The following is a 57,671-nucleotide window of genomic DNA, read 5'->3' as shown; positions in this document are numbered from 1 at the left end:
GGATAGGGACGAAAGCGGGCGGGCCAAGGCTGTTACAATCCGTTGCAATTCAGCACGCACGGTAACATGCGCATCGTTCCGGCGTCACGCGGGCGCGTTCAATTGCCACCATCGGATCGGAGACGAAGACGGTGGCCATGATCATTGCAAGCGCGGTTTCCAGCCTGCCGGGGCATGCCCCGATCCTCGCCGGCCCCCCGACGACGCCGAGCCTGCGCGGCCTGTTCGCGGGCCAGTCGCTCGAGAGCTTCGAGCCCGGCGCGACGCTGTTCTGGGAAGGTGACCGGTCGCGGCATGTCTTCGAGGTGCTGAAGGGCGTGCTGCGGCTCTACCGCATCCTGCCGGACGGGCGCCGGATCATCGTCGGCTTCGCCCAGGAAGGCGACATCATCGGCCTCGCCCCGGACGAGCATTGCCCGGCGACGGCCGAGGCGGTGAACGAGATCAGCCTGCGCCGGATCGAGCGCTGCCGCTTCCGCTCCCTGACCGAGGCATCGCCCGCCCTGACGCGCGAGTTCATCGCAGCGCTCTGCGAGGAGGTCGCCGCTGCCCAGGAGCAGATGATGCTGCTCGCCCGCCGCGGCGCCGAGGAGCGGGTCTGCGGCTTCCTGCTGCGGCAGATCCAGCGCGTCGCCGAAGGCGGCAAGCCCGCGGCCACGATCCCGCTGCCGATGAGCCGCACCGACATCGCCGACCATCTCGGCCTGACCATCGAGACGGTCTCGCGCACCTTCACCAATCTGACGCAACGTGGCGTGATCGCGCCCGAAGGGCGTCATGCCCTGGCGATTCGCCGCCCGGCGACGCTCGCCCGGCTTGCCGGCGCCGAAGACGACACCGATACTCCGCCCCGCGGCACAGGCGCGGCACGGCTGGCCGCCTGGCCCCACTGATCCCTCGCGAGGCCGGATGACCAGCGCAACCCAACCGAAAGCCACGAGCTGGGGCAGCATCGACGAGCTCGTCCGGATTCTCGACGGCGCCAACATCGTCGTCCACGATCTCGAAGGCCGGATCGCACGCTGGACCACCGGCTGCACACAGCTCTACGGCTGGAGTGCCGAGGAAGCCGTGGGGCGCAATGTTCAGGAATTGCTCGGCACCGTCTGCGAAGGCGCGCCAGAGGCGATGGCCGCCCGGCTGCGCGATCAGGGCACCTGGCATGGCGAGCTGCGGCAGAGGCATCGCAGCGGCCGCCCGGTCTTCGTCGCCAGCCGCTGCGTCGCCCTGTTGCCGGATGGCGCCGCCGATCCGGTGATCGTCGCCAAGAATATCGACATCAGCGATCTGAAATATGCCCAGGACGATCTCGCCGCCCGCGAATCGCATCTGCGCTCGATCCTCGAAACCGTGCCCGAGGCGATGGTGGTGATCGACGATGCCGGCGAGATGATCTCCTTCAGCAAGGCGGCGGAGAAGCTGTTCGGCTACAGCGCCGACGAGGTCTGCGGCCGCAATGTCCGCCTGCTCATGCCCAACCCCGATCGTGACAGGCATGACGGCTATATCGCGCGCTATGTCGCGACCGGCGAGCGCCGCATCATCGGCTTCGGCCGCGTCGTCACCGGCCAGCGCAAGGACGGCACCACCTTCCCGATGGAACTCGCCATCGGCGAGGCCGCGACCAATGGCAAGCGCATCTTCACCGGCTTCATCCGCGACCTGACGAGCCGCCACAAGATGGAGGAGGAATTGCGCCAAGCCCAGAAGATGGAAGCGGTCGGCCAGCTCACCGGCGGCATCGCCCATGACTTCAACAACCTGCTGACGGTGATCAGCGGCAATCTCGAAATGATCGAGCGCCGCCTCGACGACAAGGATTTGCGCGTGCTGCTGCGCGAAGCGCAGGACGCCGCCGAGGACGGCGCCAAGCTGACCGGCCAGCTGCTCGCCTTCGGCCGCCGCCAGACGCTCACGCCCAAGCTCACCGATATCGGCCAGCTCGTCTCGAATTTCGCCGACCTGCTGCGACGCACCCTCGGCGAAGCCATCGAATTGCGCACCGTCGTCACCGGCGCCGGCCATACCGCCCTCGTCGATGGCGCGCAGTTGCAGAACGCCTTGCTCAATCTCGCGCTCAACGCGCGCGATGCGATGCCGCGCGGCGGCCGTCTCACGGTCGAGATCTCGCGCCGGCGGCTCGATGCCGACTACGCCCAGGAGCATCCGCAGCTACGCATCGGCGATTATGTCCTGCTCAGCGTCGCCGATACCGGGATCGGCATGAGCGCCGAGGTGCAGCAGCGCGCCTTTGAGCCGTTCTTCACCACCAAGGGCGTCGGCGCCGGCACCGGGCTCGGCCTCAGCATGGCCTTCGGCTTCGCCCGCCAGTCGGGCGGCGACCTCCAGCTCCAGAGCGAGCTCGGCAAGGGCACGACGCTGCAGCTCTTCCTGCCGGCCGCCGCGCCTGCTCCCGTGCAGCCAGAGCAACGGCCGGAAGAGGCCCCGCCCGCAGCCAGCCAGCCGCAGAGCCGCGAGTTGATCCTGGTGGTCGAGGACGATGCCCGGGTGAGGCGCGTCGCGGTCGCCAGGCTCGAGACAGAGGGCTATCGCGTCATCGAAGCCGCGACCGGCGCCCAGGCGCTCGCCTTGCTCGGGCAGCATCCCGAGATCGACCTGCTCTTCACCGATATCGTGATGCCCGGCGGCATGCTCGGCGACGAGCTTGCCAAGGAAGCACGTGCGCTTCGCCCGGAGATCAAGGTGCTGTTTACCTCCGGCTATGCCGAACCCGGGCTGCCGGGGCGAGACCTCGCCGAGGGCGGCTGGCTGAAGAAGCCCTATACGGCGCGCGAGCTGGCGACGCGGCTTCGCGAGTTGCTCGACTGAGACGCAGTAGGGCTGGCCGGGAACGCATTGGCCAGCTGATCCTCATCAGAAAGTGGAAGGCTGCCGAACCTCCGCAGAGTGGCCTCGCCATTCCGGACAAGCCGTAGCGCGGCGTCGGTCCGAAATCCCTCGAAAGACCCCAGCGCTCTCCGATGAATCCCGGGGCAAGCCCGGGATGACGAAGCGCTTTGAGAGAGCCTTACGAGCGCTGGCCCGGAGCCGCGACCGGCGAATCGGCCGGCACCGGCTCGGTCGCGAGGTCGTCATCGTCGAGGATGCGCCAGCCCGGCCCTTCCAGATCGCTGTACTGGCCCGTACGCATGTTCCAGAAGAAGGCGGCGAGCCCGAGGAGGCCGAGCGCCAAGGCAAGCGGCATCAGCACGACCAGGATGTTCATGCGGAGACCTCCCGAGCAGGGGTGGCCGGCTGGCGGCCGCCCCTCAAGGCGTTGAGCGTGACGACCAGCGACGAGCCCGACATCGCAACCGCCGCGACCAGCGGGGTGGCGAAGCCGGCGATCGCAATCGGAACGGCGACGGCATTGTAGAGCACCGCGAACCAGAGGTTCTGCACCATCAGCCGGCGCGCCTTGCGCGCGATGCGCAGGCTGGCCGCGACCGGCGCCAGCTCCTCGCCGAGAAAGACGATGTCGGCCGAGGCCTGCGCCAGCTGGGTCGCGCTGATCGGCGACATCGAGGCATGGGCCTTCGCCAGGGCCGGGGCGTCATTCAGCCCGTCGCCGACCATCAGCGTCCGGCGGCCGGCGGCTGCCAGGCGCTCGAGCTCGGCGATCTTCTCGTTCGGCCGCTGCCCGGCCTTGAACTCGGCGATCCCGAGCGCCACGGCGAGCGGTGCTACCGCCTCAAGCCGGTCGCCGGAGAGGATGACGACGTCGAGGCCGAGCGCCCGCAGATCGCGGATGCTCGCCGCCGCATCGGGCCGCAAATGCTGGTCCACGGCGAAAACGGCGCAGCGCGCGCCATGGCGCCATGCGATCAGCGATGCAGCGGGATAGGCGGCAGATGCGGCCGCCGCTTCCGCCTCGGCACCGCAGAAGGCGACGCTGCCGAGGCGCATCTCGACATCGTCGACCATGGCACTGAGCCCGAGCCCGTGATGCTCCCGCACGGTATCGAGCGGACGCGGCTCGCCCGCCGCCATGGCGATCGGCCGGGCCAGCGGGTGGCGGCTCGCCGCGGCGAGCCCTCCGGCGGCGGCGAGCACCTCCGGCGCGATCGCCGCGAGATTGCTCAAACCGGGTTCTGGCAGGGTCAGCGTTCCCGTCTTGTCGAACACCACGGTGTCTACCTCGGCGAGGCGTTCGAGCGCATCGCCCTGCTTCAGCATGACCTTGCGCCGGAACAGCGCCGCGGCCGAGACCACCTGCACCGCCGGGATCGCGAGGCCGAGCGCGCAGGGGCAGGTGATGATCAGCACGGTGATCGCGATGATCAGCGCCTGGTGCCAGGCGAGCCCGAACAGCATCCAGCCGAGGAAAGTCGCGAGCGCGGTCGCGTGCACCACCGGCGCGTAGAGCCGGGCCGCCCGGTCGGACAGGCGGACATAGCGCGAGCGGCTCTCGACCGCCTGGGCCATCAGCCGATCGATCTCGGAAAGCAGCGTCCCGGCTCCCGCAGCCTCGACCCGGATCGTCAGCGCGCCCGAGAGATTGAGCGTGCCGGCATGAACGCGCTCGCCGGCGGAGACCGAGGCCGGCGCGGTCTCGCCGGTGACCAGGCTCTGGTCGATCTCGGAGCTGCCGCTCTCGACCAGCCCGTCGACACTCACCCGCTCGCCCGGCCGCACCAGCACGAGGTCGCCCGCCGCGATCGCCGCGATCGGCACCACGACGCTGGTTCCGTCGGCGCCGAGCCTCGTCGCGGTCTCCGCCTTGAGCGCCGCGAGATTGCCGGCGAGGTCGCGGGTGCGCCGGCGCATCAGCTGGTCGAGATAGCGCCCGATCAGGAGGAAGAAGATCAGCATCACCACGCCGTCGAAATAGGCGTGCTCGCCATGGTTCAGCGTGACGACGACCGACATTCCGAGCGCCAGCACGATGCCGAGCATGATCGGCACGTCCATGTTGACGGCGCCGGCCCGCAGCGCCCGCAGCGCGCTCTCGAAGAAGGGCCGGCCGGCATAGGCTGCGGTCGGCAGCGCGATCAGCGCCGAGACCCAATGGAAGAAGTCGCGCGTAACCGGGTTGATGTCGTTGGCGTTGCCGGACCAGACGGAGACCGACAGCAGCATGATGTTCATGGAGGCGAAGCCGGCGACACCGAGATAGCGCAGCAGCTGCTTGTCCTCCTGCTGCGCCGCCTCGCGCTCCTGCGCCGGCAGAAACGGGTAGGCCTTGAATCCGAGCGCAGCGAGGCTGGCGACGATGGCTTCCGGCCGCAGCGCGCCCTCGCGCCATTCGACGGTGACGCGCTTGAGCGCGAGATTGACGCGCGCGTTCAGGATGCCGGTCTCCCGGGCGAGACCGCGCTCGATCGCATGCATGCAGCCGGCGCAGCGCATGCCGTCGACGGCGAGCTCCATGCCGGCGACGCCGCCGCTGCCATGCCGCACGAAGATCGAGAGATCCTGGCCGTCAGCCATGGCTCAGTCCTTCAGCATCACGCGACTACGGGTGTCGAAGACGGCAGCGCCGTCCCGCCGGGCGGTGAGCGCCAGCGTCCAGGCTCCGGCGGGCAGATCCGACAGCCGCGCCTGGTAGCGCCCGGGCGCGATCTCGGCGAGTTCGACCTGCCGGTCGCTGCCGCGCCGCGCCGGGTGCTCCAGCCTGACATCGACGGACAGCCCGGCGACCGGCTGCCCCGACCTGTCCGCGAAGGTCACGGCCACGACCTCGGTGCCGGCCTCCCGGCGCAGATCGGCGTCGACATGCCAGCCGCGCTCGTTCTGTGCCCGCATCCGGGCGATCTCCTGGTTAAAGCGCTGGCTTGTCTCGTAGGCGCTCCGGACGTCGACGCCCGGCATGGTCCGGATCGCGATCGTCATCATCACCCCGTTGACGCCAGCGACCACGGCGAAGAAGCCGATCATCGCGAAGAGCACGAAGCGGCCGCTGAGCCTGAAGGGTGCGCGCGGCGCCGGAGGCGGCGCTGGCAGGTCGATCGGCATGGCAAAGCCTCCGCAGCAGGACATGGAGCTCTCGCTAGGACAGGAACGGGAAAGCCTCGGGGCGAGGATTTCGCATGGATCCTGCCTGTACGCTTTGATCCCGATCAGATCGGGCTTCGGGCAGGCGCCGATTGCGCACCCGCCCCAAGAAATCCGGCGCTAGAGCATTTCCGCGATTCCCTGAATCGCGGAAATGCTCTATCTCTTTGTTTTATCGCGTTTTCTTCACGCGAACCGGTACCCACTTCGCTCGAAAACGCTCTAGGGCGCCATGAAGTGATCCTCGGCCCGCACGACTTCGCCGGCGAAGAGATCCGAGGCGGTGATGGTGACCGGCTGCGACTTTTCGAGATGGACATCCGCCGGAACCGTGACAAGGACGCGGACCTCGCGCGAACTGTCGGGCTCGACCGTCACGACCGGCCGCAGATCGGCGGTCGCCGCCGAGCCGACCGCTTCGATGCGCGCCCCCGCCGGCCCCGACACCGTCAGCGCGAAGGGCCGCGATTCCGGCCGCTTGTTGAGCAGGCGCACGGTGTAGCTGTTGCGGATCGAGCCGTCGCTGAGCTTGACGAACAGCGGCGAGCGCTCATGCAGCACCGAGATGTCCGCCATTTTGCGGGTCGCGAGCTGGTAGACCATCGCCCCGCCGACCACCAGGATCAGGCCGGCATAGGTCAGGGTGCGGGCCCGCAGCGGCCGATAGACCGGCTTCTGGCCGGCCTGCCGGCGCTTTACGTTGTCGTCGGTATCGTAGGCGATAAGCCCCGCGGGATAGCCGACCTTGGTCATCACCGTGTTGCAGGCGTCGATGCAAAGCCCGCACTGGATGCAGTCCATCTGCGCGCCGTCGCGAATGTCGATGCCGGTCGGGCAGACCGCGACGCACTGGTTGCAGTCGATGCAGTCGCCAGCCGGGGCGCCGGTGCTGCGCAGGCGCTGGGCCTGCTTCACCGAGACGCGCGGCTCGCCGCGATCGTAGCGATAGGTGACGTTGAGCGCGTCGTCGTCGGTCAGTGCCGCCTGGATGCGCGGCCAGGGGCACATATAGGTGCAGACCTGCTCGCGCATGATCCCGGCCAGCGAATAGGTGGTGAAGGTCAGGATCGCGATCCAGACATAGGCCGAGAGCGGGGCGGTGAAGGTCGCGAGCTCCTTCACCAGCGTCGGCGCATCGGCGAAGTAGAGCACCCAGGCACCGCCGGTCCACCAGGCGATCACCAACCAGACCGCGTGCTTGGCGCTCTTGCGCCAGGCCTTGTCGAAGGACCAGGGCGCCTCGTCGCGCTTGATCCGCTCGCGCCGGTCGCCCTCGAAGAAGCGCTCGACGGCGAGGAAGAGATCGGTCCAGACCGTCTGCGGGCAGAGATAGCCGCACCACACCCGGCCGGCGACGGCATTCATCAGGAACAGCACGAAGGCCGCCAGGATCAGCAGCCCCGTGAAGTAATAGACCTCCTGCGGCCAGATCTCGATGAAGAAGAAGTAGAAGCGGTTATTGGCGATGTCGGCCAGCACCGCCTGGTTCGGCAGGTTGGGGCCGCGGTCCCAACGCAGGAAGGGCAGCAGGTAGTAGATACCGAGGCAGAGGACGAGGATGATCCATTTCGCCCTCCGATACGGGCCGGAGACGCTCTGCGGATAAACCTTCTTCGAGGGAGCGAAGAGGGGCAGATCGTCTGCGTCGGCAGTCGACATGTTATTGGCCTCCGCCGAGCGAGTGCACGTAGACGGTCAGCGCCTTGATCGTGGTGGCGTCGAGCCGCTGCCGCCAGGCCGGCATCACGCCATTGCGGCTGTTGGCGATCGTCTCGGTCAGCGACGCCATGTCCATGCCGTAGAGCGAGATCGCGTCGGTCAGGTCGGGCGCACCCATCTCGCGATTGCCCTTGCCCTGGTCGCCATGGCAGGCGGCGCAGTTGTCGGCATAGACCTTGGCGCCGCCGGCGAGATCGGCCTTCGGCTCGGTCGACAGGCCGGCGATCGACCGGACATGGTTGGCGACGGCGCGGATCTGGGCGGCGTCGAGCATCTTATCGCGGCCGAAGGCCGGCATCTGGCTGACGCGCGTATCCGGATCGCCGGCGAAGCGGATGCCGTGCTCCAGCGTCTTCTGGATCTCGGCGAACGAGCCGCCCCAGAGCCAGTCGTCATCGTTGAGGTTCGGATAGCCCTTGGCCCCGCCCCCGCCGACGCCGTGGCAGGCGGCGCAATTGTCGCCGAAGGCGGCCTTGCCCTGCGCCATGGCGATGCGGAACAGCTCCGGATCGGCCTTGATCTGCTCGAAGGAAGCTTCCGTCAGCGCCTTTGACTGGGCTGCGCGCTCCTGCTTCAACAGCGCCATGTCCTGGGCGATGTCGATGCGCGAGGCATAGCCGATCACGCCCTTGGTCGCATCGGTCAGCAACGGCCAGGCCGGATAGACCACCCAGTAGCCGATCGACCAGATGATGGTGGCGTAGAAGATGCCGAGCCACCAGCGCGGCAGCGGCGTGTTCAGCTCCTGGATGCCGTCCCACTCATGGCCGGTGGTCGACTGGCCGGTGGCGGCGTCGAATTGCGGTGCGTGCTTGTCCTGCTCGGCCATGGTTCAGTCCTCCCGCAGGGGGGTGCGGGCCGCTTCTTCGAAGCGCGCGCGGTTGCTCGGCCAGAGGGCGTAGGCGCAGATCGCCAGGAACACGCCCATGAAGTAGAGGACGCCGGTCGACTGGGCGAATTGAGCGAGCCAGGTGTAGGTCGATGTCGTCATGGCGGTGCTCACCGGATGTTGGCCTTGTCGTCGTAGAGCTTGAAGTCGACCAGCGTGCCGAGCACCTGCAGATAGGCGATCAGGGCATCGGCCTCGCTGATCTTCTGGCCGTCGCCGTCGAAGTCGCGGATCTGCGCCTTCGGGTAGCGCTTCTCCAGCTCGGCGGCGCGCGGATGGTCAGGCGTCGCCTGTGCCTCGAGATCGCGCTTCGCGTCCTCGATCATCTCGTCGGTGTAGGGGACGCCGCTGGCGCGGTTGGCGCGCAGATGGTTGGCGATGTCGTTGTAGTTCAGCTCGGTCTTCGCCAGGAAGGGATACCCCGGCATGATCGACTGCGGCACGAGATCGCGCGGCCGATTGAGATGGGCAAGCTGCCATTCGTCGGAGTACTTGCCGCCGACGCGGGCGAGATCGGGCCCGGTCCGCTTCGAGCCCCACTGGAAGGGCTTGTCGTACATGCTTTCCGCCGCGAGCGAGTAATGCCCGTAGCGCTCGATCTCGTCGCGCAGCGGCCGGATCATCTGGCTGTGGCAGTTGTAGCAGCCCTCGCGCACATAGATCGCGCGGCCGGCGAGCTCCAGCGGCGTGTAGGGCCGCATGCCCTCGACCTTCTCGATCGTGTTGCGCAGGTAGAACAGCGGCGCGATCTCGATCAGGCCGCCGATCGAGATCACGATCAGCACCCCGATCACCAGGATGATCGAATTGGTTTCGAAGATCTTGTGCTTCGACCACAGCGACTGGCGCGGCGCCTGCTTGGGGGCGTCGAGGCTCGACATGGGACAGGTTCCTTACTGGGCGGGGACGAGCTGCGGATCGGGCGCGTGCTCGCGCTGCGGCGCGCCGCTCCTCACCGTCATCCAGAGGTTGAAGGCCATGATCAGCGCGCCGGCGAGGAAGAGGCCGCCGCCCATCGCGCGGATCACGTAGTAGGGCTTCATCGCCGCGACCGTCTCGATGAAGGAGTATTCGAGGAAGCCGAGCGAGGTGTAGGCCCGCCACATCAGGCCCTGCATGATCCCCGACACCCACATCGCCGAGATGTAGAGCACGATGCCGAGCGTCGAGATCCAGAAGTGCCAGTTCACCAGCTTGAGCGAATACAGCTCCTTGCGGTTCCACAGCCAGGGCACGAGGCAGTAGATCGCGCCGAAGGAGATGTAGGCGACCCAGCCGAGCGCGCCGGAATGGACATGGCCGATGGTCCAGTCGGTGTAGTGCGAGAGCCCGTTCACCGCCTTGATCGACATCAGCGGACCTTCGAAGGTCGACATGCCGTAGAAGGCGAGCGAGACGACCATCATTCGCAGGACCGGATCGGTGCGCAGCTTGTCCCAGGCGCCAGACAGGGTCATCAGCCCGTTGATCATGCCGCCCCAGGAGGGCATCCACAGCATGATCGAGAAGGTCATGCCGAGCGTCTGCGCCCAGTCCGGCAGCGCGGTGTAGTGCAGATGGTGCGGGCCGGCCCAGATGTAGAGGAAGATCAGCGCCCAGAAGTGGATGATCGAGAGTCGGTAGCTGTAGACCGGACGCTCGGCCCGCTTCGGCACGAAGTAGTACATCAGCGCCAGGAAGCCGGCGGTCAGGAAGAAGCCGACCGCGTTATGGCCGTACCACCACTGGAACATCGCATCCTGCACGCCCGACCAGAGGCCGTAGGACTTCGGCGACAGGATCGAGACCGGCCAAGCGACGTTGTTGCCGATATGCAGGACGGCGATGGTCAGGATGAACCCGAGATAGAACCAGTTCGCCACATAGATGTGTGGCTCCTTGCGCTTCGCGAGCGTGCCAAGGAAGACCAGGAGATAGACGACCCAGACCGCGGTCAGCCAGAGATCGGCATACCATTCCGGCTCGGCGTATTCCTTGCTCTGGGTGATGCCGAGCAGGTAGCCGGTGCCGGCGATGACGATGAAGAGGTTGTAGCCGAGCACCACGAACCAGGGCGAGAGATCGCCGGCGAGGCGGGCATGGCTGGTGCGCTGCACCACGTAGAACGAGGTGCCGATCAGCACGTTGCCGCCAAAGGCGAAGATCACCGCCGAGGTGTGCAGCGGCCGCAGCCGGCCGAAATTGATCCAGGGCAGGTCGAAATTGAGATCGGGGAAGGCGAGCTGCAGGGCGATGATCAGCCCGACCGTGAAGCCGGCGATACCCCAGACCATCGCGGCGACGGTCGCGAACTTGACCGGCTCCATATTGTAGTTCGGCCGGCCGCCGATCTCCTGCGGCGCCGGCACCTGGCCGGGCCGGAAGCAGCGGTTCGCGATCAGGAATACGGACGCCAGCGCCGCCAGCGCCCCGAGGGCCGCATGGAAAGCATACCCGCGGTCCTCAGTCATGGCAGCGATCAGAATCAGCGGCAGCACGGACGCGGCCGCGAGCACCATCCCGCCTATCTCTCCCACCGTGGCCCGCCGGATCGGATAGCCAATCGCCGCCATGCGACACCCCTTCATCTCGCTGCGGCGCAACACAGGCGCCTCCTGCCGAGGGGTTACCCGTCCGTGCGGGATTTGGCCTTGATGCAGATCAACTGCTTCTGAAGAGCGGGAAGCGCGAGGCGATCAAAGGGAAAAGCGCTCGGACGCCAGTGCTCGCGGCGACGATTTTGCGGCGCAGCAATCGGCGCGCAAAGCCGCACCCGGCGCTCCGCGCGGTGACACGCCGGCCGGCCGCTCAGGCCGCAGCCAGGCTCGTCATGCCCTCGAGGTCGAGCAGGCGCACCCCGTCCGGCACGATCAGGATCTTGCGGTTCCTGGCCAGCTTGCTGAAGGTCCGGCTGACCGTTTCGATTGTCAGCCCGAGGAAATCGGCGATGTCCTGGCGGCTCATCGGCAGCTCGATCGTCGTCGTGGAGCGCCCGAGCCTGGCCCAGCGCTCGCGCATGGTCAGCAGGAAGCAGACCAGCCGTTCCTCGGCATTGCGCCGGCCGAGAAGCAGCATCTGCTCCTGGGCCAGGGTCAGTTCATGCGTGGCGTAGTCGTGCAGGCGCCGCAGCAGATGCGGCTTGGCGTCGACCAGCGCCGAATAGGCCGAGCGCGGGAAGGCGCAGGCGGTGACGGTCTCGATCGCATCGGCGGAGAAGCCGAAGGCATCGCGCATCGCTAGGCCGAGGAAATCGCCGGGTAGGGCGAAGCCGACGATCTGCCGGCGCCCGTCGGGCAGGAGCTTGTAGAGCCGCACCGCGCCGCCGGTGAGATTATAGACCGCCTCGGCCGGCTGGCCCTGGACGAAGAGCGTTTCCTTGGCGCCGAAGGTCACCGGATGGGCCAGCGCGTCGAGCAGAGCGAGCTCGTCCGAGGCCAGGCAAGCGCAGATGCTCATCGGGCGAATGCCGCAAGTCTGACATCCCGCCTTCGGGGGGCGTTGCTGGGCACAGGCCAGAATACTGCAATCCACGGCGTCTCACCTCGCTGCGACCCGCATCGCGGTGCCGCCGAAACCGGAAGGAGCCATGCATCAAAGCGTAGGTCTGTAATTGATCCTGATCAATGCGGACGGGTTGCCGCACCTGTCCTCTCCGCCGGCCCTGGGAGGAAGGGAACAAGGTGAGCGACGATATCCTGCAAGCAAGACGGATCACGCCCGCGGAAGCCGGCCGGGCCTATCAGCTCGTCTCTATGTTCCATCCCGATGTGAGCAAGGCGCAGTGGACGCGCTATCTGCGCTCCTATGCCGGCAGGGACGGCCGGCGCGGTCTCGTCATCCTCGAGGATGCGCGCGGCTGCGTCCATGCGATCTTCGCCTTTTGCGTACTGCGCTCCCTGCGCGACGAGGCGACCTTGCAGATCACCGAGCTCGCCACCGCCCGCCTGCCCGGTTCGGTGCCGACACGAGCGCTGATGCGCTTCGCCAACGCGCTCGCCGCTGAGCTCGGCCTGCCCTCGGTCCTGCTCGACCTCGAACCGGTCTCGATCGCGACCTTCGACGATCGCAGCCTCGCCCGCACCGGCTATGCCCTCGATCGGGTCACGCTGCGGGCAAGCTCCGCCGGCTGACCCGGCCCGGCCGAGCGGCCCCGCCTGCAGCAAGATAATTCGTACACGAACAATATTGGATCCGCCGCTCGGCGGCATTCGCGCTTGCCAGACGCCATTGCGGCCCCGATGCTGGCCCCGTTGCTGCATGTCGATTCCGGCGGTGCGCCCTGCGCCGGCCCAAAGGAGCTTTTTGCATCGATCCAAGGCCATATCGCACGCGATATGGCGTAGATGCCTTGTGCGCCAGGCCAAACCGGCCGCTCAAAATCCGCTCCGACCGCCGTCGTTTTATGGGCACTTACCCGCTTGACAAGGTTTCTGCATGCTGAGATCGTTATTTGTATACAAATGAAAATTTGGAAGCATGCCGGAACGGTAACAATCGCAGGCATGGACTTGATCGGGAGAGAGGGATGACGGGCTTCTTTGGTATCCGGCAGTTCGCGGCGGCTGCGGTCGCGGCTCTGTGCCTGCAGGCGCCGGTGCGCGCCGAGGAGATTTCGGTGACGCAATGGGGCGCGAGCCTCTACGGCGCCCCCTATGCGGTCGCGATGGAAAAGGGCCTGTTCAAGCAGGCCGGCATCGACATCACCGGCATCATCGGCTCCGGCGGCGGCGGCACCACGGTGCGCAACATCCTCGCCAGCGCGACGCCCTATGGCGAGGTCGCGGTCTCCGCGGCGCTGGCCGCCAAGGCCCAGGGCCTCGACCTGATCATCGTCAACACCGGCACGCGCAGCGTCGCCGAGGCCTCGATGGTCACCATGCCGAACTCCGACGTTAAGAGCGTCGAGGACCTCGTCGGCAAGAAGGTCGCGATCACCTCGCCGAAATCCGTCTCCGAAATGCTCTTCCTGATGGTCCTGAAGGAGAAGGGCATCGACCAGAGCAAGGTCCAGCGCGTCGCCGCCGGCGGCTATGTTCCCGCTCTGACCATGCTCGAGCAGGGCGCGATCGTCGGCTCGGTGCTGATCGAGCCGCTCTCGATCATCCGCAAGGACAAGTACCGCACCGTCTACAAGGCCGGCGACATCCTGAAGCCGATGACCACCTCGGTCGGCATCACCACCCGCAAGTTCGCGCAGGAGAATCCCGACAAGCTCAAGGCGATCATCGCCGGCCGCCGCGCCGGCGTGCAGGCGATCTACAAGGACCCGGCCGAGACCGCCAAGATCATCGAGAAGCTCTACAAGCTCGAACCCGCCGTCGCCAAGGAAGCCGTCGACAACATGATCGGCCCGAAGATGTGGTCCGAGGGCGAGTTCAACGTCACCGAGCTCAACCGCATGGTCGAGGGCCTGAAGCTGATCGGCGAGGTCAAGAGCGACATCGACTGGTCGACGATCCTCGACAAGTCCTTCCTGCCTGCCGATCTGCAGGCCAAGCAATGAGCGCGGCAGCAACGGGCGCCAAGGTCGTGACACTCAAACAGCAGCCGGCGCCCGCTGAAGCCCATGCGACGCTGCGTGGCGTCACCCGCGTCTTCCAGCTGCCGAAGTCCACACTGCACGCGCTGGGACCGATCGATCTCGACCTCGCCAAGGGGGAGTTCTTCTCGGTCGTCGGCCCGTCCGGCTGCGGCAAGTCGACCTTGCTCGACATTCTTGCGGGGCTGAGCGCCCCGCAGGCTGGCACGGCGCATTTCGAGGGCAAGCCGGTCAACGGCGTGCCCGACGGCGTCGGCGTCGTCTTCCAGGAGGACGCCTCCTTCCCCTGGCTCAATGTGCGCGACAACGTCGCCTTCGGACTCCGGCGCGCCGGCGTCGACCCGGCTGAGATCAAGCGCCGCGTCGATTATGCCATCGGCTTCATGGGCCTGAAGGACTTCGCGGCCTCGTTTCCGGCCCAGCTCTCCGGCGGCATGCGCCAGCGCGTCTGCATCGCCCGCACCTTGGTGATGCAACCCAGGCTGATCCTGCTCGACGAGCCGTTCGGCGCGCTCGACCAGCAGACCCGCCTGCTGATGGGCGACGAATTGCTGCGGCTCTGGCGCGAGACTTCGGCCACCGTGTTGCTGATCACCCACGCGCTCGACGAGGCGGCGATGCTGTCCGACCGGGTCGGCGTCATATCGACCAGGCCGGGCACCTTCATCGACTTCGTCGAGACCGGCTGGGAGCGCGACCGCGACAGCCGCGTGGTCTCGACGCCGCATTTCGGCGACATCACAGCCCGGCTCTGGGAGAAGCTGCGCGTCGAGGCGCTGAAGATCATGTCGACCGGAAAGAGCTGAGCCATGTCGGAAAAATGGCTGCGCCTGATCGTCGTCGCGACGATGGTCCTCACGGTGGAGCTGCTCTGCCGGATCGGCGTCATCCCCCGCATGGTGATGCTCGCACCCTCGCAGATGGTGGTCGAGCTCGCCGAGATCCTGCGCACCGGCCAGTTCTCGGCCGATATCAGGACGACCTTCACCAACATCGCCATCTCGACCGCGCTCTCGATCCTGCTCGGCTTCGTGGCCGGCCTGATCATCTACTCGCTGCCGGCGCTGCGTGACGCGCTCGAGCCGCTGCTGGCGAGCTATTATGCCGTCCCGACCTTCGTCTTCTATCCGATCTTCATCACGCTCTTCGGCGTCGGCTCGGCCTCGATCATCGCGATCGCCGTGCTGCTCGCTGTCGTCTCGATGATCACCGCGACGCTGAACGGGCTCGACCGGATCCCGCGCGTCTTGCGCAAGACCGGGCAGATCTACCGGATGTCGCGTGCCAAGACCGCGCTCCTGATCGAGCTGCCGGCGACGCTGCCCTATCTCTTCACCGGCGTGAAGCTCTCGGTCGCGTATTCCTTCATCGGCGTCATCGCCTCGGAGTTCATCCTCTCCGGCGCCGGGATCGGCTACGCCATCGCCTATGCCTACAACCTGTTCGAGAACGGGCACATGTACGCGCTGATCCTGCTCGTGCTTCTGACCGTCACCTTCGTCAACACGATCCTCAACATGATCGACCGGCGCCTCCAGGCGCGCCGCCAACGGTGACCGCCATGCCCAAACTCGCCGGCACCCTCATCGTCCTCCTGACCTTCATCCTGCTCTGGCAGGGCTTCCATCTCCTCGTCGGCGCCTCCGCCATCGCCTCGCCGCTGCAGACCGTCGCCAAGCTCGGCTCGCTGCTCGGCACCGGCGAGTTCTGGCTGAACATCAACGAGACGATGCGGGCCTTCGTCGCCGCCTTCGCCCTGTCGCTGCTCGGCGGCATCAGCCTCGGCATCGTCCTCGGCGTCCAGCGCCTCGCCGGCAATGTCGCCGAGCCGATCCTGACCACGCTCTACTCGATCCCCAAGGTCGTGCTCTATCCGCTGGTGCTGCTCTGCTTCGGCCTCGGCATCTCCGCCAAGATCGCCTTCGGCGTCATGCACGGGCTGATCCCGATCACCCTGTTCTCGATGAACGCGATCCGGCAGATGAAACCGGTTTATCGCCGCACCTCGCAGGTGATGAGGCTCTCGCCCTCGCAATCGGCTTTCACCGTGATCCTGCCGGCGATCCTGCCGGAGATCATCTCGGGCGTGCGCCTCGGCTTCTCGCTGACCCTGCTCGGCGTGCTGATCGGCGAGATGTTCGCCTCGCAGCGCGGCCTCGGCTTCCTTCTGACCAGCGCGATCAATCTCGGCCAGATCGACACGATCATGGCGATCGCCCTGCTGCTGACGGTCTTCGCGGTGAGCTGCAACAGCCTGATGATGCTGTTCAACCGCCAGCTGACGCATCGCTGAGCCAGCCCCCTGGCGGCAGCAGCGATCAGGCTCCGACACCACGGAACCTCCTCATCCCGGGCGCCGAAAAGCGACCCGGGATTTTCCGTTTCGGCCCCTGCCCTTCCTTCTCTGGCAGCCCAGGCAATTACGTCCCTAGACCCCTATTGTGTGTGGGCCAGAGCCGCAGCAACCGAGGACAAGCGCCGAAGGAGGCCCGGAACCTTAAGGCGCTGGGCCCGGCACGAACGGAAACGGCCGGTCCGTGGATCGGACCGGCCGTCTGCATTCTCGGCTGGTTTAAAGTGGTCGGCTCAGCGCTCGACGAAGGCGCGCTCGATCACATAGTCGCCGGCCTCGCCATGGTTGCCCTCTTCCATGCCGTGGGACTCGAAGATCTGCTTGAGATCGACCAGCATCTGCGGGCTGCCGCAGAGCATGAAGCGGTCGCTGGCAGGGTCGAGCGGCCCCTGGCCGATATCCTCGAAGATCTGGCCGGAGGTCAGGAGATCGGTGATGCGGCCGCGATTGCGGAAGGGCTCGCGCGTCACCGTCGGATAATAGATCAGCTGCTCGCGGATCATCTCGCCGAGGAACTCGTCATTCGGCAGGTGCTGGGTAATCTGCTCGCCATAGGCGAGCTCGGCGACCTGCCGGCAGCCATGCACCAGCACCACCTTCTCGTAGCGCTCATAGGTCTCGGGATCGCGGATCAGCGACAGGAAGGGCGCGAGCCCCGTGCCGGTGCCGAGCAGGAACAGCCGCTTGCCGTCCTTGAGGTTGTCGAGCACCAGCGTGCCCGTCGCCTTCTTGCCGATGATGATGGGATCACCGACCTGCAGGTTCTGCAGGCGCGAGGTCAGCGGCCCGTCCGGCACCTTGATCGAGAAGAATTCGAGATTCTCGTCGTAATTGGTGCTGACCACGCTATAGGCGCGCAGGAGCGGCTTCTCGTTCACCTTGATACCGATCATCGTGAACTGGCCGTTCTTGAAGCGAAACGTCGTGTCGCGGGTCGTCGTGAAGCTGAAGAGCGTGTCCGTCCAGTGGTGGACGCTGAGCACGCGCTCCTCGTAGAAATTGCTCATCTCGTAGATCCCCGGATAGTCTAGCGAAAAAGCAGATTATTGGACGCCGTCATCCGCATATCACGTCGCGGCGCGTTCGGAAAGCAGGTCTATCTTGTCCGGTATTCCCTTCCACGCATCGGCGTCGGAAGGCGGCTCGCCCTTCTCAGTGATGTTCGGCCAGAGCGGCGCCAGCCTGGCGTTGAGGGCAAGCCATTCGGCAGCGCCCTCGGCATTGTCGGCAACGATAGCTTCCGCCGGGCATTCCGGCTCGCAGACACCGCAATCGATGCACTCGTCCGGATGGATGACGAGCATGTTCTCGCCTTCGTAGAAGCAGTCCACCGGACAGACTTCGACGCAATCCATGTATTTGCAGCGAATGCAGGCGCTGGTCACTGCGAAGGCCATGCGGGATCCTTGCCGCTTGACAGGCTGGGAAGGTGGGTGCAAAACTTGTTCGTACACAAACGATATGCCGCCTTCGATCTCACTTGTCAATCGGGTTCGGGACGGAGAGGATATCTAGGGCTTCAGAGGGCGGAACGAGATGGCTGAACTGCAGACGGCGACAGTCGGCGCCAACCACAAGCTGGTCATCAAGAATATCGGCTTGATGCTCTCGGGCGACATCGAGCGCCCGATCCTGGACGCCGACACGCTCATCGCCATCGGCGGCAGGATCGCCGCGGTCGGCCGCTTCAAGGATCTCGACACCGACCAGGCCGACACCGTGATCGACGCCCATGGCACCGTGCTCTCGCCCGGCCTGATCGACAGCCATGTCCACCCGGTCGCCGGCGACTGGACGCCGCGCCAGAACCAGCTCGGCTGGATCGACTCGACCATGCATGGCGGCGTCACCACCATGATCTCGGCCGGCGAGGTCCACACCCCCGGCCGGCCCAAGGACATCGTCGGCCTCAAGGCCATGGCGATCTATGCGCAGCGTGCCTTCACCGCCTTCCGCCCCGGCGGCGTCAAGATCCATGCCGGCGCGCCGGTGATCGAGCCCGGCATGGTCGAGCAGGACTTCAAGGACCTGGCCGATGCCGGCGTGAAGCTGCTCGGCGAGGTCGGACTCGGCGGCGTCAAGGACGGCGCGCGGGCAAAAGAGATGGTGGCCTGGGCCCGCAAATACGGCATCCAGTCGACCATCCACACCGGCGGCCCCTCGATTCCGGGATCCGGCCTGATCGGCGCCGACGTCGTGCTGGAAGCCGATACCGATGTCGTCGGCCACATCAATGGCGGCCATACCGCCTTGCCTGACAAGGAGATCCGCTGCATCTGCGAGGGCTGCAAGCGGGGCCTCGAACTCGTCCATAACGGCAATGAGCGCGCCGCGCTCTACACGCTGCGCGTCGCCCGCGAGATGGGCGAATTGCAGCGCGTCATCCTCGGCACCGACGGACCGGCCGGCTCCGGCGTTCAGCCGCTCGGCATCGTCCGCATGGTCTCGATGCTGTCCTCGCTCGGCGATGTCCCGGCCGAGGTCGCCTTCTGCTTCGCCACCGGCAACACCGCCCGCATGCGCAGCCTCGATTGCGGGCTGATCGAGATCGGGCGCAGCGCCGATTTCGTCTTCATGGACAAGGCCCAGCACTCGGCTGGAAAGAACTTTCTCGACTCGATCCAGCTCGGCGACCTGCCTGGCATCGGCATGATCGTGATCGACGGCATCGTGCGCAGCGGCATCAGCCGCAACACGCCGCCGGCCGAGAAGATCCCGTCCGTCCAGCACTAATCGGGCGGTCCTCGCTCCATACCGTCATGGTCGGCCTTGTGCCGACCACCCACGTCTTCGCTTCTGTCGGCGAGGGCGCGTTCAGGACGTGGATGCTCGCCACGAAGGCGAGTATGACGGCAGCGCGCTTCCTGGCCTCAAATCCCGCTTGCCGCGCGCCGCGACTTGTCATTATTCTCATTCGCATACGAACGATTTGGGTCACGTGACGACAATCGCGATCAAAGGCGTCTCGCCCCGCCTGGGCGAGCCATGAGAACGACGCGGCGCTTCGCCCTGCGCGTCAACGGCGCCGATCACCTCGTCGAGGGTGAGCCCCAGACCCCCCTGCTCTTCTTCCTGCGCAACGATATCTGCCTCAACGGCCCGAAATTCGGCTGCGGCCTCGGCGAATGCGGCGCCTGCACGGTGCAGGTCGATGGCATCGCCGCCCGCGCCTGCGCGCTGCCGGTCCGCCTCGCAGAGTCGCGCGAGATCGTCACCTTGGAAGGGCTCGGCGATGGCGATCGGCCCGATCCGGTCCAGCAGGCCTTCATCGACGCCCAGGCCGCGCAGTGCGGCTACTGCATCAACGGCATGATCATGACCGCCAAGGCCTTCCTCACCGTGAACCCGGCGCCGAGCGAGGCTGAGGTGCGCGAGGCCCTGCGCTATAATCTTTGCCGCTGCGGCACCCATGTCGAGATCGTCAGGGCCGTGATGCTCGCCGCCGAGCGCTGCCGGGCCAGCGAAACGGCCGAACCATGACCAACAGCACACCGCCGCCTTCCCTCTCCCGCCAGGCGCTGCTTCAGCGCGGCGGCATTATCGCCGTGGTCGCGCCACGCAAGGGGGCGCCTGCGGGCGATGCCTCCGAGAGTGCGCTCGACCTGCATGTCTGCCTTACCGCCGAGGGACGCGTCGTCGCCTTCTGCGGCCATGTCGATCTCGGCACCGGCATCCGCACCGCGCTCGCCCAGATGGTGGCGGAGGAGCTCGACTTTCCCTTCGACGCCGTCGAGATGGTGCTTGGCGACACCGCCGATACGCCGGACCAGGGCGCGACCATCGCCAGCGAGACGATCCAGGTCACCTCGGTGGCGATGCGGATCGGCGCAACCCAGATCCGCGCCCGGCTGATCGCGCTCGCCGCCGCCGCGCTCGCCTGCGCCGAGGACGAGATCAGCCTGCGCGACGGCCGGCTCTATCGCGGCGAGGGCACAGCACCGGCCATCGACCTCGACACGCTGCTCGCCAATGAACGCCTGCTGCTGCCGCTGGCCGAGAGCGCAGCGTTCAAGCCGATGGATCATCACATGCTGATCGGCCGATCGGTCGCGCGGGTCGACATCCCCGCCAAGGTCGATGGCAGCTTCGTCTATGTCCACGACGTCCGCGTACCCGGCATGCTGCATGGCCGCGTCGTTCGCCCGCCCTATTCCGGCATGGATGCCGGCGATTTCGTCGGACGCAGCCTGGTCTCGGTCGACCGCGATTCGATCGCCGGCATTCCCGGCATCCGCGCCCTCGTCGTCGAGGGCGATTTCATCGGCATCGTCGCCGAGCGCGAGGAACAGGCTGCGGAAGCGGCGCTCGCGCTGAAGGCGGAGTGGCGCTCCTTCACGCCGCCGGACCTCTCCGACGTCGCCCAGGCCCTGCGCGCCCATCCCTCGACCCCACGCCTGCTGGTCGACGAAGGCGATGTCGACGCCGCGCTCGGCACGCTCGAGAAGCGGCTCGACCGCACCTATGTCTGGCCCTACCACATGCATGGCTCGATCGGCCCGTCCTGCGCCGTCGCCGATGTGCGCGCCGACGGGATCACCGTCTGGACCGGCAGCCAGAACCCCTTCCCGCTGCAGAACGATCTCGCTTTGCTCACCGGCCTGCCGCGCGAGCAGATCGACATCGTCCGCCACGAAGCCGCCGGCTGCTATGGCCGCAACTGCGCCGACGACGTCGCCGCCGATGCCGTGCTGCTCTCGCGCGCCGTCGGCGCGCCGGTGCGGGTCCAGCTCACCCGCGAACAGGAGCATCTCTGGGAGCCGAAGGGCGCCGCCCAGCTGATCGACATCAAGGGCGGGCTCGGCTCCGGTGGCTCGCTGCCGGCCTATGACTTCCACACCTGGTACCCGTCGAACGCGGCGCCGACGCTGGCCCTGCTGCTGACCGGGCGCATCCCCAACCAGCCGGCGACGCTGCGCATGGGCGATCGCACGGCGATCCCGTCCTACAATTACGAGAACATGCGGCTGACGGCCTATGACATGCCGCCGATCGTCCGCGCCTCCTGGCTGCGCGGCGTCTCGGCCATGCCGAACGTCTTTGCCCATGAGAGCTATATCGATGAGCTCGCCCATGAGGCCGGCGTCGATCCCGTCGAATTCCGCCTGCGCCATATCAATGACGAGCGCGCCGCCGAGCTGACGCGGGCGACCGCCGAACGCGCAGATTGGCAGCCGCATGTCGGCCCGCGCATGGAGGCCGATGGCGAGATCCTGCGCGGCCGCGGCTTCGCCCAGGCGCGCTATGTCCATGGCAGCTGGCCGGGCGTCGGCGCCGCCTGGGCCGCCTGGGTCGCCGATGTCGCGGTCAACCGGACAACCGGCGAGGTCACGGTCAGCCGCGTCACCGTCGGCCAGGACACCGGCATGATCGTCAACCCGGCCGGCGTGACCCATCAGATCCACGGCAATGTCCTGCAGTCGACCAGCCGCGTGCTGCGCGAGGAGGTGAGCTTCTCGCAGACCACCGCCGTCGCCGCCCGGGATTGGGGCGCCTATCCGGTGCTGACCTTCCCGGAATTGCCGGCGATCGACGTGCTGCTCGTCGACAAGCAGCATGAGGCGCCGCTGGGAGCCGGCGAGTCGGCCTCCGTCCCGAGCGCCGCCGCCATCGTCAACGCCGTCTATGACGCGACCGGCGTGCGCTTCCGCGAATTGCCGCTAACGCCCGAGCGCGTGCTCGCCGGTCTCGGGCAGTTGCCGCCGGCAGCGCCCGCCGCACCGCAGCTGCCGGAAAGGCCCCCGCGCTTCGGCCTGTGGAGCAAGCTCGGCGCGGCCTTCGCCGGAGCCACAGGCTTTGCCGCGGTCTCGCTCGCGATTGCCCCCGCGATCGCGCCGATCACCCGGCCCGATCCTGCGACCTGGTCGGCCGCGACGATCGAACGGGGCCGTCAGCTCGCCGCGCTCGGCGCCTGTGCCGTCTGCCATACGGCCAAGGACGGCGTGCCCTATGCCGGCGGCTTTCCGCTCGAGACGCCCTTCGGTACGGTGATGACCACCAACATCACGCCCGATCCGGAAACCGGCATCGGCAACTGGTCCTACCCGGCTTTCGAGCGGGCGATGCGCGCCGGCCTCCATCGCGATGGTCGCCATCTCTACCCGGCCTTCCCTTATGCGAACTACGCCAGGACCAGCGAGGCCGACCTGCAGGCGCTCTACGCCTTCCTGATGTCGCAGCCAGCAGTGCGGCAGGAAAACCAGCCGAGCCGGATGACCTTCCCCTTCAACCTGCGCCCGCTGATGGCCGGTTGGAACCTGCTGTTCCGGCCGCAGGGCGAACTCAAGCCGGAGCCGGCCCGCTCGGCCGAGTGGAATCGCGGCCGCTATCTCGTCGACGGGCTCGGCCATTGCAGCGCCTGCCACACGCCGCGCAACGCGCTCGGAGCCGAGCGCAGCGGCAGTGCCTATCTCACCGGCGGCGAGGCCGAAGGCTGGGAGGCGCCGGCTCTGACCAAAGCCTCGGCCGGACCGATCCCGTGGAGCGAAGCCGAACTCTATGCCTATCTGCGCACCGGAAGCTCGCAGCATCACGGCGCCGCGGCCGGGCCGATGGCGCCGGTAATCGCTGAGCTCAAGGAGTTGCCGGATGCCGACATCAGGGCGATGGCGACCTATCTCGCCTCGCTCAGCGAGCCGCTACCGGACGCCGAGGTCGAAGCCCGCGCGGGCCGGATCGAGCTCGCCACCAGCGCTGCCGCCAATCCCGCGACCTCGCCGGTCGCGCGCCTTTATCAGGGCGCCTGCGCCGCCTGCCACGAGCCCGGCCGCGCGGCGCCGCTCGTCAATGCCGGGCCGGCGCTCGGCCTGTCGTCGAAGCTCCATGCCGCGACGCCGACCAATCTCGTCAACATGCTGCTGGAGGGCGGCCAGCACGGCATCGGCTCGATGCCCTCCTTCGCGACGGCGCTCGACGACCGGCAGATCGCCGAGCTGGCCGGCTATCTGCGCGCCCGCTTCGCGCCCGGGAAGCCGGGCTGGGAGGGGATCGACGCCGCAGTGGCAAGGGCGCGCAAGACAACGCATTGAGCTCGCCGGTCATGGTCGGAACTATCGTCCCGACCATGACCGAATGAACCAGCTTCATTGCTGCCCGGTCAGTATAGGTCGGGCGGCCGCGAGCCCGTCCATCAGGCCCATTCGCCCTTCCGGAAGACCGGAAGACGGCTGCCATCGGCCCTGACACCGTCGATGTCGATCTGGCCGGAGCCGATCATCCAGTCGATATGGATCAGGCTCTTATTGCCGCCCTGCGCCGCGATCTGTTCGGGCGTCAGCGTGCTGCCGTCGACGAAGCACTTCGAGTAGCACTGGCCGAGCGCGATATGGCAGGAGGCGTTCTCGTCGAAGAGCGTGTTGTAGAACAGGATGCCGCTCTGCGAGATCGGCGAGGAATGCGGCACCAGCGCCACTTCGCCGAGGCGGCGGGCGCCCTCGTCGGTGTCGAGCACCCGGTTCAGCACCTCCTCGCCACGCGAGGCCTTGGCCTCGACGATGCGCCCGTCGACGAAGCGCACCTGGATGTCGTCGATCAGCGTGCCCTGATAGGAGAGCGGCTTGGTCGAGGAGACATGACCGTCGACCCGGCGCGCATGCGGGGTGGTGAAGACCTCCTCGGTCGGGATGTTGGCGTTGCAGGTGACGCCGTTCTTGGCGGTCGAGGCACCGCCCTGCCATTCATGGCCATCGGCGAGGCCGACCGTCAGATCGGTGCCGGGCCCGGTGAAATGGAGGGCCGAGAAGCGCTCGCCGTTCAGCCATTTCGTGCGCTGGGCGAGGGCCGCGTTATGGGTGGCCCAGGCGGCGACGGGGTCGTCCAGGTCGACGCGCGATGCCGCGAAGATCGCCTCGGCGAGCCGCGCGACCGCGATCTCCTCGGCATCGTCCTTGAAGACCTGGCGGGCCCAGGCGGCGCCGGGATAGGCGACGATGTTCCAGTTGATGTCGAAATTGGCGATCTTCTCCAGCGCCGGCTGATAGGCGACCGAATTTGCCTTGTTGGCGCGGGCGACCTTGGTTGGGTCCTCGCCGGCGAGCAGCATCGGGTTGTCGCCGACGATGGCGAGGCGGGCGGTGTTGGCAGCAAAGGCCTTGGCGGCGCCCTCGTGCAGCCAGCCCGCTGCGCGGTCGAAGCTCGCATCCTTGCCATAGCGATAGCGCGCCAGTGTCAGCTCCTCATCGGAGAAGATCGGTGTCACCAGGCCGGCGCCGGCCTTGTAAGCGTGCTCGGCTATGCGCCGCACCAGCGGCAGCGCTGCCAGCGGCGCGGTCAGAAAGAGGTCCTGCCCCTCCTGCAGATTGAGGCCGACCTTGACGGCGACCTGCGCCAGCCGGTCGAGCTTGACTGGATCGATGCTGGAAAGGTGCTTGTTCATGGGAAGGTCCGGGTCAGACTCGCTCTGGATCGCCGCGCGTCCGTTCGGACGCGATCACGGTGATCCAACTCTTCATTAACGCATCGGAGCTTTCCGAAAAGTGGATTCCACTTTTCGGTCCGATGCTCCGGGCGCGCATTGCTGGCGCAAATCGGCGCGAGGTCAACTGTGCCGATGCCGGCGCAGCATTCGTGCAGCGCCGGGCACCGAGGATTTCTGCCCTTCATAGGCCGAGCGCGCAGCCATCCTTGCGCGGGTCGGAGCCGCCGGTCAGCGTGCCCTTCTCCCAGTCGATCCAGATCGCCTGTGCCCCGCCCATCGGCGTCTTCGGCGGCTGGACGTCGAAGCCGCGGGCCGCCAGCGCCGCGCCGGCGCTCTCGCGCAGGCGCCCCTCGACCTCGACCGTCGCCGTGCCCGGCAACGGGAACAGGCGCGGCAGATCGATCGCCTCCTGCAAATCGAGGTCATGGTCGAAGAGTTTTGCCAGGAAATGCGCGTGACCCATCGCCTGGTAGTGGCCGCCCATCACGCCGAAGGGCATCACGACGCGGCCGCCCTCGGCGACCATGCCGGGGATGATGGTGTGCATTGGGCGCTTGCGCGGCGCGACCGCGTTCGGGTGGCCCGGCTTCAGCACGAAGCTCTGCCCACGATTATGGAAGAGCACGCCCGACTTCTTCGTCATCAGCCCGCTGCCATAGGGCGAGAAGATCGAGTTGATGAAGCTGACCGCATTCCGATCCTTGTCGACGACGCAGATATAGACGGTGTCGCTGTGCTCGGCGCCGGCGGGGATCACCGGCAGCGGGTCGGTGGCGCGGGTCGGATCGATCGCGGCGGCGAGTTCGTCGGCGAGCCCGTCCGAGAGCAGCAGTTCAACCGGCACCTTCTCCTGCGCCATGTCGGCGACAAGCCGGTCGCGCGCCGCATAGGCGAGGCGCGTCGCTTCGAGTTCGATATGCAGGTTTCCGGCCTCGAGCGGCCCGCCCTTGGGCTGGAAGCGCTCGAGGATCTTCATGATCATCAGCGCGATGATGCCCTGGCCGTTCGGCGGGCATTCATAGACGGTGCGGCCGCGGAAGCTGGCGCTGATCGGGGTGACGTATTCGCCCTGCGCGGCGGCGAAATCCTCCAGCGTATGCAGGCCGCCGGCTGCCTGGAGATACGCGACCATCTCGGCGGCGATCTCGCCGCGATAGAAGGCATCCGGCCCCTCCCGGCCGATCGCCTCCAGCGTCGCTGCGAGGCCGGGTTGATGCTGGACGACGCCCGCCTGCGGTGGCTGGCCGTCGACCAGGAAGGTCGCGGCGGCATTGGGGTCGCGGATCAGCGTGTCGTGCTGACCAGCGAGATCATAGGCGACGCGCGGCGTGATGGCGTAGCCCTCGCGGGCAAGCGCGATTGCCGGCTGGAAGATCTCGGAAAGCGGCAGCCTGCCATGGTCCCTGACCAGCCGCGCCCAGGCCTCCACCGCGCCCGGCACGGTGACGGCATGCGGCGAATGCCGCTCCAGCGTGGTGATGCCGGCCTTGGCGTACCAATCGAGCGTCGCGGCGGCCGGCGTGCGGCCGGAGCCGTTATAGGCGCGGATATCGGTCGAGCCGCCCGGCGAATAGAGCACGAAGCAGTCCCCGCCGATACCGGTCGAGCCGGCCTCGACCACGCATTGCACGGCGCAGGCGCCGACCGCCGCGTCGATCGCATTGCCGCCGGCGCGCAGGATGTCGAGCGCGGCCAGCGTCGCGGCCGGGTGCGAGGTCGCGGCCATGGCATTGCGGCTGATCGCGAGCGAGCGGCCAGGGAGTTCGAAATCGCGCATCGGGCAGGTCTTTCGTCGGGCAGGCCGGCCACGGGCCGGGGTTCGGGTGAGGCCGGCGCGGCGAGGAGCGCTGCGCCGGGTTGGGGGATTGCGGACAGGCCTCAGCCCTTGCGCAGATTGGTGAAAACCGGGACGCCGTTCAGCATGCCGGTCAGGTTCTTGCGATAGGCGACGGGCTGGAAGTACTGGCCGGTGGGCACGTAAGGCACGTCCTGCATCGCCTGCAGCTGGATCTCCTGGGCGATCGCCTTCTGGCCGGCGAGATCAGGCGCCTCCAGCCAGCGGGCCCGCAACGCCTCGATCGCCGGGCTGTCGGGCCAACCGGGGCTGCCCTTGGCGCCGTTGCCGCGCAAGGGCGAGCTCGTCGCCGGCGAACCGAGATCGAGCCCCGACCAATAGGTGATGTAGCAGCCCCAGCCGCCCTGCTCGACCGGGCTGCGATTGCTGATGCGCTGCAGCACCGTGCCCCAGTCGGCGGCGACGAAATCGACATTCATGCCGATCTTGCGCAGGGCATCGGCCGCGACCTCGGCAGCGAGGGCGATGCGCGGCACATCCTGGCCGGAGAGGAAGACGACGCGCTCGCCCTTGTAGCCAGCGGCTTCCAGCTCCTGCTTGAGCTTGCCGAAATCCTTCGGCGCCTTCAGCGCCTCGATGCCGACCTCCGACGCCATCGCCGAATTGCTCGGGAAGAAGCCGGTGCTGCCGCGCTCGACCTCTGGATCGCCGCCGCAGACCGCGTTCATGCAGTCTTCCTGGTTGATCGCCTTCAGCACGACGCGGCGGATGGCGGGATTGCTGAAGGGCGGCTGGAGATGATTGAGCCGGAGCTGGCCGGCCATGCCGCTGCGATCCTTGACCGCGACGGTGATGTTCGGATCCTTCCGCAGCAGCGGCAGGAGGTCGATGATCGGCTGCTCGACCCAGTCGACGGCGCCGGTCTGCAGCGCCGAGACCGCGGTCGCCGGATCGGGCATCACGTTGAACTCGATCCGGTCGAGGAAGGGCGTACGCGGGCCGGCAGTGAAGCTCGGCGTGCCCTCGCGCGGCACATAGCCCTCGTGCCGGGCATAGACATGGCGGGCGCCGGCGATGCGCTCGGCCGTGAGATAGCGATAGGGCCCGCTGCCGATCGCTTCCGGGATCTGCTTGAACGGGTCGGTCTGGGCCAGGCGCTCCGGCATGATCGCCGCCACGAGAGCGCTCGGGCGGGCGAGCGCCGCCGGCAATTGCGGGAAGGGCCGGCGCAGGCGGAAGACGATGGTGCGGTCGTCGGGGGCAGACAGCTCTTCGGTCGCCGCCATCAGCGCCTGGCCGAACGTGTCGCGCGCACCCCAGCGCCTGATCGAAGCGACGGCGTCGCGGGCCAGCACCTTGCTGCCGTCATGGAAGACGAGGCCGGGGCGCAGCGTCAACGTCCAGCGCTTGCCGTCATCCTCGACGAGATGGCCCTCGACCATTTGCGGCTGCGGCTGAAACTGGTCGTCGAGCCCGTAGAGCGTGTCCCAGACGAGAAGCGCGTGGGTGCGGGTCGAATAGCCGTTGGTCCAGATCGGATCGATGATCGCGACGTCGGAATAGGGCACGAAGCGCAGGGTCTTGGCGTCCTGCGCACGCGCGATCAGCGGGGCGGCGGGCAGGAAGGCGGTGACGGCGGAAGCTTTCAGAAACTGGCGTCGATCCATCGTGATCCCCTGTTCTTGTCGTGGTCCCCGGACATCCTCCGATGGCCGCCATCTTCGCGCGGCGGCCGCCTGGTCTTCTGCTTTAGGTGAGTTCCGATGCCGACGGCTCCGCCTGCGCGGCCCGGCGCCCCGCCTTGTATTCGCTGCTGCGCAGGAACGCGGCGAGCTTCGGCGCGGTGCGCATGACATGCTCGCGCATCACCGTCTCGGAACGGGCAGCGTCACCGCTACGGATCGCCGCGACGATCTCGTTCTGGGCCTGAGTCGCGGTGCTCGGACGCGCGACATGGTGGAGCCAGACCCGCATATAGGGCTCGACGGCGATGTGCAGCGCCGCGATCTGGGCGATGAGCTTCGGGCGTTGGCTCAGCCCGCAGATATAGGCGTGGAAGGCCTGATGCGCGGCGAGCCAGGCATCGCCCCCGGCTTCCCCGGCCCGCTGCATGCGGGACAGATGGTCGTCGAGCTCGGCAAGGACCGCGACATCGATGCGTGCCATGGCAAGGCGCACGGCAAGGCCTTCCAGCACCGAGCGGATCTCGAACGTCTCGAAGATCTCGTCGACGGTCAGGCCGGCGACGACGCAGCCGCGATTGGGCCGGATGATGACGAGCCCCTCATTGGCGAGCCGCTGGAAGGCCTCGCGCACCGGCATCCGGCTCATCGCCAGTTCCTGCGCGATCGCCTCGGGAATCAGGCGCTCGCCAGGCTCGTAGCGACCGCTGCGAATACCGGCGAGAATGGCGAGATAGGCCTCTTCCGGCGCCGTTCCCGCGGCCGGAGCTCGCACGAAACCCATTGCGATCATCCCCTCGGTGGGCCGCGCGCGTCAGGCGGCGATCGACGATTGTATGAATGTATCCACTCATACAATCCTGCACGGCACTCGCTGCCAGGGTCAAGCGTGCATTGCGGCGGGACTGGCTCGGCTTTCAGGCCACCGCCTAACGGATCAGCCCGGTGTCTGCAGCGAGCCCGGCGCAGACCAGACGGACCAGCGTCTCGATCTGGTGGTCGAGCTCCCGGCGCGGCACGGCGACGAGCTTCTCCTCGAGGCCGATCGCTACGACGCCATGCACGGCGGAGAACAGGGTGCGCCCGAGCAGAAGTCGCTGCTGCTCGTCGGCGTCCGGCAGTAGGGCGGCGAGTGGCGCCATGATGTGGCGGAAGAGCTGCATCTGCTCGGCGATCGCCCATTCCGGGACCTCCGCGCCTTCCGCCATGCGGTGCTCGAACAGAGTCCGCCAGAGACGAGGGTTCTTCCGCGCGAAGGTTGAATAGGCCAGGGCGACCGCGATCAGCCGCCCGGCGGCGTCCTCCGGCGCCTTCACCAGGGCCGCCTGCGAGGCATGTCCCAGCGCCTCGTCCAGCCTCGCGAGGGTACGCGAGCCCACCCGCAGCACGAGCTCGTCCATGTCGCGCACGAGATTGTAGATCGCGCCCAGCGCGCAGCCGATCTCCCTGGCAAGTTCGCGCGCTTTCAGGCCTGCGAGCCCCCTTTCGGCGATGGCGCGCTCGGCGGCGTCGATCAGCTGCTCGCGCTGGCGATCGCGGCGGGCGGCGGTCGTTGTCATTGTCCCTCCTCGCGATGAACGGCGTTCAAGATTTTGCTTGAACATCGTTCAAACATCGGCTATGCCGTACATTGTGAACATCGTTCATAGCAGGAGGGAGCCAATGCTCAAGATGTTTCTCACCTTCGTCCGCGGCGGCGCCGCGATTGCCGAGGAGCGCTTCGCCGACCGCAATGCGCTCGTGATCCTCGACCAGCAGCTGCGCGATGCCGCGAGCGCCTTCGAGCGCGCCAAGAAGGCGCTGGCCCTGGCGATCGCGCAGGATCAGCAGGAGACCGCTCGGTTCACCGCCGGCAATGCCCGTATCGCCGACCTGGAACTGCGCGTCAGCGCGGCCTTGATCGCCGGCGATGACGAACTCGCCCGCGAAGGCGCCGAGGCGATCGCGACCCTGGAGGCAGATCGCGACGCCGCGGCGAGCGCCCAGGCGCTGTTCGCCGCCGAGATCGTCCGCCTGCGGCGCCATGTCGGCCAGGCTCAGGCCCGGATCGCCGAACTCGATCGCGGCCGGCGTCTGGCGCGTGCTTCAGAGGCGGTCCGCGACATGCGCCGCGGCCGCATCGAGGCCGGCCTGCCGCACGAGGCGACACTGACCGAGGCCGAGCAGACCCTGAAGCGGCTGCGCGAGCGCCAGATCGAGGCGGAAGCCGCCGACCTCGCCCTCGACGAGCTCGACGGTGCGGCAGCGGCCTCGGTCAGCGAGAAGCTCGCCGCCCGCGGTTTCGGCCCGCGCCTCAGGGCCAGCGCCGAGGACGTGCTCGAGCGCCTGCGCGCCCGGCAAGTTCAGCCGAGTTGATCCCTGCGAATTGATCTCTGGGTTCCGCAAACCCGACCGATGGGAGAAAGACGATGAACCAGAACGCGCAGCCGCATAGCGGCGCCTGGGTGACCTTCACCTATGCCTCTTTCCTCGGGGCCGCCGCCATGGTCGGCGCCGGCATCCTGTTCCTGCCGCTCGACTGGTGGGCCAAGGGCTATCTCGCCATGGGCGTGGTCATGCTGGTCCAGTCCTGCATCACCATGACGAAGACCGTGCGCGACATGCACGAGGCCTCGAAGCTGGTGAACCGCATCGAGGATGCCCGGACCGAGCGCCTCCTGATGGATGTCGGCAAGCCGGTCGCATGAGCATTGGTGCAGTCCCGGCAAGGTCGGCTTAACCGCAAACCGAGATCGGCCGGCGCAGGCAAGAGTTGCTTAGCCCGGCCGATGCAACCTCACCGTCCCTTTCCCGTGAGATCGCCATGATCGACACATTGATGCTGAAGCGGCGCTTCGCGCCGTTGTTCTGGGCGCAGTTCTTCTCCGCCTTCAACGACAATTTCCTGAAGAACGCGCTCGTCTTCATCATCCTCTACAAGCTCGCCGGCTCGCATGGCGAGGCGCTGGTGACTCTCGCCGGCGGGCTCTTCATCGCGCCCTTCTTCCTGCTCTCGGGCATCGGCGGCCAGATGGCCGATCGTTTCGACAAGGCGGTGATGGCGCAGCGGCTGAAGCTCGCCGAGATCGGCGCCGCCGGTGTCGCGGTGCTCGGCTTCACCTTGCATTCCGTGCCCGTGCTCTTCGTCGCGCTCTTCCTGTTCGGCGTCATCGCCGCGCTGTTCGGGCCGATCAAATACGGCATCCTGCCCGACCATCTGAAACGCGAGGAACTGCCGGCCGGCAACGCGCTGATCGAGGGCGCGACCTTCATCGCGATCCTGCTCGGCACCATCGCCGGTGGCCTCACCGCCCGCGAAGGCGGCGACGCCGCCCAGCTCAGCCTGCTGATCCTGATCTTCGCCCTCGCCTGCTGGGTCGCGACCCTGTTCATTCCGAAGACCGGCCCGGCCGCGCCCGATCTTGCCATCGACCGCAACATCCTGCGCTCGACCGGGCATCTGCTCGGGGATCTCTGGGCCGATGCCCGCCTGTGGCGCACCGGCGTGATGGTCTCGATCTTCTGGCTGATCGGCGCCGTGGTGATGGCCCTCCTGCCTTCGCTGGTGAAGAACGGCATGGGCGGGACCGAAATGGTCGTCTCGGCCTATCTCGCCATCTTCGCCATCGCCATCGCGGTCGGCTCCGGCCTCGGCTCCTTCCTGTCGAGCGGGCGCATCGTCTTGCTGCCGGTCCCGGTCGCCGGCATCGTCATGAGCCTTTTCGCGCTCGATCTCGGCTGGGCGGTCTCCGGCATCGTTCCGCACCAGCCGGCGCAGGACATGGCCGTCTTCTTCGGCGACGCCTCGGCCTGGCGCGTCGGCATCGACCTTGCCGGCCTCGCCATCGCCGGCGGCGTCTTCATCGTGCCCTCCTTCGCCGCGACGCAGAACTGGTCGCCGGCTGAGAAGCGCGCCCGCATCGTCGCCGCCGTCAACGTGCTTTCAGCCGCCTTCATGGTCGCGGGCGCTATCGCGGTGGCCCTGTTGCAGGCGGCGGGCTTCACCCTGTCGCATCTATTCCTGCTGATCGGCGCCTCGACCATCGCCGCCTCGCTCTGGATCTTCCGGACGCTGCCGACCAATCCGCTCAGCGACTTCCTGTCGATCCTGTTCCGCGCCTTCTACCGGGTCGAGGTCAAGGGCCGCGAGAACATCGCCAAGGCCGGCGAGAACGCGATCATCGCGCTCAACCACGTCTCGTTCCTCGACGCGGCGCTGGCGCTCTCGATCCTCGACAAGGAGCCGGTCTTCGCGATCGATCACGGCATCGCCCGGCGCTGGTGGGTAAAACCCTTCCTGAAGCTGACCCGGGCGATGCCGCTCGATCCCGCCCGTCCTCTGGCGACGCGCTCGCTGATCAACGCCGTGAAGAACGGCGAGAGCCTGGTGATCTTCCCGGAAGGGCGCCTCACCGTCACCGGCAGTCTGATGAAGGTCTATGACGGCGTCGGCATGATCGCCGAGAAGTCGGGGGCGAAGGTCGTGCCGGTCCGGATCGAGGGCCTGGAGGCGACGGTCTTCTCGCGCCTGACCCGCGCGCAGGTGCGGCGACGTTGGTTCCCCAAGGTGCGCGTGACCATCCTTGAGCCGGTCACGCTCACCGTGCCGGAGGAGTTGAAGGGCCGGGCGCGGCGTCAGGCCGCCGGCACAGCGCTCTACCAGGTGATGTCCGACCTCATCTTCCGCACCACCGACATCGAGCGCAGCGTCTTCGACGCCGTGGCCGAGGCCGCCCGGCGCCATGGCATGGGCCGCGTCGCCGTCGAGGACCCGCTGACCGGCACGCTGAGCTACAAACGCCTCCTGATCGGTGCCGAGGTGCTCGGCCGCAAGCTCGCGCCGCTGGCCGGCAAGGGCGAGGCGATCGGCGTCATGCTGCCCAATGCCAACGGCGCGGCGGTGACCCTGCTCGGGCTGATCTCGGCGGCGCGCGTGCCGGCGATGATCAACTTCACCGCAGGCGCGACCAACATCGCCGCAGCCTGCACGGCGGCTCGGATCAGGACCATCGTGACCTCGCGCGCCTTCGTCGAGAAGGGCCGGATGGGCCCGCTGGTCGAGGCGCTCTCCGGCGAGGTCGCCATCATCTATCTGGAAGACGTCCGCGCCACGGTCTCGGCGGCCGACAAGCTCAAGGCACTCTGGCGCCATGGGCATCCGATCGAGGCGTCGGGCGGCCAGGACCGCGCCGCGATCCTGTTCACCTCCGGCTCGGAGGGCACCCCCAAGGGCGTCGTGCTCAGCCACGCCAACATGCTGGCCAATGCGGCCCAGGCGGCGGCGCGGATCGATTTCGGCCGGCAGGACAAGGTCTTCAACGTGCTGCCGGTGTTCCACTCCTTCGGCCTCACAGTGGGCCTCGTGCTGCCTTTGGTCTCCGGCGTGCCGGTCTATCTCTATCCCTCGCCGCTGCACTACCGGATGGTGCCGGAGCTGGTCTACGGCTCGAACGCCACCATCCTGTTCGGCACCGACACCTTCCTTGCCGGCTATGCGCGGGCCGCGCACCCTTACGACCTGCGCTCGCTGCGCTACATCCTGGCCGGCGCCGAGCCGGTCAAGGAAGCGACGCGCCGGACCTATATGGAGAAGTTCGGCCTGCGCATCCTCGAAGGCTATGGCGTGACCGAGACCGCTCCCGTGCTGGCGATCAACACGCCGATGTTCAACCGCTTCGGCACGGTAGGGCGGATCATGCCCGGCATGGAGGCCAGGCTCGAGAGCGTACCCGGCGTCGAGGAAGGCGGGCGCCTGCATGTGCGCGGCCCCAACATCATGCTCGGCTATCTGCGCGCCGAGAACCCGGGAGTGCTCGAGCCGCCGGCCGAGGGCTGGCACGACACCGGCGACATCGTCACCATCGACAAGGATGGCTTCATCGCGATCAAGGGCCGAGCCAAGCGCTTCGCCAAGATCGCCGGCGAGATGGTTTCGCTCGCCGCGATCGAGGCCTTCGCAGCCGAGCTCTGGCCGGACGCGCTTTCGGCGGTCGCCAGCCTGCCCGATGCGCGCAAGGGCGAGCGGCTGGTGCTGGTGACGCAGAAGCAGGGCGCGAACCGCGCCGAGTTCCAGACTTTCGCCAAGGCGAAGGGCGCCTCCGAGCTGATGGTCCCGGCCGAGGTGATGGTCGTGCCGGCGGTGCCGGTGCTCGGCTCCGGCAAGCTCGACTTCGCCGGAGTGACCCGGCTGGTCAAGGAGCGCGCGGCGGCCGCGACGGCGGCGGCATGATCCGCTTCTGGCTCACCGCGCTGACGCGCCCGAAGCTCGACCTGACGCTCGCCACCCATGCCGGGCTGACGACGCGGATCGTCGAGCGGCCCGGCGCGGTGCTGGACGACACGGCCCTCGCCGAACTCGTCGAGCAGTTGCGCAGCGTGGCGCGCCGCACGCTCGGCGAGGGCGAGCTGAGCTATGGCGTGTTCTCCGGCGAGCGCGAGCGTCTGGCGCAGGCCATCGTCACCCTGATCACCGAGAAGGCGACCGGCAGGCCCGTCGCCTTCAACGCACTGGTTCAGATCGAGACGGTACTGAACGGCGAGCCCGAGCCGGTGACGCATCTCGGCCTTGTCATGGTCGACCCGGACGAGCGCGGCCGAGGCCTCTCCTGGGTGCTCTACGGGCTGACAGTGCTGGTGCTGTTCGTCCGCGGCGGCCTGCGGCCACGCTGGATCTCGAACGTCACCCAGGTACCGGGGGTGGTCGGCATGGTCTGCCAGACCTTCTCTGACGTCTATCCCTCGCCCGATCCGGGCGTGCACCAGAGCTTTTCGCACCTCTCGCTGGCACGTCAGATCATGCGCGGCCATCGCCACGTCTTCGGCGTCGGCCCTGAAGCCGGCTTCGACGAGACGCGTTCGGTGATTACCAACGCCTATACCGGCGGCTCCGACGAGCTGAAGAAGAGCTTCGAGCAAGCGACACATCACCGCGACGCCCGCTACAATGAGTTCTGCCGCGCCGAGCTCGACTATGCCCGCGGCGACGACGTGCTCCAGATCGGCCGGATGGATCTGGCGGCGGCCCGGCGCTACCTGCTCGGCCAGGTGCCGCGCGCCTCGCTGCCGGCGCTGCTCGGCGCTTCGCTCTTCCTCCTGTTGCGGCGTCTCGTGCTGCCGCTCGTCCACTGGCTCGACGATACCAGCCGTTTCGGCACGTTGCGGCCGCGCGATGCGAAGGCAAGGCCATGATCCCAGGCTTCGGCTATGACGGCTTCACCACCCGCAATATCGGCTTCGTCAGCGAAGCCGAACAGGCGGTGCTGCGCGCGGCCACGGTCTTCGTCTGCGGCGTCGGCGGCATGGGCGGCTCCGCCTTCATGGCGCTGGTCCGGGCCGGCATCGGCCGCTTCGTCATCGCCGATATCGACGTCTTCGAGATCTCCAACCTGAACCGCCAGGTCTTCGCCAATGCCAGCACGATCGGCCGGCAGAAGGCTGACGCCGCCGCCGAGGCCGCGCGCGCGATCAACCCCGGGATCGAGCTCGAGGTGCTCGGCGCCGAATGGGCCGAGCAGCTGCCTGAGATCGCCCGCCGCTGCAAGGTCATCGTCAACGGCATGGACGACATCGCCGCCGGCCTGCACCTCTACCGCACCGCCAAGCTGGCAGATGCGGCGGTGATCGACGCCTACATGTCGCCTCTGCCCTCGGTGATCGTGGTCAGGCCGGAGGATCCGCGCCCGGAAGAGCGGCTCGGCTTCCCGACGCTCGGCAAGGACTGGCGGACGATCTCGGAAGAGGACAGGCGCGCCGCCATGCTCTGCGAGGTCGAGCATGTCATGCTGCATTCGCGCTCGCGCCACCATGTCGACCTCGCCATTGCCGGCGAGGTCGCGGCCGGTCGGCGCAGCCGGATGTCCTTCGCGCCGATGGTAATCACCACCGGTATGATGATGGCCTATGAGGCGATCGCGCTCATTCTCGCCAAGCCGACCGGCACCGATTGCCGCGGCTGGTTCTTCAACCCGCACCGGCCCGCGGTGGAGAAGCCGCTGCCGGCCCCCCTGGCCGCGCTGCTGCGACCGTTTGTGCGCCGGGCGCTGCGCAAGATGACGGGCGCGCCATGACCGCCGGCTTCGCCAATCCCGGGCTCGTCGCCGACTCCATCGTCGATCTCTCGGCCGCACTCGGGCTCGGCGTCGCGATGCTGGCCCTGCGGCGGCGCGATCCACGCGGCGCCTTGACGACACGTTTCCTCGTCGCGCTCGGGCTCGTCGCGGCGGTCCTGCTGCTACGCGGGCTGAGCTGGTGGACCGGCAGCGTGCTGCTGGAGCGGCTTGCACTCGCCTGCGCCGCGATGTTCCCGCTCGGCGCGCTCATCGTGACCGAGAGCATGCTACGCCGGCATGCGCCGCGGCGGGCCAAGCTCACCGTGCTCGGCGGCGCCGGCCTGCTCGCCCTTGCGGCTCTGCTCGGCCTTGCCGAGCACGGCAACGGCTTCGACATGGCCCTCGCCGCTTTCCAATTCGCGACCTTCGCCCTCTGCGGCTTGCTGCTGTTCACCCGCGATCCGGCGGCGCTGACCGAAGCAGAAAATGCCGGCGTCTGGCGGCTCGGGCTCTGCGCCTTCCTGGTGCTGCCCTTCATGCTCAGCGATTTCCGCAGCCTCGTGCCGGACATGCCCGTCAGGCTCGGCGGGCTCGGCGCGCTGCTCCTGATCCATGTCGTGCTCGTCACTGGCGGCGGCGCGCAGACGCGCCGGCAAGGTTTCTGGTTGATGGGCCTGCGCATCATCGCGGCACTGGCGCTCGGCGGCGCTGCCGCCCATCTCGACGCCGACATCGACCTCTCCAGCACCGTGCGGATGTGTGCCGTCGCGGTCGCCGGCGTGCTGGCGATCGGGCTGATGGCGGACGCGCTGAGCACCAGCTTCGACCAACGCTCGCCCGGCGTGCTCGCCTCGATCGCGCGTTCGGAAGCCGCCAGCCGCGAAACCCTGATCGCGAAGCTGGCGAGCCATCCGCTTTTCGGCGGCGCGAAGCGCCTGCGCGAGACGGAACTCGCCGATTACGACCCGCTGATCCTGCGCGCGGCGCTGCGTGACATCGGCGTGCTGCGCGCCGCCGACCGGCCATGGCAGTGGTCGCCGGATGATGGCGGCGTCGAGCGGCTCCAGGCCCTGCTCGCCGCCCACTCAGCCACGCATCTGCTGGTGATCGGCCGCGAGCCGCTCGACCTCCTGCTGGTCACGGTACCGCTGGTCTCCGCCGATCCGGCGACCGAGACAGCCCTCGCTTTGGTCCGCCGCCTGCTGGCAAGCACGCCGATGGAGACGGCATGATCGAAATCTCGACCGATGACCGCAAGGCAGCCTTCGCCGTCACGGCCAATGCCTATCCGGCCGATAGCCCCTATGTGCCGCCGATGTGGGCGGATTTCGACCGTATGCTCGATCCCGCGCGCAATCCGCTGGCGAGGGACGGGCATGGCCGCTTCGTGCTGTTCACGGCGCTGAGGGACGGGAAGGCGCTCGGACGCATCGTCGCTGCGATTCACGATGCCTCGAACGCCCGCCACGGCACGAGCCGGGCGCAGTTCGGCTATTTCGACTGCGTCGACGATCCGGAAATCGCCACCGCCCTGCTAGCCGCCGCCGAAACCTGGGCCCGCGAGCGCGGAATGGTCGAGATTGCCGGAAACTTCAACCTGACGGCGATGCAGCAGATCGGCGTGGTCACCGGCGGCTTCGAAGGCGCGCCCTATACCGACATGCTCTGGAGCCCGCCGCATATGGCCCGGCTGCTCGAAGCCAATGGCTATGTGCCGACCTTCCCGATGACGACCTTCGAGATCGCGCTCGCGGGCGTCGATCCCCGGCAATTGCTGGGCGAGAAGCAGCGGGCGATCCTCGCCGATCGCGACTACCGCTGGATGCCGATCGACCGCCGGCATTTTTCGGTGCGGCTCGAGGAATCGCGCCTGATCCTCAATGACGGCTTCGACGCCAACCCCATGTTCGTGCCCCCGAGCGCGGCGGAATATAGTTTCCAGGCCGGCGACATGATGTGGGTGATCGACAAGCGCATCTCGACCGTGGTGCATCACAGGGGCGAGCCTGTTGGCGCGATCATCGCGATTCCCGATCTTAACCCGCTCGTCAGGGCGACCGGTGGGCGGATCGGCCCGGGCTTCCCCTTCCGCTTCCTCTGGCATCGCTGGACCAATCGCCGCGCCGTGATCGTCTACCAGTCGGTCAGTCGCACCTTTCACAATCGCGGTCTCAACGGTGCCATGCTCTACAAGGTCACCAGCGCGCTGAAAGCAGCCGGCTACACCGGCCTCGGCGGCACCTGGATCGCCGATGTCAACGGGCCGAGTCTGAGGCAAGCACAGAAGGCCGGCGCAAAGCCGCTGCACCGGCTGCACCTGTTCACAAAAGCGCTGCGGGGCTGAAACCGGCATGCTCGACCACGCTTTGCTCGAAGACCTCGTCGCGCAAGTCAGGCTGGCGCCGAGCGTCCACAACATCCAGCCGACCCGCTGGCGGCGCGATGGCAGCGACTTGCTGGTCCTTGAGGATATGGCGCGGCGCCTGCCCATGGCCGATCCGGCCAACCACGACGTCAGGCTTTCGCACGGCGCGGCGATCGAAGGGCTCGCTCTGGCGCTGGCCGGGCGAGGCTTGTGCATCGCCGAGGTCGTCGCGCTCGACGGGCAGTCGGAAACGACGCGGATGCGACCGGTCGCGCGGCTGAGCATTGCCGTCGGAGCCTCGCCCGATCCCCTCGCGAACGCAGTCGCGGCACGCGCGAGCTGGCGTGGCGCCTTCCGTCGCACCGACGCCGATTCCCGTCAGGCACTGGCACATCTTGCGGCGTCCAATGGCGATCTGCTGATCGTCGATGCGCCCGAGGCGGTCGCCGCCATCGCCGTGCTCGGCGACCAAGCGGGGCTGCACTTCCTGCGCGAGGAGGCGCATCGGCGCGAACTCTTGCACTGGATGCGACTCTCGCCTGCCCATCCTGACTATCTGCGCGACGGGCTCAATGCTGAAGCTCTTGCGCTCGGTCGTCTCGAAGCAATCGGAGCAGGATTGGTGCTGGGGTCGCGCTTCCCCCTGCTCGACCGGCTGGGGCTGGCCGGGCCGCTGACCAGTGAGCGCGGCAAAACGGGCTCCGGCGCTATCGCCTTGTTCTGCCGCCCGGCCGGCGAGGATGCGCTCGACACCGGCCGGGCCTTCTACCGCGCTTGGCTGGCGATCGCCGCGGCAGGCCTCGCGGCCTGCCCGCTCTCGGTCCTGGCCGATTGGCCGGAGAGCCGCCGAGCCCTGGAGGAGACGCACGCGCTTCCGGCCGGGCGGCGGCTGGTCAATGTTTTCCGGCTCGGCCTCCCGGCCCGGGCACAGGTTGCCGCACGGGCGCGGCTTCCAGTCGGCGAGCTGATCGTTTGAGCGGCGCGCGAGCACCCGGATTGCGCGGCGTCAGCGCCCGTGCGCTGCACGGCTTTCCGGATTGGCGGTGGCAGTGGCAAGATTCGATTGAAAACCCCACTCCGGGAGGCCAGATAGCAGGGACGGGCGTTTGCCTACCTTTGCGAACGCTATCCCGGCGGTCGCGGCACCGGATCCGGTGAGGATAAGGGGATTGCTGAATGTCGGGGTCCGAGTCTTCCCACGCCATCACGGCCGAGCCTGAAGCGGAGAGCTACGACCTCTCCGAACAGGTCGGCTTCATCCTGCGCCAGGCAATCCAGCGCCATGTCTCGCTGTTCAACGAGATCATGGGGCCGGAGCTGACACCGACGCAGTGGGCGGTGCTGTCGCGGCTCTATCTCGAAGGCGGCAGCTCGCAGAACCTGCTCGGGCGCCAGACCGCGATGGATGCGGCGACGATCAAGGGCGTGGTCGACCGGCTGATCAAGCGCAAGCTGGTGCACACCACCGCCGACCCCGACGACGGGCGCCGCGTCATCGTGCAGCTGACCGAGGTCGGCCGCGCCTATACGCGCGAATTGATGCCGAAGGCCGAGACCGTCACCAAGGTGACGCTGGCGCCGCTGGCGACCAGCCAGCGCACCACACTGATCTCGCTCCTGAAGCAGCTGCGCTGAGAAGAGCCGGCCCTCAGCCTATCTGATCACGAAGCAGGCGCTCTCCGCCGCCAGCGCCCGCGCCTCCTCGAGATCGCTCGAGGCGCTGGCATGGATCGCGAAGAGCGGATCGCCGACAGCGACGCTGTCGCCGACGCCGCGGCGCAGATCGATTCCCGCCGCCTTGTCGAAAGGCGCACCGGCGCGCCGGGCAATCCCGGCGACGGCCCAGCCGTCGATCTCGGCGACCGTGCCCGCCGTCTCGGCCCGCACCGTATGGACGAGCAACCCCGGCATGACGGGCGGGTTGCGGCGCCCCTGTGCGTCGACGATGCGCTCGAAGGCGGTGCGCGCGGCGCCGGAGCGCAGCAATTCCTCGGCTCGCGCCCGTCCGGCCTCGACCGAGCCCAGCGCCGGGTCCCAGGCCAGGATACGGCCGGCGAAGAACAGCGCCTTGGCGACGAGGTCGGCCGGCGCCTGCGGATCGTTGTCGAGCGCCCAGGCGACGTCGCGGCATTCCAGTGCCGGCCCGATGCCGCGTCCGATCGGCCTGGTGCCATCGGTCGGGAAGGCCTCGACGACAAGACCGAGCCCGCGCCCGACCGTCTCGAACAGCGCGGCGAGATCGGCCGCTTCTTCCTGCGATTTCAGCTTGGCGCGCGGGCCATAGGGCAGGTCGACGATCACATGGGTCGAACCGGCGGTCTTCTTCTTCGACAGGATCGAGGCCACGGACCAGCGATTGGAATCGATGCCGAGCGGCCGCGTGATCGCGTTCATCACGTCGTCGACGACGGAATGGTTCAGGCGGCCGTTCCAGGCGATGCAGGCACGGGCCTCCTCGACGCAGGCGCGCAGTTCCGCCGGCGTGAGCTCGACATCGGCGAGCGCCTCCATCGCGTCGGCCGTGCCTGCCGCCGAGGTGATGGCGCGCGACGAGGTCTTCGGCATCAGGAAGGCGCCATGGGCGGCGACGATCGGCACCACGATCAGCGTGATCCGGCTGCCGGGAATCCCGCCCATCGAATGCTTGTCGACGACGATCTTGTCGGACCAGCTGATCTGCTGGGCGAAACGGGTGCGGACGCGGGCAAGCGAAACGACCTCGTCATCGCTGAGCTTCTGCGTCGCCGCGACGAGGAAGGCCGCGACCTCGCCATCGGGGTAGCGGGATTCGACGATGTCGCGGATCAGCGTGTGATACTGCGCCTCCGAAAGCGCCCCGCCCTGGATCTTGCGGGTCAGCGCGGCGCGGCTTTCCGGCGAGGGCGTGCGCCGGATCGAGACCTCGGTGCCTTCAGGCAGGCCGAGCTCGGCGAAGGCCTCGCTGGAAAGGCCGATCTCGTCGGGCGCGAGCGCGGCAGGAAGGTCCGCAACCTGGATGTCCGAGCGGATGCTGGCACCGGCACCAGAGATCTCGATCCTGCCCGGCCCGAGATAGTCGAAACCGTTGACGACCTCGCCCTTGGCCGGGAGCCAGGCGCAATGGGCCCGGCCGGCGAAAACCGGCAGGCGGCGCAGGCGCAAGGTATTGGCGGCCGATTCCACCGCGGCGATGAAGCGCTCGATCCCGGTTTCCGGGCTCTGATCGTTGCAGACAGTGGCCGTGCGGATGCCGACCGGCCAGGGCTCGACCTTGCGGGCGAGCCGGTTCTCGATGGCGCTGCCCTGCTCGCGGCCGCGCCCGGCGATGCGGCCGGCCAGGATTTCCGCGGGGGCCGTGACATCGACGATGACGAAGCGCGGCAGGAGCGCCGCGAGTTCGGCGATGACGGCGCGCGAGCCATTGGCGATGACGTGGCGGCCGCTCTCGATCGCGCTCAGCAAGGCGCGGGGCAGGCCATAGCGCAGGCCATGGGCGCCCCAGCTGATCAGGAAGTCGCCGGCGGCCTCGCGCGCCGCGAACTCCGCCTCGCTTGCCGCCTCATGCGCCTCGCCGGCCGAGCCGGCGGGGCGGGTGATGACGCGCCTTGCGAAGACATAGCGCCCGGTCGGCTCCAGGACCGTCCTGGCGCCGTCGATCAGGGTATCCTTGCCGCCGCCGCTGGGGCCGACGACAAAGAAGAATGTTCCCGGGCGCATGGTCCGATCAGGCTTCGTCGAGGCCGATGTCGACGGCGGGTGCCGACTGGGTGATCTTGCTGGTCGAGATATAGTCGACGCCGGTCTGGGCGATCGGGCCGATCGTGTCGATGCGGATGCCGCCGGAAGCCTCGACCTTGGCGCGGCCGGCGATCAGCTTGACGGCCTGCGTCATGTCGGCGACCGACATGTTGTCGAGCATGATCACGTCGGCGCCGGCCTTGACGGCCTCCTCGACCTGCTCGAGCCGGTCGCATTCGACCTCGAGCTTGGTCAGCACCGGCAGCTTCTTGCGGGCGCGCTCGACGGCGGCGCCGATGCTGCCGCAAACGGCGATGTGGTTGTCCTTGATCATCACGCCGTTATCGAGACCGAGGCGATGGTTGAGGCCACCGCCGCAGGTCACGGCGTGCTTCTCCATCATGCGCAGGCCGGGCGTGGTCTTGCGCGTGTCGATCAGACGGGCCTTGGTGCCGGCGATCGCCGCGACATAGCGGGCGGTCTCGTTGGCGATGCCGGACAGGCGCTGGGCGATGTTGAGCGCGGTCCGCTCGGCGGTCAGCACGCTGCGGGCTGCGCCCTCGACCTCGATCAGGATCGCGCCCTTCTCGACCTTGTCGCCGTCCTTGACGAGCAGCTTCACCTTGAGCTCGGGATCGTAGCGCTTGAAGACGCGGGCGGCGACCTCGATGCCGGAGACGATCATCGGCTCGCGCGCATTCATGTTGAACTTGCCGACCTCGTCAGGCTCGATCATGACCTGCACGGTCAGGTCGCAGGCGCCGATATCCTCGGTCAGCCAGAGATCGATCAGGCGATCCGTCGCAAAGCTGTCGTACATCGAAACCCCTCCTCGGGCGCTGATCGCCTTGAGCCTTTTCCCCGGAATCGGCGCGCCAACCCGAGCGAAATTTTATTTGTATACGAATAATAACAGTCGATTTTTCCGGCTGTCAATCAGCGCTGGATAGCGGCAATGACAGGCGGCGTCTCGCCTGAAACGCCTTGGTACCACCGCGACAACAGGCAAGCCCGGAGAATACGTAGCGAAAGCGCCGCGCCGTGCCCGCGACACGCCCCACCCGCAGCCGGCTGGCCGTGCAGCTTCCGGAGGGCTATCTTGACAGTCTGGCGACCATGCGCCAACGTCATTTGTGTACAAATGATTAGCCGCTTCTGACGGCGAGGGTTGACGATGAGCCTGGGGGAAGCAACCGCGACCGCCGACGACAAGATCCGCTGCGATGCCTGTCCGGTCATGTGCTTTATCAAGCCGGGCGCAGTCGGCGCCTGCGACCGCTATGGCAATGTCGACGGCAATCTGGTGCGGGTCGACCCGCATGTCGTGCTCGACCGCGTGATCGACCAGGGCGGCGAGCTCGTCTCCTTCGCCGGCCCACGCGAATGGGATGGCGACATCCTGCACCAGCCCGGCACCTTCGTGACCGCGATCGGCGCCGGAACGACCTATCCCGACTACAAGCCCGCGCCCTTCATCGTCTCCTCCGAGGTCGATGGCGTCGACATGGTCACCGTCGTGACCGAGGGCATCTTCAGCTATTGCGGCGTCAAGGTGAAGATCGACACCGACCGCTTCCTCGGCCCGGAGACCGCGATCGTGCGCGTCGAGGGCGAGGCGGTCGGCCATGTCACCTCCGGCGAATACGGCTCGCAGATGCTGTCGCTCGGCGGTGTCCACCATCTCACCGGCGGCTCGAAGAAGGAGGGCCGCGTCACCTGTGACACGCTGCTCTCGCTCAGCAACGGCAAGGCGGTCGAGCTCACGATCGATGGCGGCGAGACCGTCATCGTCCAGGCCGGCAAGCCGCCGATCGTCAACGGCGTCGAGGAAAGCCGGATGCGCGTCGGCTGCGGCTCGGCGACCATCGGCATCTTCGCCAAGCAATGGCATGGCAAGGTCGACGAGGTCGTCGTCGTCGACGACCACATCACCGGCGTGCTCTCGGAACACCAGGCCGGCAAGCTGCTCGGCATGCCGGCGACCGGCCTGAAGATGAAGGGACGGCGCTCGACGCCCGGCCGGTATTTCCAGGTCGCGCAGCCCGGCACCGGCTGGGGCGGCACCAATATCAGCGACCCCCTGACCATCCTCGGGCCGTTCGATCCGAAAGTCGCTTATCGCGGCCTGCGCATGCTGATGGTCTCCACGACCGGCGAGCACGCCGCCTATTACGAGCTCGACGAGAACCTCGTGCCTGTCGAGATGCAGATGCCGGAGCGGCTGGTCGAGCCGGTCGAACGCATCGCCGAGAATTGCGAGCCCGCTCTCTCGACCGTGCTGTTCATCGGCGGCGCCGGCGGCTCGCTGCGCGCCGGCGTCACCGAAAACCCGGTCAGGCTGACGCGCTCGGTCAAGGACGCGCTGACCTATGTCACCTGCGGCGGCGCCCCGGTCTATATCTGGCCGGGCGGCGGCATCACCTTCATGGTCGACGTCACCCGCCTGCCCGAGAACGCTTTCGGCTATGTGCCGACGCCGGCCCTGGTCGCGCCGCTCGAGTTCACCATGAAGCTCTCTGACTATCAGGAACTCGGCGGGCATATGGACTATGTCCGGCCGCTCTCCGAGCTCAATGCCGACGGCAGGCTGAAGTTGCCGCAGCGGCTCGACAATCCCTGGCCGCTGGCGCCGGAGCGGATGCGCCGCTCGCACGGCTGAGCGATGTTCGAGGCCCCGACCGCGCGCCTGTTACCGGATGGCAAGCGCCTGCTGCTGCAGCAGGGGCCGATCGATCTCGTCGTCGAAGCCACCGGCCCGGCGACGGCGGTCGAGGCGGCCTATCAGGCGGCGATGCGGCGCTTCGACGGGCTGCTCGCCGAACTCTGCGGCGAACTTGCCCTGCTGCGCTCGCCGGTGCGGGCAAACGGCCCGGTGCCGGAAGGCCCCGTCGCCCGGCGCATGCATCAGGCGGTCACCCCCTTCGCCGCCGCGACCTTCATCACGCCGATGGCAGCGGTCGCAGGCTCGGTCGCGCAGGAGATCCTCGGGGTGATGGTAGAGGTCGCGCCGCTGACGCGCGCCTATGCCAATAATGGCGGCGACATCGCCCTCCATCTGGCTGAAGGCGAGATCTTCCGGATCGGCCTGGTCGAGCGGCCGGACCGGCCAAATCTCTTCGCCACCGCCAGCATCGCCGCGGCCGATCCGGTGCGCGGCATCGCGACCTCCGGCTATCCCGGCCGCAGCTTCTCGCTGGGCATCGCCGAGGCGGTGACGGTGCTCGCCCCGACCGCAGCCATGGCGGATGCGGCGGCGACCGTGATCGCCAACGCGATCGACCTGCCGGGCCACCCGGCGATCGAGCGCCTGCCGGCCGAGGCGATCCAGGCCGACAGCGATCTCGGCACGCGCCTCGTTACCCGCAATGTCGGGCCGCTGACCGAGGCCGAGATCGCGACGGCGCTCGCCGGCGGCCTCGCCGAGGCAAAGCGCCTGCGAGAGGCAGGCCTGATCGTCGCGGCCGCCATGCATCTTCAGGGCGTGAGCAAAACCCTGGCCACGCCTATGATCCTTCAAGAACAAGCCGAGAGGAGACTTGCCCGTGCCTGAGATCGCCGTGCGAAAGTATTCTGTGACCGTGGAAGAGATCTTTCACGAGGGCGGCCCGGCCGTCGCCACGCCGCTGAAGCGCGGCGCTGCGGTCGCCGTGATCGCAAACCCCTTTGCCGGCCGCTATGTCGAGGACATCCAGGGCTTCATGGAAGACCTGAAGCCGCTCGGCCTCGCCATGGCGCAGCGCCTGCTCGCAGCGATGGGCGGCGATGTGAAGGCGATCCAGGGCTATGGCAAGGGCGCCATCGTCGGCGCCGCCGGCGAGCTCGAGCATGGCGCGCTCTGGCATGTGCCGGGCGGCTACGCCATGCGCGAGCTGCTGGGTGACGCCAAGGCGATCGTGCCCTCGACCAAGAAGGTCGGCGGCCCCGGCACGCGCCTCGATATCCCGGTCACCCATGTCAACGCTTCCTATGTCCGCAGCCATTTCGACGCCTTCGAGGTCGGGGTCACCGATGCGCCCAAGGCCGACGAGCTGCTGTTCGCCCTGGTGATGACGACGGGCTCGCGCATCCATGCCCGCGTCGGCGGCCTGAAGGCGAGCGAGATCAAGGGCGAGGACGGGCTGAGATGAAGGCCTCCATCCGCAAGATCGTCACCATTCTCGACGAGACCCATTCCGAGATGGGCCAGCCGGTCGCGCCGGCGATCCGCCGCGCGGCGGCGGTGGCCGTCATCGCGAACCCCTTCGCCGGCAAGTACCAGCCCGATCTCTCCGAGCTGATCGAGATCGGCGAGGAGCTCGGCGACCTGCTCGGCCGCCATGCGCTGAAGGCGCTCGGCATCGAGGGCGAGGCCGTGCAGGGCTATGGCAAGGCAGCCGCCGTCGGCGAGGACGGCGAGTACGAGCATGCGGCTGCGATCCTGCATCCGAAGCTCGGCGCGCCGCTTCGCAAGCTGCTCGGTAAGGCGCCGGCCCTGATCCCGTCCTCGAAGAAGCGTGGCTCGCTCGGCGTGGTGCTCGACGTGCCGCTCGGCCACAAGGCCGGCGCCTATGTCCGCAGTCATTTCGACGGCATGGAAGTAAGCATCCCCGACGCGCCGCGCGCCGGCGAGATCGTCGTCGCGGTCGCCCTCACCAGCGGCGGACGCCCGTTGCCGCGCGTCGGCGGCCTGACCCATGAAGAGGTCAAGGGCGAGGACGGCCTGCGCTAGAGCCCGTACCGATCAGATTGATCCAATCTGATCGGATCCAGCTCTGGCAGCATCGACCGGCACGGCGCCATCTCGCCACCTCATTGCTGCGATAGCTTTCCTGCAATGATGCCGGCGCGATGGCGCAGCCCAGCGCGCGGCGCAGATCGGTATCTTCTTTCAACCGATTGAAAACTGGCAGCCTTCTGCGCCATGCTGAGGCAAGGCGAAAAAAGCTGCCAGCCCAAGGTTCAAAAGATCATGCTCGACAAAGCCACTCCGCCGCGCACGCTCAAGCTCAATGCCGCCGACAATGTCGCGGTGGCGGTCGATCCGATCGATGTCGGCGTCAGCGCCGCCGGGGTCACCGCGCTGAAGCGCATCCCGCGCGGCCACAAGATCGCGCTGGTGCCGATCGCCAAGGACGAGCCGATCCGCAAGTTCGGCCAGATCATCGGCTTCGCCACGCTCGACATCCCCCCCGGCGAATGGGTCCACGAGCATAATACCGGCTTCCACGCCTTCGAGCGCGACTATGCCTTTGCCGCCGAGGCAAAGAAGGAACTGATCCTGCCGGTCGAGCAGCAGGCGACCTTCCAGGGCTTCCGTCGCAAGGACGGCCGCGCCGGCACCCGCAACTATGTCGGCATCCTGACCTCGGTGAACTGCTCCGCCTCGGCCGCGCGCTTCATGGCCGAGGAGGTCAAGCGCTCCGGCATCCTCGCCGACTATCCCAATGTCGACGGCGTGATCGCGCTGACGCACGGCACCGGCTGCGGCATCGACTATAATGGCGAGAGCTTCGAGGTGCTGAAGCGCACCACCTGGGGCTATGCCTGCAACCCGAACATGGCGGCGGTGCTGGTCGTCGGCCTCGGCTGCGAGGGCTTCCAGATCAAGCGCATGAAGGAGGCCTATGGCGTCGAGGAGAGCGACATCTTCCGCACCATGACGATCCAGGAAACCGGCGGTACGAAGAAGTCGGTCGCCGCGGGCGTCGAGGCGCTGAAGACCATGCTGCCGATCGCCAACCAGGCGGTGCGCGAGACCGTGCCGGCTTCGGAGTTGATGCTGGCCCTGCAATGCGGCGGCTCGGACGGATATTCCGGCATCACAGCCAACCCGGCGCTGGGCGCCGCCGTCGACATCCTGGTCGAGCATGGCGGCACCGCGATCCTCTCGGAGACGCCGGAGATCTACGGCGCCGAGCATCTGCTCACCCGCCGCGCCGCCACCCGCGAGGTCGGCGAGAAGCTCGTCGGCATCATCAAATGGTGGGAGGACTATACCGAGCGGGCCCGGATGAGCATGAACAACAACCCCTCGCCGGGGAACAAGGCGGGCGGTTTGACCACCATCCTGGAGAAGTCGCTCGGCGCGGCCGCCAAGGGCGGCACCAAGACGCTCTCGGCCGTCTACCACTATGCCGAGCCGGTGCGCGACAAGGGCTTCGTCTACATGGACACGCCCGGCTACGATCCGGTCGCGGCGACCGGCCAGGTCGCGGGCGGCGCCAACATCCTCGCCTTCACCACCGGCCGCGGCTCGGCCTATGGCTGCAAGCCGACGCCCTCGGTCAAGCTCGCAACCAACACGCCGATCTACGAAAAGATGATCGACGACATGGACATCAACTGCGGCGACGTGCTCGACGGCGTGACCCTGGAAGCGAAGGGGCGCGAGATCTTCGACACCCTGCTGAAGATCGCCTCGGGCGAGCGCTCCAAGTCCGAGCAGCTCGGCTATGGCGACGCCGAGTTCGTACCTTGGCAGATCGGCGCGACGATGTGAGGACGGCGGCCCTCGGCCGCCTCCGCTACCACAGCAGGTTCACCCTGGCGCGATCTGCAGCGGGTCGACAGAGATCGCCCGCTTCAGCGTGCGCAGGCCGAAGGTCGTGCGCGACTGGCGCAGGCCCGGCAGGCGGTAGATTTTTTCGCGCAGGAAGCGCTCATAGTGCTCGGTGCCGCTGACCACGGCCTTGACCAGGTAGTCGTAATCGCCGGTGACGAGATGGGCCTCGACCACTTCCGGGATACGCGCCAGCGCCTCGCCGAAGCGGTCGAGCAATTTGTCGTCATGCTTGTCGAGCGTGATCTCGATGAAGACGACGTTGTCGAGCCCGAGCGCGCGGTGGTTGAGCACCGCGACATATTTCTCGATCGCGCCGCTCTCCTCGAGCCGCTTCACCCGCGTCCAGCACGGCGAGGGCGACAGGCCGACCTTCTCGGCCAGCGCGTTGATCGTCAGCCGGCCATCCTCGTTCAGGGCCGAGAGAATGCGCCGATCGATCGCATCCAGCTCGTCGCCGCGCCGCGCCTTCGTCACCATCGAGAGAATTTTCTGCTTGATACAGGGATGCCGGAATAATCCTCTGACCAAGCTCGAATCTCAAGGCCATTTCGGCAAGAAATCGATAATCTGCGATCCTAACATGCCCGCATAAGGACGGCGCCCCGTCGGGCGCGCCCGCAGACGTGCCTTGCGGCGGTCGCCGTGGCGCGGAATGCTGGGCATAGCGAGAGCCTAGGGAGCGTGGACATGACAGACCCCTCACCGCTTCGGTTCCATGTTCCCGTCCCAGCCAGTCGCCCCGGCGAGAAGCCCGATTTCTCCCATGTCGTGATACCCAAGGCCGGCTCGGTGCAACGCCCGCCCGTCGATGTCGATCCCCGGGAAATCCGCGACCTCGCCTATTCGATCATCCGCGTGCTCGACCGCGAGGGCGAGGCGGTCGGCCCCTGGGTACCGGAGCTCTCCAAGGACGAGCTGATCCGCGGCCTGCGCCATATGCTGACCCTGCGCGCCTTCGACGCGCGCATGCAGATGGCCCAGCGCCAGGGCAAGACCTCGTTCTATATGCAGCACACCGGCGAGGAGGCGGTGAGCTGCGCCTTCCGCATCGCCCTCGGCAAGGGCGACATGAATTTCCCGACCTATCGCCAGGCCGGGCTGCTGATCGCGCACGACTACCCGCTCGTCGAGATGATGTGCCAGATCTACTCGAATGAGCGCGACCCGATGAAAGGCCGGCAATTGCCGGTGATGTACTCCTCCAAGGAAAACGGCTTCTTCTCGATCTCGGGCAATCTCACCACCCAATATGTCCAGGCCGTCGGCTGGGCGATGGCCTCGGCGATCAAGGGCGACAACAAGATCGCGGCCGCCTGGGTCGGCGACGGCTCGACCGCCGAATCCGACTTCCACGCCGCTCTGGTCTTCGCCTCGACCTACAAGGCGCCCGTCGTCCTCAACGTCGTCAACAACCAGTGGGCGATCTCGACCTTCCAAGGCATCGCCCGCGGCGGCTCCGGCACTTTCGCCGCCCGCGGTCTCGGCTTCGGCATCCCGGCCCTGCGTGTCGACGGCAACGACTACCTTGCCACCTATGCCGTGGCGCAATGGGCGATCGAGCGCGCCCGCCGCAATCTTGGGCCCACCCTGGTCGAATACGTCACCTATCGCGCCGGCGCGCATTCGACGTCGGACGACCCGTCCGCGTACCGGCCCAAGCACGAATCCGATGACTGGCCGCTGGGCGACCCGATCGTGCGGCTGAAGCAGCACCTGATCGCGACCGGCGCCTGGACCGAGGAGCGCCACAAGCAGACCGAGGCCGAGATCATGGCGACCGTCATCGCCGCCCAGAAGGAGGCGGAGAGCTTCGGCACGCTCCACGCCGGCGGCAAGCCGTCCTCGCGCGACATGTTCGAGGACGTCTATGCCGAGCTGCCACCGCATCTGCGCCGCCAGCGCCAGCAGATCGGAGTCTGAGCCATGGCCCGCATGACCATGATCGAGGCCATCCGCTCGGCCCTCGACGTCTCCATGGGCCGGGACGACAACGTCGTCGTCTATGGCGAGGATGTCGGCTATTTCGGCGGCGTCTTCCGCTGCACCCATGGCCTGCAGCAGAAATACGGCGTCAACCGCTGCTTCGACGCGCCGATCAGCGAGCTCGGCATCGTCGGCACCGCGATCGGCATGGCGGCCTATGGCCTGCGCCCCTGCGTCGAGATCCAGTTCGCCGACTACATGTACCCGGCCTACGACCAGATCGTCTCCGAGGCGGCGCGCCTGCGCTATCGCTCGGCCGGCGATTTCACCTGCCCGATGGTGATCCGCATGCCGACCGGCGGCGGCATCTTCGGTGGCCAGACCCATAGCCAGAGCCCGGAAGCTCTCTTCACCCATGTCTCCGGGCTGAAGACGGTGGTGCCGTCCAATCCGCGCGACGCCAAGGGCCTGCTGATCGCAGCGATCGAGGATCCGGATCCCGTGATCTTCCTCGAGCCGAAGCGGCTCTATAACGGCCCGTTCGACGGCCATCACGACCGCCCGGTCACGCCCTGGTCGAAGCACGAGCTCGGCGAGGTCGAGGAAGGCCATTACACCATCCCGCTCGGCAAGGCGGCGATCCGCCGCGAAGGCGCGGCCGTCACCATCGTGACCTACGGCACCATGGTGCATGTCGCGCAGGCTGCCGCCGAAGAGACCGGCATCGATGCCGAGATCATCGACCTGCGTACCCTGCTGCCGCTCGATCTCGATGCGATCGTCGCCTCCGTCTCGAAGACCGGGCGCTGCATCGTCCTGCACGAGGCGACGCTCACATCGGGCTTTGGTGCGGAGCTGGCCGCGCTCGTACAGCAGCACTGCTTCTACCATCTGGAGGCGCCGATCATGCGCGTCACCGGCTGGGACACGCCCTATCCGCACGCACAGGAATGGGCCTATTTCCCCGGCCCCGCCCGCGTCGGCGCCGCGCTGCGCGAGATCATGGAGAGCCGCTGATGGCCGAGCGCATCATCAAGCTGCCGGATGTCGGCGAGGGCATCGCCGAGGCCGAGCTGGTCGAGTGGCACGTCAAGGTCGGCGACATCGTCCGCGAGGACGATCTCATCGCCGCCGTGATGACCGACAAGGCGACCGTCGAAATTCCCTCCCCCGTCGAGGGCGAGGTGACCTGGGTCGGTGCCGAGATCGGCGACACGGTCGCGATCGGCTCGGCACTGGTCAAGCTGAAGGTCGCCGGCGACGGCGCGGCGGTCCAGGAGGCAGAAGCGCCGGCCGAGCCCGAAGCGCCGGTCGAGCCGCCCAAGGAGAAACCGGCGGCGGCGACCCAAGCTGCGCCGGCCGCGGCTCCCGAGCCTGCTCCGAAACGGATGCCGACACCGAAGCCCGCGGCGGCACCCGCCCGACCGGCGCCCGTCGCGGCAGCCGCCCCGCGCCGCGCTGCCGGCGAGAAACCGCTGGCCTCCCCGGCCGTCCGGCTGAAGGCGCGCGAGGCCGGCGTCGACCTGCGCCAGGTCCAGGGCTCCGGCCCGGCCGGCCGCATCACCCATGAGGACATCGACGGCTTCATCCAGCACGGCCCCGAGGCCCCGGCCAAGGGCGGGCTGGTTGCCAGGACGGCGGTGACCGAGGTCAAGGTCGTGGGCTTGCGCCGTCGCATCGCCGAGAAGATGGCGCTGTCGAAGTCGCGCATCCCGCACATCACGATTGTCGAAGAAGTCGACGTCTCCGCTCTCGAAGACCTGCGCGCCGCGCTCAACAAGAAGCCGACCGCCGAGCGGCCGAAGCTGACCCTGCTGCCCTTCCTGATGCGGGCCATGGTCAAGGCGCTCGCCGAGCAGCCGGCGCTGAACGCGCTCTATGACGACGAAGCCGGGATCGTGCGCCAGCATGCCGGCATCGACATCGGCATCGCGACGCAGACGCCGTCGGGCCTGATCGTGCCGGTGGTCAAGCATGCCGAGGCGCGCGACCTCTGGGGCTGCGCCTTCGAATTGTCGCGCCTCGCCGAACGTGCCCGCGACGGCACCGCGACGCGCGACGAGCTCACCGGCTCGACCATCACCATCACCTCGCTCGGCGCGCTCGGCGGCATCGCCACCACGCCGGTGATCAACCATCCCGAGGTCGCGATCGTCGGCGTCAACAAGATGGTGGTGCGCCCGGTCTGGGACGGCGCCACCTTCGTGCCGCGCAAGATGATGAACCTCTCCTCCAGCTTCGACCACCGCGTCGTCGACGGCTGGGACGCTGCCGTCTTCGTGCAGCGCCTCAAGCAGCTGCTGGAAACCCCCGCGACGCTGTTCGTGGACCTGTGAGCGGCGGGAGCGAGCCATGACCGAAATCACCTGCAAGCTCCTCGTCATCGGCGCCGGCCCGGGCGGCTATGTCTGCGCCATCCGTGCCGGCCAGCTCGGCATCGACACCGTCATCGTCGAGAGCACCAAGCTCGGCGGCACCTGCCTCACTGTCGGCTGCATCCCCTCCAAGGCGATGATCCATGTCGCCGAGGAGTTCGAGAAGGCGGCCCATGCCGCCGCCGGGAAGACACCGTTCGGCCTGACCGCCGCCGAACCCAAGCTCGACCTGAAGCAGGCCGTCGCCTGGAAGGACGGCATCGTCCAGCGCCTCAACAACGGCGTCGCAGCCCTCCTGCGCAAGGCCAAGGTCAAGATCGTCCATGGCCAGGCCCGCTTCCGCGACGGCAAGACCGTGGCGGTCGAGACCGAGACCGGCCCGAAGGTGATCAAGGCCGAGACCGTCGTGATCGCGACCGGCTCCGTCCCCGTCGAGCTGCCCTTCCTGCCCTTCGGCGGCAACGTCATTTCCTCGACCGGCGCGCTGGCGCTGACCGAATTGCCGAAGCGCCTCGTCGTGGTCGGCGGCGGCTATATCGGGCTCGAGCTCGGCACCGCCTTCGCCAAGCTCGGCAGCAAGGTCACCGTGGTCGAGGCGCAGGAGAAGATCCTGCCGCTCTACGATGCCGAACTGACCGCGCCGGTCGCCAAGAGCCTCTCGGCGCTCGGCGTCGAGGTCCTGACGGGCGCCAAGGCGCTCGGCAAGGCCGCCAAGGGCGACGGCCTGCGCATCGAGACCGCCGACGGCAAGGAGCGCGAGCTTCAGGCCGACAAGATCCTGGTCACCGTCGGCCGAGCGCCTGCGACCGCCAAGCTCGGCCTCGACGAGCTCGTGCTCGACATGGATGGCCGCTTCATCCGCATCGGCGAGCGCTGCGAGACCTCGATGCGCGGCATCTACGCCATAGGCGACGTCACCGGCGAGCCGATGCTGGCCCACCGCGCCGTGGCGCAGGGCGAGATGGTCGCCGAGATCGTTGCCGGCGAGCCGCGGATCTGGGACAAGACCTGCATACCCGCGATCTGCTTCACCGATCCCGAAATCGTCTCGGCCGGCCTCTCGCCGGCAGAGGCCAAGGCCGCCGGCTTCGAGGTCAAGCTCGGCCAGTTCCCCTTCCAGGCCAATGGCCGCGCCATGACCCGTCATGCCGAGGCCGGCTTCGTGCGCGTCGTCGCCCGGGCCGACAACCATCTCGTCCTCGGCATCCAGGCGGTCGGACAGGGCGTCTCGGAGCTTTCCGCCGCCTTCGGCCTCGCCATAGAGATGGGCGCGAGGCTGGAGGACATCGCCGGCACGATCCACGCCCATCCCACCCTGGGCGAGGCCTTCCAGGAATCGGCGCTGAAGGCGCTCGGCCACGCGCTGCACATCTGAGGTGAACGCAGGCAGGGGTACAACCCGGCGAGGGTTGACGTCGCGGCGCAGGCCGCTTCGACTGGCAGGATGGGCCGCGACGGGCCCGCCCTGACTGCCGGAGCCTGCCGCCGTGACCGAACCCTGCGATCTCGATGCCGTCACCGCCCGCCGCCTGATCGGCGAGAAGAAGCTCTCCGCGACCGAACTGCTCGAAAGTTGCTTGAGCCGCATCGATGCGGTCGATCCCGCCGTCAACGCCATGGTGGCGCGCGACGACGAGCGCGCCCGAGCCACGGCCAAGGCCGCCGATGCGGCAACCATGCGCGGCGACGCCCTGCCGGCCCTGCACGGCCTGCCGATCGGCATCAAGGACCTCGAAGACGTCGCGGGGCTGCGTACCACCTATGGCAGCCCGCTCTTCGCCAATCACGTGCCGAAACAGGACCAGCTGATCGTCGCATCTGTCCGCCAGGCCGGCGCCGTCATCGTCGGCAAGACCAATACGCCCGAATGGGGCGCCGGCGCCAACACCCGCAACGCCGTCTACGGCGTCACCGGCAATCCCTTCGACCCCTCGCGCTCGGCCGCCGGCTCCTCCGGCGGCTCGGGCGTCGCGCTCGCGACCAACATGGTGCCGATCGCAACCGGCTCCGACACCGGCGGCTCGCTGCGCAACCCGGCCGCCTTCAACGGCATAGTCGGCTTCCGCCCCTCGCCCGGGCTAGTGCCGAGCGACAAGCGGGCGCTCGGCTGGAATCCGCTCTCGGTGCTCGGTCCGATGGCGCGCACCGTCCCCGATCTTTGCCTGCTGCTCTCGACCATGGTCGGCGACGACGCCTGCGACCCGCTGGCGACGACGGTCCATGGCAGCACGGTGCGCCGCCCCGAGGATTTCGCCCGCGCACAAGCTTGCGACCTTGCCTCGCTGAAGGTCGCGATCACCCCCGATTTCGGCTTCGCGCCCACCGAGAAGCACATCCGCGAGGTCTTCGCCGACAAGGTCGGACGCTTCAGCAGCCTCTTCGCCCGCGCCGACGAGGCGACGCCGGATTGCGCCGGCACCGATGAGAGCTTCGAGGTGCTGCGCGCCGTCAACTTCCTCGCCGGGCAGTATGAGCGGGTGCGCGACACGCCGGAAAAGGTCGGCCCCAATGTCCGTGCCAATGTCGAGGAAGGCCTGCGCTATGGCCCGCTCGACATCACCCGGGCGCTGAAGCAGCAGACCGTGATCTACAATGCCTGGCAGCGCTTCTTCACCGATTACGACGTCATCCTGTCGCCGGCGATGACGCTGTCGCCGCGCCCCTGGTCGGAGCTCTATCCCGCCGAGATCGACGGCAAGCCGACGCGGACCTACTTCCACTGGCTCGCCATGGCGTATGCGGTGACCATCGTCGGCCACCCGGCGATCTCGCTGCCGGTCGGGCTCGACCGCAACGGCATGCCCTTCGGCCTGCAGATCGTCGGCCCGCGCGGCGGCGACGCCAAGGTGCTTGCCGTTGCGGCAGCGCTTGAGTCACTCTTGGCCGGCGATCCGCTGACGGCGCGCCCGGTGCCGGACATCACCAGACTGAAGGCGGCGCCGAGGCTCGCGGACAGCCCGAATTTCCTCGGCTTCGACTAGCGGGCAATCAGCCACGTCTCGTTCCATCAAGAGCAGAAAGAACAAGTTTCATCGACTGTCAGACTCAATCATAAAAGGGGAGAGACCATATGAAACGCCGTCAGTTTCTGCAGGGCACGGCAGCCGCCGCCCTGTTCGCTCCAGCCATGACACGGGGCGCATTCGCTCAAGCGGCGAACGCCACCGTGATGAAGATGGCGCCGCAGGCCAATCTCACCTCGCTCGACCCGATCTGGACGACGGCGACCGTCACCAACAACCATGGCTACTACGTCTTCGACACGCTCTATGGCGGTGATCTCAATCTGAAGCCGCAGCCGCAAATGGCCGAGGGCCACGAGATCTCGGCCGACGGCAAGGTCTGGAAGATCAAGCTGCGCGAGGGCCTCGCCTTCCATGACGGCCAGCCCGTGCGGCCGGCCGACTGCATCCAGAGCCTGAAGCGCTGGTGCCAGCGCGATCCATACGGCCAGCTCCTGATCAAGGCCGTCGAGGCCTGGGGCGCCCCCGACGAGCGAACGATCGAGATCAAACTGACCCGGCCCTTCCCGATGATGCTGGATTGCCTCGCCAAAGCCGACAACCCGCCCTTCATCATGCCCGAGCGGCTGGCGCAGACCGACGCGACCAAGCAGGTCACCGAGATGACCGGCTCCGGCCCCTACAAGTTCATCGCCGCCGAGTATGTCACCGGCAGCCGCGTGGTCTACGAGAAGAACGAGGCCTACAAGCCGCGCAGCGAGCCGCCGAGCCGCAATGCCGGCGGCAAGGTCGCACATTTCAAGCGCATCGAATGGCCGATCCTGCCCGACCCGGCGACCGCCGCCGCCGCCCTGACCAAGGGCGAGATCGACTGGTGGGAGCGCCCGCTCGCAGATCTTCAGCCCCTGCTCGCCCGGAGCCCCGACGTCACCCGCGAGGTCATCGACAAGAACGGCCGCGGCTCGATCATGCGGCTGAATCATCTGCAGCCGCCATTCAACAATCCCAAGGTCCGCGCCGCCGTCCGCATGGGCGTCAATCAGGAAGACTATATGCGGGCCTCGCAAGGCGACGACACCACCGCCTGGCAAATCTGCCGGAACCTCTGGTGGCGCGGCACGCCCTACTACACCGGCGAGCTCGAGGACCTGATGCCGCAGAGCCTCGACAAGGCCAAGGCGGCGCTGAAGGCCTCCGGTTACAATGGCGAGAAGGTCGTCATCATCAACCCGACCGACTTTCCCGATATCGGCCCGCTCGGTGACGTCACCTACGAGCTGCTGAAGTCGATGGGCATGAATGTCGAGATGGCGGCGAGCGACTGGGGCACGGTGATCCAGCGCCGCAACAGCCGCGAGCCGGTCGAGAAGGGCGGCTGGAGCATCTTCCACACCACG

The 57,671-nt window shown here is 67.7% G+C and carries 49 protein-coding genes (1 of these 49 running past the window's edge); 30 read left to right on the top strand and 19 right to left on the bottom strand.

Annotated features, from left to right (window positions below):
- Positions 1–137 precede the first annotated feature (137 nt).
- Together DK26_RS26910 and DK26_RS26905 are read left to right on the top strand one after the other, a co-directional pair.
- Entirely contained in the window at positions 138–893 is a 756-nt protein-coding gene (locus DK26_RS26910) for a helix-turn-helix domain-containing protein (RefSeq protein WP_083533632.1), read from the top strand.
- Positions 894–909: 16 nt separating this feature from the next.
- Complete coding sequence (locus DK26_RS26905) at positions 910–2,829, top strand: PAS domain S-box protein (RefSeq protein WP_066479487.1); 1,920 nt, start codon at positions 910–912, stop codon at positions 2,827–2,829.
- Between the two features lie 199 nt (positions 2,830–3,028).
- Here DK26_RS26905 and ccoS read toward each other — a convergent pair whose 3' ends face one another.
- From ccoS to DK26_RS26860, 9 genes are all read right to left on the bottom strand, one after another.
- Complete coding sequence (ccoS, locus tag DK26_RS26900; RefSeq protein ID WP_066479485.1) at positions 3,029–3,226, bottom strand: cbb3-type cytochrome oxidase assembly protein CcoS; 198 nt, start codon at positions 3,224–3,226, stop codon at positions 3,029–3,031.
- A complete protein-coding gene (locus tag DK26_RS26895; protein WP_066479480.1) occupies positions 3,223–5,430 on the bottom strand; it encodes a heavy metal translocating P-type ATPase in 2,208 nt (735 codons plus the stop codon). The genes ccoS and DK26_RS26895 overlap by 4 nt, the downstream gene beginning before the upstream one ends.
- A 3-nt stretch (positions 5,431–5,433) precedes the next feature.
- Complete coding sequence (locus DK26_RS26890) at positions 5,434–5,955, bottom strand: FixH family protein (protein WP_066479477.1); 522 nt, start codon at positions 5,953–5,955, stop codon at positions 5,434–5,436.
- 261 nt (positions 5,956–6,216) lie between these two features.
- On the bottom strand, positions 6,217–7,653 hold the full coding sequence (ccoG, locus tag DK26_RS26885; protein WP_066479476.1) for a cytochrome c oxidase accessory protein CcoG: 1,437 nt from the start codon (positions 7,651–7,653) through the stop codon (positions 6,217–6,219).
- Position 7,654: 1 nt separating this feature from the next.
- The gene (gene ccoP, locus DK26_RS26880; protein ID WP_066479472.1) at positions 7,655–8,542 is read right to left on the bottom strand and encodes a cytochrome-c oxidase, cbb3-type subunit III; all 888 of its coding nucleotides are present in this window, start codon (positions 8,540–8,542) and stop codon (positions 7,655–7,657) included.
- Positions 8,543–8,545: 3 nt separating this feature from the next.
- Positions 8,546–8,704: a cbb3-type cytochrome c oxidase subunit 3 gene (locus DK26_RS26875; RefSeq protein ID WP_066479469.1), complete on the bottom strand. Its 159-nt coding sequence runs from the start codon at positions 8,702–8,704 to the stop codon at positions 8,546–8,548.
- Positions 8,705–8,712: 8 nt separating this feature from the next.
- The gene (ccoO, locus tag DK26_RS26870) at positions 8,713–9,483 is read right to left on the bottom strand and encodes a cytochrome-c oxidase, cbb3-type subunit II (protein WP_066479467.1); all 771 of its coding nucleotides are present in this window, start codon (positions 9,481–9,483) and stop codon (positions 8,713–8,715) included.
- Between the two features lie 12 nt (positions 9,484–9,495).
- Complete coding sequence (ccoN, locus tag DK26_RS26865) at positions 9,496–11,100, bottom strand: cytochrome-c oxidase, cbb3-type subunit I (protein ID WP_248310115.1); 1,605 nt, start codon at positions 11,098–11,100, stop codon at positions 9,496–9,498.
- A gap of 289 nt (positions 11,101–11,389) precedes the next feature.
- Positions 11,390–12,037, bottom strand: coding sequence for a helix-turn-helix domain-containing protein (locus DK26_RS26860; RefSeq protein ID WP_083533630.1), 648 nt, complete (start codon positions 12,035–12,037; stop codon positions 11,390–11,392).
- Between the two features lie 224 nt (positions 12,038–12,261).
- Here DK26_RS26860 and DK26_RS26855 point away from each other — a divergent pair, with 224 nt between their 5' ends.
- The 5 genes from DK26_RS26855 (at position 12,262) to DK26_RS26835 (ending at position 16,413) form a co-directional block, all read left to right on the top strand.
- Positions 12,262–12,711: a hypothetical protein gene (locus DK26_RS26855; protein ID WP_066479462.1), complete on the top strand. Its 450-nt coding sequence runs from the start codon at positions 12,262–12,264 to the stop codon at positions 12,709–12,711.
- Positions 12,712–13,106: 395 nt separating this feature from the next.
- The gene (locus tag DK26_RS26850) at positions 13,107–14,084 is read left to right on the top strand and encodes an ABC transporter substrate-binding protein (RefSeq protein ID WP_066479459.1); all 978 of its coding nucleotides are present in this window, start codon (positions 13,107–13,109) and stop codon (positions 14,082–14,084) included.
- On the top strand, positions 14,081–14,926 hold the full coding sequence (locus DK26_RS26845) for an ABC transporter ATP-binding protein (protein ID WP_066479457.1): 846 nt from the start codon (positions 14,081–14,083) through the stop codon (positions 14,924–14,926). The genes DK26_RS26850 and DK26_RS26845 overlap by 4 nt, the downstream gene beginning before the upstream one ends.
- A 3-nt stretch (positions 14,927–14,929) precedes the next feature.
- The gene (locus tag DK26_RS26840; RefSeq protein WP_066479455.1) at positions 14,930–15,676 is read left to right on the top strand and encodes an ABC transporter permease subunit; all 747 of its coding nucleotides are present in this window, start codon (positions 14,930–14,932) and stop codon (positions 15,674–15,676) included.
- 5 nt (positions 15,677–15,681) lie between these two features.
- Positions 15,682–16,413 carry an ABC transporter permease subunit gene (locus DK26_RS26835; RefSeq protein ID WP_066479647.1) on the top strand — a complete coding sequence of 244 codons (732 nt, stop codon included), beginning with the start codon at positions 15,682–15,684 and terminating at the stop codon, positions 16,411–16,413.
- Between the two features lie 293 nt (positions 16,414–16,706).
- Here the strand turns inward: DK26_RS26835 and DK26_RS26830 are convergent, their stop codons facing one another.
- On the bottom strand, positions 16,707–17,480 hold the full coding sequence (locus tag DK26_RS26830; RefSeq protein WP_066479452.1) for a ferredoxin--NADP reductase: 774 nt from the start codon (positions 17,478–17,480) through the stop codon (positions 16,707–16,709).
- Positions 17,481–17,540: 60 nt separating this feature from the next.
- Positions 17,541–17,870: a ferredoxin FdxA gene (fdxA, locus tag DK26_RS26825; RefSeq protein ID WP_066479450.1), complete on the bottom strand. Its 330-nt coding sequence runs from the start codon at positions 17,868–17,870 to the stop codon at positions 17,541–17,543.
- A gap of 139 nt (positions 17,871–18,009) precedes the next feature.
- Between fdxA and DK26_RS26820 the strand changes: the two genes are divergently transcribed.
- The 3 genes from DK26_RS26820 to DK26_RS26810 all read left to right on the top strand — a co-directional run bounded on the left by DK26_RS26820 (position 18,010) and on the right by DK26_RS26810 (position 23,498).
- Positions 18,010–19,206 (top strand): amidohydrolase family protein, encoded by a 1,197-nt coding sequence (locus DK26_RS26820; RefSeq protein ID WP_066479448.1) that lies wholly within the window; start codon positions 18,010–18,012, stop codon positions 19,204–19,206.
- Between the two features lie 252 nt (positions 19,207–19,458).
- On the top strand, positions 19,459–19,953 hold the full coding sequence (locus DK26_RS26815; protein ID WP_066479445.1) for a (2Fe-2S)-binding protein: 495 nt from the start codon (positions 19,459–19,461) through the stop codon (positions 19,951–19,953).
- A complete protein-coding gene (locus tag DK26_RS26810) occupies positions 19,950–23,498 on the top strand; it encodes a molybdopterin cofactor-binding domain-containing protein (protein ID WP_066479442.1) in 3,549 nt (1,182 codons plus the stop codon). The genes DK26_RS26815 and DK26_RS26810 overlap by 4 nt, the downstream gene beginning before the upstream one ends.
- A gap of 101 nt (positions 23,499–23,599) precedes the next feature.
- Here DK26_RS26810 and DK26_RS26805 read toward each other — a convergent pair whose 3' ends face one another.
- The 5 genes from DK26_RS26805 to DK26_RS26785 all read right to left on the bottom strand — a co-directional run bounded on the left by DK26_RS26805 (position 23,600) and on the right by DK26_RS26785 (position 29,922).
- Positions 23,600–24,844, bottom strand: coding sequence for an aminopeptidase (locus DK26_RS26805; protein ID WP_066479440.1), 1,245 nt, complete (start codon positions 24,842–24,844; stop codon positions 23,600–23,602).
- A gap of 223 nt (positions 24,845–25,067) precedes the next feature.
- Positions 25,068–26,663 carry a gamma-glutamyltransferase gene (ggt, locus tag DK26_RS26800; RefSeq protein ID WP_066479437.1) on the bottom strand — a complete coding sequence of 532 codons (1,596 nt, stop codon included), beginning with the start codon at positions 26,661–26,663 and terminating at the stop codon, positions 25,068–25,070.
- Between the two features lie 101 nt (positions 26,664–26,764).
- Entirely contained in the window at positions 26,765–28,348 is a 1,584-nt protein-coding gene (locus DK26_RS26795) for an ABC transporter substrate-binding protein (protein ID WP_066479436.1), read from the bottom strand.
- 82 nt (positions 28,349–28,430) lie between these two features.
- Positions 28,431–29,147 carry a GntR family transcriptional regulator gene (locus DK26_RS26790; protein ID WP_066479433.1) on the bottom strand — a complete coding sequence of 239 codons (717 nt, stop codon included), beginning with the start codon at positions 29,145–29,147 and terminating at the stop codon, positions 28,431–28,433.
- Between the two features lie 145 nt (positions 29,148–29,292).
- Entirely contained in the window at positions 29,293–29,922 is a 630-nt protein-coding gene (locus DK26_RS26785; protein WP_066479432.1) for a TetR/AcrR family transcriptional regulator, read from the bottom strand.
- 103 nt (positions 29,923–30,025) lie between these two features.
- Between DK26_RS26785 and DK26_RS26780 the strand changes: the two genes are divergently transcribed.
- From DK26_RS26780 to DK26_RS26740, 9 genes are all read left to right on the top strand, one after another.
- Complete coding sequence (locus DK26_RS26780) at positions 30,026–30,718, top strand: PspA/IM30 family protein (protein WP_066479431.1); 693 nt, start codon at positions 30,026–30,028, stop codon at positions 30,716–30,718.
- A gap of 53 nt (positions 30,719–30,771) precedes the next feature.
- Positions 30,772–31,050: a YiaA/YiaB family inner membrane protein gene (locus tag DK26_RS26775; protein WP_066479430.1), complete on the top strand. Its 279-nt coding sequence runs from the start codon at positions 30,772–30,774 to the stop codon at positions 31,048–31,050.
- Between the two features lie 116 nt (positions 31,051–31,166).
- Positions 31,167–34,571, top strand: a complete 3,405-nt coding sequence (locus DK26_RS26770; RefSeq protein WP_066479427.1) for an acyl-[ACP]--phospholipid O-acyltransferase — start codon at positions 31,167–31,169, stop codon at positions 34,569–34,571.
- Positions 34,568–35,530, top strand: a complete 963-nt coding sequence (locus DK26_RS26765; protein ID WP_066479425.1) for a hypothetical protein — start codon at positions 34,568–34,570, stop codon at positions 35,528–35,530. Before DK26_RS26770 ends, DK26_RS26765 begins: the two co-directional genes overlap by 4 nt.
- On the top strand, positions 35,527–36,408 hold the full coding sequence (locus DK26_RS26760; RefSeq protein WP_066479423.1) for a ThiF family adenylyltransferase: 882 nt from the start codon (positions 35,527–35,529) through the stop codon (positions 36,406–36,408). The genes DK26_RS26765 and DK26_RS26760 overlap by 4 nt, the downstream gene beginning before the upstream one ends.
- Entirely contained in the window at positions 36,405–37,622 is a 1,218-nt protein-coding gene (locus tag DK26_RS26755) for a hypothetical protein (RefSeq protein WP_066479419.1), read from the top strand. Before DK26_RS26760 ends, DK26_RS26755 begins: the two co-directional genes overlap by 4 nt.
- Positions 37,619–38,734: a GNAT family acetyltransferase gene (locus DK26_RS26750; RefSeq protein ID WP_066479417.1), complete on the top strand. Its 1,116-nt coding sequence runs from the start codon at positions 37,619–37,621 to the stop codon at positions 38,732–38,734. The genes DK26_RS26755 and DK26_RS26750 overlap by 4 nt, the downstream gene beginning before the upstream one ends.
- A 7-nt stretch (positions 38,735–38,741) precedes the next feature.
- Positions 38,742–39,731, top strand: a complete 990-nt coding sequence (locus DK26_RS26745; protein ID WP_066479414.1) for a hypothetical protein — start codon at positions 38,742–38,744, stop codon at positions 39,729–39,731.
- Between the two features lie 200 nt (positions 39,732–39,931).
- Positions 39,932–40,390, top strand: a complete 459-nt coding sequence (locus tag DK26_RS26740; protein ID WP_066479412.1) for a MarR family winged helix-turn-helix transcriptional regulator — start codon at positions 39,932–39,934, stop codon at positions 40,388–40,390.
- Between the two features lie 18 nt (positions 40,391–40,408).
- Here the strand turns inward: DK26_RS26740 and phnN are convergent, their stop codons facing one another.
- Positions 40,409–42,451, bottom strand: a complete 2,043-nt coding sequence (gene phnN / locus DK26_RS26735) for a phosphonate metabolism protein/1,5-bisphosphokinase (PRPP-forming) PhnN (protein ID WP_066479410.1) — start codon at positions 42,449–42,451, stop codon at positions 40,409–40,411.
- Positions 42,452–42,458: 7 nt separating this feature from the next.
- On the bottom strand, positions 42,459–43,292 hold the full coding sequence (gene nadC, locus DK26_RS26730; RefSeq protein WP_066479408.1) for a carboxylating nicotinate-nucleotide diphosphorylase: 834 nt from the start codon (positions 43,290–43,292) through the stop codon (positions 42,459–42,461).
- 354 nt (positions 43,293–43,646) lie between these two features.
- Here nadC and DK26_RS26725 point away from each other — a divergent pair, with 354 nt between their 5' ends.
- From DK26_RS26725 to DK26_RS26705, 5 genes are all read left to right on the top strand, one after another.
- A complete protein-coding gene (locus DK26_RS26725) occupies positions 43,647–45,131 on the top strand; it encodes a 6-hydroxynicotinate reductase (protein WP_066479406.1) in 1,485 nt (494 codons plus the stop codon).
- Positions 45,132–45,134: 3 nt separating this feature from the next.
- Positions 45,135–46,022, top strand: coding sequence for a UPF0280 family protein (locus DK26_RS26720; RefSeq protein ID WP_066479404.1), 888 nt, complete (start codon positions 45,135–45,137; stop codon positions 46,020–46,022).
- Entirely contained in the window at positions 46,015–46,599 is a 585-nt protein-coding gene (locus DK26_RS26715; protein ID WP_066479403.1) for an amino acid synthesis family protein, read from the top strand. The genes DK26_RS26720 and DK26_RS26715 overlap by 8 nt, the downstream gene beginning before the upstream one ends.
- Complete coding sequence (locus DK26_RS26710; RefSeq protein ID WP_066479401.1) at positions 46,596–47,180, top strand: amino acid synthesis family protein; 585 nt, start codon at positions 46,596–46,598, stop codon at positions 47,178–47,180. Before DK26_RS26715 ends, DK26_RS26710 begins: the two co-directional genes overlap by 4 nt.
- A 240-nt stretch (positions 47,181–47,420) precedes the next feature.
- Complete coding sequence (locus DK26_RS26705) at positions 47,421–48,950, top strand: altronate dehydratase family protein (protein ID WP_066479644.1); 1,530 nt, start codon at positions 47,421–47,423, stop codon at positions 48,948–48,950.
- Positions 48,951–48,989: 39 nt separating this feature from the next.
- Here DK26_RS26705 and DK26_RS26700 read toward each other — a convergent pair whose 3' ends face one another.
- Entirely contained in the window at positions 48,990–49,490 is a 501-nt protein-coding gene (locus DK26_RS26700) for an Lrp/AsnC family transcriptional regulator (protein ID WP_066479398.1), read from the bottom strand.
- Positions 49,491–49,700: 210 nt separating this feature from the next.
- Here DK26_RS26700 and DK26_RS26695 point away from each other — a divergent pair, with 210 nt between their 5' ends.
- The 6 genes from DK26_RS26695 to DK26_RS26670 form a co-directional block, all read left to right on the top strand.
- Entirely contained in the window at positions 49,701–50,933 is a 1,233-nt protein-coding gene (locus DK26_RS26695) for a 3-methyl-2-oxobutanoate dehydrogenase (2-methylpropanoyl-transferring) subunit alpha (protein WP_066479395.1), read from the top strand.
- A 3-nt stretch (positions 50,934–50,936) separates the two neighbouring features.
- Positions 50,937–51,953, top strand: coding sequence for an alpha-ketoacid dehydrogenase subunit beta (locus DK26_RS26690; protein WP_066479393.1), 1,017 nt, complete (start codon positions 50,937–50,939; stop codon positions 51,951–51,953).
- Positions 51,953–53,272 carry a dihydrolipoamide acetyltransferase family protein gene (locus DK26_RS26685; RefSeq protein ID WP_066479387.1) on the top strand — a complete coding sequence of 440 codons (1,320 nt, stop codon included), beginning with the start codon at positions 51,953–51,955 and terminating at the stop codon, positions 53,270–53,272. The genes DK26_RS26690 and DK26_RS26685 overlap by 1 nt, the downstream gene beginning before the upstream one ends.
- Positions 53,273–53,288: 16 nt before the next feature.
- The gene (gene lpdA, locus DK26_RS26680; protein WP_066479385.1) at positions 53,289–54,686 is read left to right on the top strand and encodes a dihydrolipoyl dehydrogenase; all 1,398 of its coding nucleotides are present in this window, start codon (positions 53,289–53,291) and stop codon (positions 54,684–54,686) included.
- A 112-nt stretch (positions 54,687–54,798) separates the two neighbouring features.
- Positions 54,799–56,292 carry an amidase family protein gene (locus tag DK26_RS26675; RefSeq protein ID WP_066479379.1) on the top strand — a complete coding sequence of 498 codons (1,494 nt, stop codon included), beginning with the start codon at positions 54,799–54,801 and terminating at the stop codon, positions 56,290–56,292.
- 89 nt (positions 56,293–56,381) lie between these two features.
- Positions 56,382–57,671, top strand: the 5' portion of a protein-coding gene (locus DK26_RS26670) for an ABC transporter substrate-binding protein (RefSeq protein ID WP_066479376.1). Its footprint extends 297 nt past the window's final position; only the first 1,290 of its 1,587 coding nucleotides appear in the window; its start codon is at positions 56,382–56,384; its stop codon lies off the right edge, out of view.

Origin of the sequence: Allobosea sp. WAO (assembly GCF_001509835.1) — a bacterium.
In the GTDB taxonomy this organism is placed as follows: domain Bacteria; phylum Pseudomonadota; class Alphaproteobacteria; order Rhizobiales; family Beijerinckiaceae; genus Allobosea.
This window is presented reverse-complemented; position numbering and strand designations above follow the sequence as displayed.

Bases quoted from the DNA above. Each gene is read 5' to 3' on its own strand.
- DK26_RS26830 (WP_066479452.1), bottom strand. From the start codon at position 17,480: ATGAGCAATTTCTACGAGGAGCGCGTGCTCAGCGTCCACCACTGGACG.
- DK26_RS26910 (WP_083533632.1), top strand. From the start codon at position 138: ATGATCATTGCAAGCGCGGTTTCCAGCCTGCCGGGGCATGCCCCGATC.
- DK26_RS26760 (WP_066479423.1), top strand. From the start codon at position 35,527: ATGATCCCAGGCTTCGGCTATGACGGCTTCACCACCCGCAATATCGGC.
- DK26_RS26905 (WP_066479487.1), top strand. From the start codon at position 910: ATGACCAGCGCAACCCAACCGAAAGCCACGAGCTGGGGCAGCATCGAC.
- DK26_RS26705 (WP_066479644.1), top strand. From the start codon at position 47,421: ATGCTCGACAAAGCCACTCCGCCGCGCACGCTCAAGCTCAATGCCGCC.
- DK26_RS26790 (WP_066479433.1), bottom strand. From the start codon at position 29,147: ATGGGTTTCGTGCGAGCTCCGGCCGCGGGAACGGCGCCGGAAGAGGCC.
- DK26_RS26750 (WP_066479417.1), top strand. From the start codon at position 37,619: ATGATCGAAATCTCGACCGATGACCGCAAGGCAGCCTTCGCCGTCACG.
- DK26_RS26815 (WP_066479445.1), top strand. From the start codon at position 19,459: ATGAGAACGACGCGGCGCTTCGCCCTGCGCGTCAACGGCGCCGATCAC.
- DK26_RS26695 (WP_066479395.1), top strand. From the start codon at position 49,701: ATGACAGACCCCTCACCGCTTCGGTTCCATGTTCCCGTCCCAGCCAGT.
- DK26_RS26860 (WP_083533630.1), bottom strand. From the start codon at position 12,037: ATGAGCATCTGCGCTTGCCTGGCCTCGGACGAGCTCGCTCTGCTCGAC.
- DK26_RS26775 (WP_066479430.1), top strand. From the start codon at position 30,772: ATGAACCAGAACGCGCAGCCGCATAGCGGCGCCTGGGTGACCTTCACC.
- DK26_RS26740 (WP_066479412.1), top strand. From the start codon at position 39,932: ATGTCGGGGTCCGAGTCTTCCCACGCCATCACGGCCGAGCCTGAAGCG.
- DK26_RS26685 (WP_066479387.1), top strand. From the start codon at position 51,953: ATGGCCGAGCGCATCATCAAGCTGCCGGATGTCGGCGAGGGCATCGCC.
- DK26_RS26840 (WP_066479455.1), top strand. From the start codon at position 14,930: ATGTCGGAAAAATGGCTGCGCCTGATCGTCGTCGCGACGATGGTCCTC.
- ccoG (WP_066479476.1), bottom strand. From the start codon at position 7,653: ATGTCGACTGCCGACGCAGACGATCTGCCCCTCTTCGCTCCCTCGAAG.
- DK26_RS26745 (WP_066479414.1), top strand. From the start codon at position 38,742: ATGCTCGACCACGCTTTGCTCGAAGACCTCGTCGCGCAAGTCAGGCTG.
- DK26_RS26785 (WP_066479432.1), bottom strand. From the start codon at position 29,922: ATGACAACGACCGCCGCCCGCCGCGATCGCCAGCGCGAGCAGCTGATC.
- ccoS (WP_066479485.1), bottom strand. From the start codon at position 3,226: ATGAACATCCTGGTCGTGCTGATGCCGCTTGCCTTGGCGCTCGGCCTC.
- lpdA (WP_066479385.1), top strand. From the start codon at position 53,289: ATGACCGAAATCACCTGCAAGCTCCTCGTCATCGGCGCCGGCCCGGGC.
- DK26_RS26820 (WP_066479448.1), top strand. From the start codon at position 18,010: ATGGCTGAACTGCAGACGGCGACAGTCGGCGCCAACCACAAGCTGGTC.
- DK26_RS26690 (WP_066479393.1), top strand. From the start codon at position 50,937: ATGGCCCGCATGACCATGATCGAGGCCATCCGCTCGGCCCTCGACGTC.
- DK26_RS26710 (WP_066479401.1), top strand. From the start codon at position 46,596: ATGAAGGCCTCCATCCGCAAGATCGTCACCATTCTCGACGAGACCCAT.
- DK26_RS26810 (WP_066479442.1), top strand. From the start codon at position 19,950: ATGACCAACAGCACACCGCCGCCTTCCCTCTCCCGCCAGGCGCTGCTT.
- DK26_RS26835 (WP_066479647.1), top strand. From the start codon at position 15,682: ATGCCCAAACTCGCCGGCACCCTCATCGTCCTCCTGACCTTCATCCTG.
- DK26_RS26765 (WP_066479425.1), top strand. From the start codon at position 34,568: ATGATCCGCTTCTGGCTCACCGCGCTGACGCGCCCGAAGCTCGACCTG.
- DK26_RS26795 (WP_066479436.1), bottom strand. From the start codon at position 28,348: ATGGATCGACGCCAGTTTCTGAAAGCTTCCGCCGTCACCGCCTTCCTG.
- phnN (WP_066479410.1), bottom strand. From the start codon at position 42,451: ATGCGCCCGGGAACATTCTTCTTTGTCGTCGGCCCCAGCGGCGGCGGC.
- ccoP (WP_066479472.1), bottom strand. From the start codon at position 8,542: ATGGCCGAGCAGGACAAGCACGCACCGCAATTCGACGCCGCCACCGGC.
- DK26_RS26780 (WP_066479431.1), top strand. From the start codon at position 30,026: ATGCTCAAGATGTTTCTCACCTTCGTCCGCGGCGGCGCCGCGATTGCC.
- DK26_RS26890 (WP_066479477.1), bottom strand. From the start codon at position 5,955: ATGCCGATCGACCTGCCAGCGCCGCCTCCGGCGCCGCGCGCACCCTTC.
- ggt (WP_066479437.1), bottom strand. From the start codon at position 26,663: ATGCGCGATTTCGAACTCCCTGGCCGCTCGCTCGCGATCAGCCGCAAT.
- DK26_RS26895 (WP_066479480.1), bottom strand. From the start codon at position 5,430: ATGGCTGACGGCCAGGATCTCTCGATCTTCGTGCGGCATGGCAGCGGC.
- DK26_RS26805 (WP_066479440.1), bottom strand. From the start codon at position 24,844: ATGAACAAGCACCTTTCCAGCATCGATCCAGTCAAGCTCGACCGGCTG.
- ccoO (WP_066479467.1), bottom strand. From the start codon at position 9,483: ATGTCGAGCCTCGACGCCCCCAAGCAGGCGCCGCGCCAGTCGCTGTGG.
- DK26_RS26755 (WP_066479419.1), top strand. From the start codon at position 36,405: ATGACCGCCGGCTTCGCCAATCCCGGGCTCGTCGCCGACTCCATCGTC.
- DK26_RS26725 (WP_066479406.1), top strand. From the start codon at position 43,647: ATGAGCCTGGGGGAAGCAACCGCGACCGCCGACGACAAGATCCGCTGC.
- DK26_RS26770 (WP_066479427.1), top strand. From the start codon at position 31,167: ATGATCGACACATTGATGCTGAAGCGGCGCTTCGCGCCGTTGTTCTGG.
- DK26_RS26700 (WP_066479398.1), bottom strand. From the start codon at position 49,490: ATGGTGACGAAGGCGCGGCGCGGCGACGAGCTGGATGCGATCGATCGG.
- DK26_RS26875 (WP_066479469.1), bottom strand. From the start codon at position 8,704: ATGACGACATCGACCTACACCTGGCTCGCTCAATTCGCCCAGTCGACC.
- DK26_RS26850 (WP_066479459.1), top strand. From the start codon at position 13,107: ATGACGGGCTTCTTTGGTATCCGGCAGTTCGCGGCGGCTGCGGTCGCG.
- ccoN (WP_248310115.1), bottom strand. From the start codon at position 11,100: ATGGTGCTCGCGGCCGCGTCCGTGCTGCCGCTGATTCTGATCGCTGCC.
- nadC (WP_066479408.1), bottom strand. From the start codon at position 43,292: ATGTACGACAGCTTTGCGACGGATCGCCTGATCGATCTCTGGCTGACC.
- DK26_RS26845 (WP_066479457.1), top strand. From the start codon at position 14,081: ATGAGCGCGGCAGCAACGGGCGCCAAGGTCGTGACACTCAAACAGCAG.
- DK26_RS26720 (WP_066479404.1), top strand. From the start codon at position 45,135: ATGTTCGAGGCCCCGACCGCGCGCCTGTTACCGGATGGCAAGCGCCTG.
- fdxA (WP_066479450.1), bottom strand. From the start codon at position 17,870: ATGGCCTTCGCAGTGACCAGCGCCTGCATTCGCTGCAAATACATGGAT.